Here is a 53,439-nt window from a genome sequence, read left to right as displayed (position 1 = left end):
GGAGCTGCACCATGAACAGGCCGAGCTCGGCGAGCAGTCCAGCGTGCGCCTCGCTGAGTCGAGGGCTCCCGGCCGCGGCGACGATCGCGTGGTGCAGCTCGGCGTGCGCGACCTCGATGGCACGGTGATCGCCGGGTCGGTCGATGCAGATGCGTCGGAGACTGTCGTTGGCCGCGATGATCGAGTCCGGTGGGCGCGACGACGGTTCCGCACGCGCTCGCAGCAGCCGGACCGCCTCGGCCTCGATCGCCGTCCGGTACTCCATGAGGGCGAGCACGTCCGCATCGCTGAACGACCGCACCCGGGCGCCGCGGTAGGCCTCGAACGTGACCAGGCGCTCCGCCGCGAGCGCCTGGAGCGCCGCTCGGACGGTGTGCCGGTTGACGCCGAACCGGGCGGTGAGGGCGGTCTCCCGCAACGGCTCGTCCGCGCCGAGCCGTCCGTCGAGGATGTCCTCCCGCAGCGCGTCCGCGACGGCGTCGACCGCGGTCATCGGGCGACCTCGCGACGGTCGATGCGCTTCGGTACGACGAGGATCGCGAGTCCGGTCACGAGCAGCGCGGCACCGACGACGGTGGACGGCCCGAAGGACTCTCCGAGGAGCAGGATGCCGAGGAGCGTCGCCGTCAGTGGTTCGAAGAGCGTGAGGGTCGCGACGCGAGACGCGGGCAGTCCGCCGAGCGCGTAGCCGAACAGCAGGTACCCCGCCACCGTGTTCACGAGCGCGAGCCACGCGACCGCGAGTGCGCCGGGCACGGTGAGGATCCAGGCGGTCTCAGTGGCGAGGAGGATCGGCACCGAGACGAGCGCCGCTGCGCCGAAGAGCGCCGCCATGGTGCCGAGCGGTGTCCATCCGTGCTCGATGAGCGCCTTGCTGCAGAGCGTGTACAGGGCGTAGGAGGCTCCGGCTCCGATGGACGCGAGCAACCCGTCCACCGAGACGGTCCCGATCCCGCCGCCCGTCACCCCGGACAGGACGCCGACGCCGGCTGCGGCGACGATCGTGGCCAGGAACCAGCGGCCGCTCGGGCGCCGTCGGTGGATCGCCCATTCGAGGAGGCCGGTGATGGCGGGTGCGGAGCCGAGCGCGGTGAGGGTCCCGATCGCGACACCGTTGCGCTCCACGCCGAGGAAGAAGAACGGCTGGTACGCGGTGACGCCGATCGTGCCGACGACGACGGCGACGACCAGCGCGGGCCTCCCGAGTTCCGCTGCGCGGGTCCGTGGCGGCCGCGTGGACCTCGAGCGACGGGTGAAGGCCGCCCACACGAGGACGAGGAGCGCTCCGCCGAAGACGATGCGTGCAGCGCCGAACGCGACCGAGCCCACCTCGATCGGCAAGAGCGCGTGAGCCGTCCCCGTCGTCCCGAAGCACACAGCGGCGAGGATCGCGGCGGCGACGGACAGGCGCCCCGCGGCAGTGCTGCTGCCGGTCGTCGGGGTTTCTGTTGGCGAACGCGTCACGGGGACAGCCTGCCGCAGGATTGTGTAACAATCAAGGGCAGATCGGGATGCCCGGGGGACACGCCACGACGCCCGCCCGCTCGAGGAGCGGACGGGCGTCGGGTGGGAGACCGGGTCAGCCGGCGTAGCCGCTGCTGATCACCGACACCCCGAGCAGCAGGGCTGCGCCGGCGGCGACGATCAGGGCGAGCGCCAGCATGGTGCCGGAGATGATGACCGCGGTGAGGGCGAAGCCCTTCGACTTCGGCTTGCGGGCGAGCGCGATGATGCCGAGCACGAGTGAGGCGATCGGCAGGAGCACGAACGACGGCGCGACGATCGCGGCGATCGACAGGGCGAACGCGATGATCGACAGCGTCTGGGTCGAGCTCTCGCGGTCGGCGGTCGTCGCAGCAGGAACGGGTGCGAGGGGCACGGGGGTCGTCGGCTGAGTCGGCGCGACCTCCTGCACGGGCGTGGCCTGGGTGAGCGGTTCGGGGCCGAACGCTTCGGTCGGGGCGTCTGCCAGGGTCACGTCCTCGGCGGGCGAGATCGTGGTGGACTCGGTGGTGGCTGAGGCGGACATGAGCTGGTTCCTTCCTCCGCGGTGTGCGGAGCTGATCGGTTGATGGTTCCAGCCTCCTCGGATCGCCGCCGGGGCGCGTCGCCCGCGCGCCCGATCTCCTATCCACCTGCGGGACGATCCACTGCGCCTCGCGCATGGGTCTGAGGTGCCGTAGCCCCGCCATACCACGCTGCGCGGTGACCCTCGCAAACCGGACAGCGGGATTCCGGAGACGTCCGGCGTCCGTTTATCCTGACGCCCATGACCCGCCGCATCGGAGCCGCTGTGCTCGCCCTGCTCGGAGCCTCCGCGCTCGCCCTCACCGCAGCCGTCCCGGCAGCCTCCGCCGCGACCACCTCGAGTTGGGCGACGTGGTCCGAGCTCTCCGGCGGATCGGGGTCGTACCAGGGCACGATGACCCTTGCTGGGCAACCCGAGCTCACCGCGGCGTTGACGAGCGACTCGGTCGGCGGAGGCAGCATCGGCGTCATCCCCGGCACCACGACTTGGCTGGCCGCGTCCACCCCCGTCGGTGCGAAGTACGGCAGCAGCCGCGGTCAGGCCTACCTGAACCTCCGGCCGAAGGCGAACAACGCGGCGTCGCCCTCGACCACGACCTACTCCTTCGCGACGCCGACACCGCCGTCCGGCTGGACCTTCGTCCTCGGTGACATCGACGCCGACCAGGTCACCGTGACGGCGATCGGCCCCGACGGCTCCGCGCTCACCCCTGACGAGCTCGGGTTCAACGGTGGCTTCAACTACTGCGCACCAGGTCTGGTCGGCAAGCCATCCTGCACTGGTTCCGCGACGGACGTCCCCACCTGGGACCCGGCGACGCAGGTCCTCCGCGGCAACGCCGTCGCCGCGGACACCGCTGGCGCCGCGGGATGGTTCGAGCCCTCCGCCCCGATCTCCAGTCTCACGTTCACCTTCCAGCAGCGTCTCGGAGCGCCCGTCTACCAGGCGTGGTTCGCGTCGATCGCGCGTGACGTGACCGGCACGGTGACCGACCAGACCACGGGCCCGTTGGACGGCGTCGGCGTCCGGCTCATCGACCGCGACGGCCGGGTGGTGGCCTCGACCACGACCGCCGGAGGCGGCGCCTACGCCTTCGCCGGCTACTTCGCGACCGACGGCTACACGGTGCAACTCGTCCCGCCGACCGGCAAGATCGCCGTCGGTCCCGCACGAGCTGCCGCGGACCTCACAGACGCCGACGATGTCGCGGACTTCACCGTCCGTGACATCGTGCCCATCGCCGTGTCCGGGACCGCGCTCGACACCGACGGCGTCCCGATCGTCGGTGCCACCGTCACGATCGTCGGTGTCGGCAGCGTCACCACCGACACCGACGGGAACTACCTCTTCGACACCGTGCCGGTCGGCGACCACACGGTGGTCATCACGCCGCCCGATGGTTACGCGGTGCAGAGCCCGCCGAACGCCTTCACGGTCCCGGTCGGCAGCGAGACACCCATCACCGAGCAGGACTTCGTGCTCGTCGCGAACCCCAGCCTCGGTGGGGTGATCACGTCCGGCGGCGTCGGTGTGGCCGGTGTCACCGTGAGCGTCGACGGTCCGAACGGGGTCGAGAGCGCCGTCACGGCCGCCGACGGTTCCTACCGCTTCCCGCTCCTGCCCGCGGGGCCGTACGAGGTCTCGATCGTCGCGCCGGAGGGGTACGCCGTCTCCGGAGCGGCCACCCGGGAGGAGGAGCTCGCCGGAACCGATCTCGACGCGGTCGACTTCGAACTCGCCCGCCTCGGCACCGTCATCGGCGACGTCCGGACGGACAGCGACGCCCCGGTGCCCGCAGCGACGGTCACGGTGACGACGCCGGGCGGCCCGGTCGCCCTGATCACGACGGCCGAGGGCTCCTACGGGCTCGCCGACCTGGCGCCGGGCAGCTACGAGGTCACGCTGACCGTCCCGGCCGGGTACTCGGTGCCCGCGGGTGGCGCCACGACCGCCACCGTCGTCGTCGGCGCGGACGGTGCGGTCCAGACGGTGCCCACCTTCGTGCTCGTCGCCGACGCCGTCGTCCCCGTGCCGTCGACGAACCCGAGCGACCCCGCGGTTCCGAGCAACGCGGGTCGTCTGCCCTCGACCGGTGCGGACGCGATGCCGTGGATCGTCGCGGCCGGAGCGCTCTTCGTGCTCGGTGCCGCAGGTGTCGTCACCGCGGCCGTCCTGCGTCGTCGACGCGCGAATCGGGACGAGCTGTCCGGCGAATGACCGTTTGAACGACCCCTCGGGGATGGGAGGGCGTGGCTCGTCCGTAGACTTGGGCGAGCCGCGCCCCACCCAGGAGTGCGGATCGCACTGCTGAACGGGGATCCGTGGACATCATCGGGTGGGTGAACGACGCCGCGACGGCGCTGCCTGATCCGCTGATCTGGCTCCTCGGGCTCCTGTTCTCGACCGCCGAGTCCGGCCTGTGGCTCGGCCTCGTCGTCCCCGGTGAACCGGTGGTGCTCCTCCTCGCGGCCATGCTCGACTCCGCCCCCGGTGCCCTCGTGCTGTTCCTCGCGGTCGCCCTCGGCGGGTCGCTCGGGGACCAGCTGGGCTACCTCCTCGGTCGGCGTTCCGGTGGTCGCCTCCGTGACTCGGCCATCGTCCGACGGCTCGGCGTCGACGGCTGGGACCGCGCGGTCGAGGCGCTCGAGCGACGCGGGGCCCAGGCCGTCTTCCTCACGAGGCTCGTCCCCGTGCTCCGATGCCTGACACCGACCGCCGCCGGGGTCGCCCGCGTGCCCTACCGGTCGTTCCTCGCGGCATCGCTGCTGGGCTCCCTCCTCTGGTCCGCCGTCTACGTCGGGGTCGGCTCCCTCGTCCGCGCCACACTCGACACGGTCCGCCAGTACCTCGGTGCCACGGGGTGGGTGCTGCTGTTCGCGCTCGTCGTGGTGGTCACGGTGGTCGCGATCGCCCGATTCCGCCGCGGTGCCGCGATCCCCGGCGAGGAGGTGATGATCCCGGTGACCCTGCACGAGAAGACGCCGCTCGCACGCCTCCGGACGCAGCTGTTCTCCGACGACGACTGGAAGAACCTGCCGAACGCGATCACGGCGGGACGTATCGTCCTGCTCCCGGTCTTCGCCGCCCTCGTGATCACCGGCTCCTACTGGGCTGCGCTCGTCGTCGGTGCGGTGGTGTTCCTGAGCGACGTCGCCGACGGGCAGATCGCGCGCCGCATGGGCACGGTCTCCGCGCTCGGCACCTGGCTCGACGGGGTCGCCGACCGCCTGACCGTGGTCGTGGTCGCCGCGTCGTTCGCCATCGCGCAGATCATCCCGTGGCAGGTGTTCGTGGTCATGATCGTCCCCGACCTCCTGCTCGCGTTCGTCGCCGTCGTCGCGTTCCGCGGGACGCCGGAGGTGCCGGTGAGCATCGCCGGCAAGATCCGGACGGTGTTCCTCTTCGTCGGCTTCTTCGCGCTGCTCACAGGCCTCGCGCTCGGCGGCGGGGATCCGGCGTCGGCGCTCTACCGGGTCTTCGGCGGGGTCGGCTTCGTGGCGATCCTCCTGGGACTCCTCGGCCACTTCGTCGCGGCGACCCAGTATGCGCGACGCATGGTCGTCACCTGGCAGCGACAGGGCGTCCGCGCGGCCCGCTGACCATGACGCCGACCGTCGTCGGAGGTCGCCGCCGGAGGGCACACGGCCACAGCGCAGGCGGCGTCGTTTAGGCTCGGAGCATGCCAGTCGACTATCCGGACCTCGTCATCTTCGACTGCGACGGCACGCTCGTCGACACGGAACGCATCTCCGTCCGGGTGAACCTCCAGCTGCTCAACGAGGTCGGCGGCGACTACACCGAGGCCGAGGTGCGGGAGCTCTTCGTCGGCGCCTCGCTCGAGACGTACGCGACGCTCGTCGAGCAGCGCCTCGGGAAGCCGCTCGAGGCCGACTGGATCCAGCGCTGGAGCGACATGTTCCGCGGCATCTGCGAGCGCGAGCTCGAGGCGGTCGACGGGGTCGTTGACGCCCTCGACGGTATCGCTGCGACCGGGGTGCCGCTGTGCGTGGCCTCGAACGGGATGCTGCACGACGTCGTCCGCAACCTCGGGCAGGTGGGCATCCACGACCGCTTCGACGGGCGCATCTTCAGCGCGACCGACGTCGCCGTCGGCAAGCCCGCACCCGACCTCTTCCTTCATGCCGCCGCCGACTTCGACACGGCCCCCGAGCGGTGCGCGGTCATCGAGGACAGCGTCGTCGGCGTCCTCGCTGCCCGCGCGGCCGGCATGACGGTCTACGCCTACGCCGGCGGCATGACGCCCGCCGAGCGCCTCATCGGCGACGGCACCCACGTCTTCGACGACATGCGCTTGCTGCCCGACCTCATCCGCGACACCTGGGCGACCTCCGCGGCGCGCTAGCCGCGCCGCACTAGCTGCGACTGCGGAGCTCGGGGAAGCCGTCCTCATCGTCAGGGACGGCCTGCGCCGCGACCGTTGGCGCCGCTGCCGGATCGGCTGACGTCGACACGTCCTGCTCCTCGGCGCGACGCCGCGTGCGTTCGCCACCGCGCTTGACGGCACGGTCGAACAGCTGTGGGCCGGTCGTCGCCAGGCGCCTCCAGGGGAGGGTGCCCTCGATCTCGATCTGCAGGGAGAAGCTCAGCAGGGTGCGGATGACGACGATGATCGCGAGGACGAGTGCGTCGGTCAGTGAGGGTGTCGACGTGACCGTCTTCACGAGGTCGGCGGCCACGAGGATCTCCAGCCCGAGCAGGATGACCGAGCCGATCGTCTCCCGCAGCATCCGGAAGGCCCGTGCGCCGTCGCGCGTGCTCCACCACAGGCGGGCCGAGAGGGTGACGGCGATCACGAAGCCCACGACCATCGCCCCGACACCGGCGACCTCGAAGACGATGGTGACCAGCTCGAAGAAGTCCATCCCTCCATCATCCTCGCCCGCCCGCTGGACCGGAAGCCGGTCCGACCCGCTAGGGTGGTCGCGAGTGACACGGGGTGCCGATCCCACGACGATCGGCTGAGAACACACCCGTCGAACCTGATCTCGTTAGTCCGAGCGAAGGGATGTCGCGAATGAGCATTCGCACACCGCAGCAGTCTGCCCACCCGTCCACCGACGACTCGTCCGTCGGCGAATACGCGAGCGCGTCCGGGGACCTCCTCGACCGCCTGCGCGAGCGCACGCCGCTCGTCCAATCGATCACGAACGCCGTGGTCACGAACTTCACCGCGAACGTCCTGCTCGCCATCGGCGCCGCCCCGGCGATGACCGACATCCCCACCGAGGCCGGACCGTTCGCCCGCATCGCCTCCGGCGTGCTCCTCAACCTCGGGACGCCGCAGGCTGAGCAGCGCGAGGCCATGGTCGAGGCCGCCACCGCCGCGAACGAGGCCGGCACTCCATGGGTGCTCGACCCCGTCGCCGTCGGCTTCTTGCCGGTGCGCACGGCGCTCGCCACTGAACTCCTCGCCCTCAGGCCGACGATCGTGCGCGGCAACGCCAGCGAGATCATCGCGCTCGCCGGACTGGGCGCCGGCGGTCGCGGCGTCGACAGCACCGACTCGGTCGACAGCGCGATCGAGGCGGCCACCGCGATCGCCCGCGCCTCGGGTGCCGTCGTCGCGATCTCCGGCCCGACGGACGTCATCACCGACGGTGAGCGCATCGTCCGCTGCTCGAACGGGCACGCCTGGCTCACCCTCGTGACGGGCGGTGGCTGTGCCCTCGGTGCCGTACTCGCCGCCTTCGCGTCACTCGACGACGACCGGCTGCTGACGACGGTCGCGGCGACCACCGCGTACACGGTCGCCGCGCAGCTGGCGGCTGCGGAGAGCCGTGGCCCCGGGTCCTTCGCTCTCGCCTTCCTCGACCACCTCCACCTCCTCGATGCCGACACCGTCCGCAGCCTGGCGGTGATCGCGTGAGCGCCTCGACCACCGCGGACCGGGTCCTCGCGGCCCGTTCGCACGCCGAGCTCGTGCGCCGCGGTATCGCCACCTACCTCGTCACGGATGCTTCGGCCAGCGGGGATCGCGGTGTCCTCGACGTCGTGCGCCGGGCCGTCGACGGCGGGGTGACCGCGGTCCAGCTGCGGGAGAAGACCGCGTCGGCGCGAGAGTTGTTCGACCTGACCGTGCGTGCGGCGGAGGTCGTCGCCGGGCGGGCGCTGCTCCTCGTCGACGATCGGGTGGACGTGTTCCTCGCCGCCCGTTCCGCCGGCGCCGTCGTCCACGGCGTCCACGTGGGTCAGAGCGATCTCCCGGTCGACGCCGTGCGTCGCATCGTGGGTCAGGCCGCCGTCGTGGGACTGACGGCGAACACCTCGGCGCACCTCGACGCGGTCGCAGCGCTGCCACTCGGGACGGTCGACTACCTCGGCGTCGGCGTCATCCGCCCGACGACGACCAAGCCGGACCACCCGGAGCCGCTGGGCATGGAGGGGTTCGCCGCGATCGCCGCCGCGACCCCGCTCCCGTGCGTCGCGATCGGTGGGGTGTCACTGGAGGACACGGTCGAGCTCCACGCTGCCGGTGCCGCTGGTCTCGCCGTCGTCTCCGCCATCTGCGCCGCCGACGATCCGGCGGCCGCCGCCCGGGCGTTCCACAGCGCCTGGATTGAGGTCTCGGCATGAGCGCCGTGAAAGAGACGACGGCGCCGGCGTCGTCGAGCTCGGACCGGGTGCGCGGTCGACGACCTGTCGCGGTCCGGGACACACCGCGGGTGCTGAGCATCGCCGGCACCGACCCGACCGGCGGTGCCGGGATCCAGGCCGACCTCAAGAGCATCGCCGCGAACGGCGGATACGGCATGGCGGTCGTCACCGCGCTCGTCGCGCAGAACACCTGGGGCGTCCGATCCGTGCACACCCCGCCCGTCGGGTTCCTCCGCGAGCAGTTGGACGCGGTCGCGGACGACGTGGTGATCGACGCGGTCAAGATCGGGATGCTGGGCGACGTCGCGATCATCGACACCGTGTCGACCTGGCTGCAGGAGACGGTGACCGGACCCGTCGTCCTCGACCCGGTGATGGTGGCGACGAGCGGCGACCGCCTCCTCCACCGCGACGCTGAGGCGGCCATGCGCGCGCTCCTCCCGCACGTCGACCTCGTCACCCCGAACCTCCCCGAGCTCGCCGTCCTCGCGGACGAGCCGGTGGCGACGAGCTGGGCCGACGCACTCGCCCAGGCGGAACGGGTCTCGGTGCAAGCGGGCGTGATCGTGCTCGTGAAGGGTGGGCACCTGACGGGGACGACCGCGTGCCCGGATGCGCTCGTCGACGCCACCGGTGGTCTGGGTGGTGGCCGATCACTCGTCGAGTTCGACGGTCTTCGAGTCGACACAGGGAACACCCACGGGACCGGATGCTCCCTGTCGAGCGCGATGGCCACCCTCGTCGTCCGTTCGGGGTCCTGGACCGAGGCGCTCGGCGAGGCGAAGACGTGGCTCACGTCGAGCCTCCGACACGCGGACGTGCTCGAGGTCGGCTCGGGCAACGGCCCGATCAGCCACTTCGCCGAGCTGTGGGCATCGTCCGGGACGACCTCGAGTCGGCAGGACGGCGCCGGCATCCTCACGGGCTGGTGGGAGGACATCGCCGAGCTGCGGACGCGGATCGATCACCTGCCGTTCGTGACGACGCTTGCGGACGGCACCCTCGATCCAGCCCGGTTCGCCTGGTACCTGCAGCAGGACGCGATCTACCTGCGGGCCTATTCGCGGGTCCTCGCACGAGCGAGTGCACTGGCGCCGACGGCCGAGGAACAGGTGTTCTGGGCGACCGGCGCGGCGGGCTCCATCGAGGCCGAGATGGAGTTGCACCGCACCTGGCTCAGCACGTATGCCGTCGGCGGTATGGATGCGGAACCGTCGGCGACGACCACGGCGTACCTCGACCACCTGCACGCGGCGACGGTCGACGGCGACTACGGGCGGGTGGTCGCCGCCGTGTTGCCCTGCTACTGGATCTATCAGGATCTCGGTGAGCGACTGGTCGGCGCATCACACGCGGAGCACCCGTTCGCGGCGTGGCTCGACACGTACGCCGACCCCGCGTTCGCGACGGCGAACGCCCGGGCGATCGAGATCGTCGCCGGGGCGGCAGCTCGTGCGGACGAGGCCGGCCGGGAGACGATGCGACGGGCGTTCCTGGCCTCGGCCGCGCACGAGGAGGCGTTCTTCGCCGAGCCGATACGATGAAGGCCGGATCCGCCGCCGCGATCCCGGACCACGACGAGAGGCCCCTGATGCTGACGAGCAACGAGTACTTCGACGGCAACGTGAAGTCGATCGGCTTCACCACGAACGAGCCCGGTGCGGAGTCGGCCAGCGTCGGAGTGATGGAGCCGGGGGAGTACACCTTCACCACGGGCAAGGCCGAGGAGATGTCCGTGATCTCCGGCAAGCTCCGCGTGCTGCTGCCGAACACGAGTGCCTGGCAGGACTTCGGGCCCGACGCGCAGTTCAGTGTCCCGGGGAGCAGCAGCTTCCAGGTCGAGGTCGAGGTCACCACCGCGTACCTCTGCCGCTACCTCAACATCTGAGCGCCCTTCGACAGGCTCAGGGACCGGGGTGAGTGCGCCCTTCGACAGGCTCCGCGCGGCGCAGCTCGGTGGCCGGCCCACGCGGGGACCGCTCCGCGCTTCAGGAGTCCACGACCTCGGGCGTGCAGACGTTCAATGCGCACCTGTGGGAGAAGCAGTTCGGCTGATGTTGCCCAGGCGAGTACTGGACGGGGCCGCGTGTCGATTCGATCGGCGATGCCGTCGACGTCACCCATGGAGAACTCGCGCAGGTCTGCGCCCTTGACGAGATATTGCCGAGGGAGCCTATTCATGTTCTCGTTCGAACCCCTCTGAGATCTCCGTTTCGTGGCGGCATGGTGCGACGTTCCTCACGGCGACTGCGTCGTCATCGTGTCGTTGCAGGACTCGCTATCCACTGACGCAGCATCGGCGGGAGAGCGTCCGCGTAGTTGAGGCGGGTGGTGCTTGGTGCCTCCCACAGCTATTATTTCGCTATGTCGCGAAATAACGAAGGCGGTAGGTTCGCCGCTCTGGGGCATCCGACACGTCAGGCGATCCTCAGGCACCTCCGTTCTCGCGACTACGTCCGCGTAGGTGACATTGCCGCGGCCGTCGGCGTCTCGGGGGCGACACTGTCCGGCCATCTCCGCACCCTTCGGGACGCGGAGCTGGTGGTGTCGCGTCGACGCGGGACGGAGATCCAGTACCGCATCAACCTCACCGCGATCGACGAGGCCATTCTGCTGCTCACTGCGCTGCGTGGACCGTCGTCGGTGGAGGACAAATCGACAACCGGCACGGACGGTCTGTCCGGCCGAGAGGAGGAACGAAGATGACCACCGCTGTCACCAAGGATCGGAGCGCGAGGCTCCCACGCGCAGTGTTCGTGATCGCGGCGATCGCGGTCGTCGGGATGCTCGCATGGAGCATCGTCCGGTGGCCAGACATGGCTGCCCAGATAGTGACGCGGGAGTCCGACGGTCGTCATGGGACGAGCGTGGTGAACCGTGAGGTGACGGCGGTCGCGATGCCTATCGTGCTCGTCGTGATGACCGTTCTGCTCGCGGTCGCGCCGACGCTTGACGCGAAGCTCATGGCGGGCATCCGCCGCACCAGTGCGTCCGGTCGACGTGCGTCCGCCCGCGTGCTTGGCGCGTTCGTCATCGGTCTCTGTGTGCTGTTCCCGGCACTGCACGTCGTGTTCGTCAGCCTCCAGACCGGCGAGGATCTAGCGGTCACCTCGATCGTCGGCGCGGCAGCCGGAGTGCTCCTTGTGATCCTCGGGGTATACCTGCCTCTTGCGCGGCCGGATGGAGAGACATTCAGCGCCGTCGAAGAATCCTTCCGTGCCGCGCTCGGGCCGGCGTCTCGTCTGGGCGGAGTCGCGTTGATCCTGGTCGGCGTCGCTGTGTTCGTGGCCGCACTGGCTGTCCCCGCAGCGGCTGTCTTCGTCGCATCCGGCGGGGTCGTGCTGGTGTTTGGGGGTATCGCAGTGTCCGCCGTTCTGCGGATGAGGCGGGCGTGACTCGCGCCGTCGACCGCTGCGATTACGCGGGAGTTACTCCAAGACAGGCTGATATCCACGCGTACTCGGTGGCGTCATCATCATCTTCGGCGCGCTCATCGTGGAATCGAGCCTCCGCCCACTCTCCGCAGTGCTGACGGGCGGGGTGACGTTTGTGAACTACCTCCCCTTCGGTGTGCTCGCGGATGCCGTGCGTGGCCCAGGGATGTTCGAGGGCGCAGCACTGTCCTACTCAGTTGGGATAGGCCCCGGGATGCTAGCCCTTCTCGGCTGGGCCATCGCGACGCTGGGTCTGGGAGCGCTGCGGTTTGTGCGGCGTGACGTACCGGTCCTGGCATAACCGCCGTCTCGGGAGTTGCAACGCCAGCGCAGGCCGTGGAGGGAAAGCTAGTCGTTGACCCGGCCGTTTGCGCTCAGAAATGATGGCGGTCTGAACCGGTCAACGCACCACCGTCTGGGTTTCAGGCTAGCTGAGGAGATGTCGCTGCCGGATTGTTGGGTCTCGACGAGTGACCCGCCTCGCCTACCTGTGCCGCTACCTCGACAGCTGAGCGCTGTTCGACCGGTCACCGAGTTTGTCGAGATGCAGCCGTGGCGCCCTTCGGCAGGCTCAGGGACCGGTTGGAGTGCGCCCTTCGACAGGCTCAGGGACCGGGTCGGGCGTCGGAGCGTCACCGGCTCAGGACCGGTCGACGACCTCGAGCGTGAGGACGACGGTCGAATCGTCGGAGCTGTTCGTCAGCGTTACCGTCGTGCTCCCGACCTCGAGCGGCTGCAGACCGGGGTTGAACGACGCGCCGCCGCGGGATCCGCCCGGCACGTACTCCGCGATCGACGGATCCTCGACCTTCGCGGACCAGACGGTCGGATCGACGGCGACGAGGTCCACCACGTTGTCGAGGCCGACGGTGATGGTGCGGCCGTCCTGATCGACGAGCTGCACGATGACGGGTGCGATCACACCGGCCTCGCTCGCGGAGCTCTGACCGGAGGGCGAGTCCGCGCCACCGGTGCAGGCACTCGTGCCGAGCACGGCGCCGACGATCGCGATCACGGTCAACCCACGGGTCGCACGGCGCATGGCGGTCCTCTCTCGACGTGACCTCACCCTACCGCCGGGCGACGGTGGACCTCAGGACCGCAGGGCCAGCGCGTCGGCGGCAGCGCTGAGCCGGCCGTCCTCCATGACGAGCACCTGGTCCATGCGGTCGAGGTGGCTCCGATCGTGGGTGACCAGCAGCGTCGCGGCGCCCGAGGTCGCGGTGAGTTCGAGGATGAGCTCGATGATCGTGGATCCCCGCTCGTGGTCGAGCGCACTGGTCGGTTCATCCACGACGAGGGCGTCGGGCTCGTTCATGAGGGCGCGCGCGATGTTGACCCGCTGCCGCTGACCACCGGAGAGCTGGTGCGGCCGCTTGCCCGCCTGGTCGGCGAGCCCGACGGCGGCGAGCAGCATAGCGGCCCGCTCGCGGGTGAGCGTCCGGTCGGCCCGCGACGCGCGGCCACCGAGTGTCCCGAGGACGCACAGCTGCTCGAGGGCCGTGAGCGACGGCAGCAGGTTGGCCTGCTGGAACACGATGCCGAGCCTCGTGCGGCGGAAGTCGGTGGCCGCCCGGCGGTCGAGGGAGGTGACGTCGACCCCGGCCACCTCCACGAGGCCACTGTCGGGCCGGATGAGGCCGGCCGCGACGGCGAGCACACTCGACTTCCCGGAGCCCGAGGGCCCGGTGAGCGCGGTGACGGTCCCGGCCGGGACGGTGAGGGTCGCGTGGTCGACGGCGGTGACGCGGTGGTCGCCGTCGGGGAAGGTGAGGGTGACGTCGGTGAGCGAGATCATGCGGTGACTCCGATGGTGACGAGGGTGGGTGCGAGGAAGGATGCGGGGAGGTCGGGCGCGTTCACCGGCTGCCGCCCAGCGCGGTCAACGGGTCGGCCGAGAGGATGGACCGCAGGGCGAACGCCGCGCCGATCAGGCCGAGGGCGATCATGATCACCCCGGGCACGAGCGTCGTCAGTGGGCTGAGCACGAAGGGCAGCGCCGTGCCCGCCGCGGAACCGAGTGCGGCGGTGATGCCGATGCCGAGTCCGACGCCGAGGACGAGGAGGACGAGCGCCTGGCCGAGCGCATCGAGCGACAGCCGACGGGTCGTCGCGCCCAGCGCTTTGAGGATCGCCACGTCGCCCGCGCGCTGCATGGTCCACACCGTGAAGAAGGCTCCGATGACGAGCGCCGAGATCCCGAACAGCATGGCGACCATGAGGAGGAGCGATCCGATCTCGGAGCGGAACGAGCCGATCGCGAGCAAGGACGACAGGACGTCCTTCGACACCGTGCCGGTGGCCTGCTCCGCTCCCGTCACCGCATCGGCGCTCGGGTTCCCGGTGATGGCGAGCGCGGTCGCTCCGTCGCCGGGGGACTCTTGCGCGGCCTGTAGCGACCGCCACTCCGACAGGCTCGTCCAGACGACCGGCGTGTGGCTGTACCACTGGTCGTCGACGACCGATCCGACCTCGAGTTCGCTGCCGCCGATCGAGACGGTGTCGCCTCGGGAGACGTGGAGGGCCTCCGCGGCGGTCCGACTCAGGCGGGCGGTCCCGTCAGCGGGCACGTCGGCTGCGCGACCCGCGACGGCGTCACCACTGATCCCGAACAGTGCCACGGAGGTGCGCGCATCGTCCGTGGTCATCCGCGTCTGGCTGATGCCGAGTTCCTGGACACCGTCCACCCCGGGGACCGCAGCCCACGTCGTCGCCGCGTCCGCGTCGATCGCGGAGTCCGCGAACGTCGCCTGCTCGCCGTCCGCCGGGGCCGCGAGGACGAGGCTCGACGCACCCAGCCCGGTGATCGCCGAGATGTTCTGGTTCGCCAGTCCAGCGGTGAGGCCGCTGAGGAATCCGACGAGCAGGGTGATGAGGGCGACGACCGCCCCGATCAGCACGAAGCGACCGGTGGCGAAGCGCATGTCGCGCCAGGCGACGAACATGGGGACTCCTTGTCAGCCGCCCGACGGCGTCTCCGTGGTGCGGCAGGATTCCAGCCTCGTCGCGTCGCCGACGCCGGGCATCGTCGGACGGGACGGTCCTCCGGCGCGGTCAGGTGGAGGCGACGTTCCACCTTTCTGATGATTCGCGAGGACGATCCCCGCCGTACGCTGGGCGGATGAAGCACTCGGCACTCAGCCCCGTGTTCACCGGCCTGCAGCTCGGCCTCCACGGCCTCGTCACCGCACTCATCGTGCTCGTGATCGCGCGATCCGTCTCGGTCGGTGGCCAAACGGCCCTCGCGGCGATCGTCCTCGCCGTCGTCATGCTGCTCACCTACGCCGCTGGCACGATCCTCGGCGGTCGGGTCCGCCGAGCGGTGGCCGCCAGCGGAGGGACCGACCGCGCCACCGTGTCGGCGGGCGTCCGTCGAGGTCGGCTGTCCGTCCTCGCCTGGTTGGTGGTGCTCAGCATCGAGTGGGTGGTCCTCGTCCTGCTCAGCCCGGATGCCGCCTACCTCGTCTTCCCGTTGTTCTTCCTCTATCTGCACCTCCTCCCCAGGGCCGTCGCGGTGCCCGCCGTCGTGATCGCCACCATCGCCGCGGTCGTCGCGATCGGCCTGCACGCCGGCTTCAGCGTCGGGGGAGTGGTCGGGCCGCTCGTCGGTGCGGCCGTGGCCGTCGCGATCGGACTCGGCTACGAGGCGCTGGCCCGGGAGGCGGCCGAGCGGGAGCGGCTCATCGCCGAGCTCGTCGCAGCACGCGAGGAGCTCGCCGAGCGGGGTCGGCAGGCGGGCAAGCTGGCGGAGCGCGAGCGCCTCGCCGCGGACCTCCACGACACGGTCGCCCAGGCCCTGTCGAGCATCCAACTGCTCCTGCACGCGGCCGAACGCTCCGCCGTCGAGCAGCCGGGCACGGAGCAGCTGCGCTCGCACATCGGGCTGGCGAGGGACGCCGCGGCGACGGCCCTCGCCGAGACGCGCAGCCTCATCGACGAGCTGAGCCCGCCGGCGTTGGTCGGCGCGACGATCGCGGACGCGCTCGGACGGCTCGCCGAGACGACGACCGCCGAAAGCGGCACGCCGGTCTCCACGACGGTCACCGGTGATGCGTTCGTCCTCGGCACGCCGGTGACGACCGCGCTCCTCCGGGCCGCGCAGAGCAGTCTCGCGAACGTCGTCCGGCATGCCGGAGCGAGCCGGGCGGACGTCACCCTCACCTACCTCGACGAGGAGGTCATCCTCGACATCGACGACGACGGGACGGGGTTCGATCCGGCTAGGGTCGCCGAGCGCACCGCGGGCGGTTCGTTCGGCATGGTGTCCATGCGCCGTCGCATCACCGAGTTGGGTGGCGACGTCGAGGTGCGGAGCGCGCCGGGCGCCGGCACGACCATCACCGTGCGGTTCGCGGCACCAGGAGCGGAAGGGGACGCCCATGCATGACGATGCGACGGATGCCGACGAGCCGCCGGTCATCCGGGTCGTGGTGGCGGACGACCACCCGATCGTCCGAGCCGGACTCCTCGCGGTGCTCGCGCCGATCGCCGACATCGAGGTGGTCGGTACCGCGTCGACCGCAGCCGAGGCCGTGGCCGCCGCACCCGGCGCGGACCTCGTCCTCATGGACCTGAGCTTCGGCGACGGTCCGACGGGGATCGACGCGACGAGGGAGATCGTGGTGCTGCCGGGCGGTCCGTCGGTCCTCGTACTGACGAACTACGACTCCGACGCCGACATCCTCGGCGCGATCGAAGCCGGAGCCGCGGGGTATCTGTTGAAGGACGCCGCCCCGGAGGATCTCATCGACGGCATCCGCTCGGCGGCCGGCGGGAACTCGGTGCTCGGGCCGGCCGTGGCGACCCGGCTGGTCGCTCGGGTGAGTGCACCGCAACAGGCGCTGAGCGCGCGCGAGATCGAGGTGCTCGCGCGGGCGGCCGAGGGGCTCACCAACCTGGAGATCGCCGGGCGACTTCACGTGGGGGAGACGACGGTGAAGTCGCACCTCGCGCACATCTACACGAAGCTCGACGTCTCGAACCGCTCGGCGGCGATCGCCGCGGCCCAGCGTGCCGGTCTCTTCCGCACCCGCTGAGCGCCACCCCGGCCACTGAGCCCCACCCCGGCCACTCAGCCCCACCCCGGTCCTTGAGCGCCCACCCCGGTCCCTGAGCGCCCACCCCGGTCCCTGAGCGCCCACCCCGGTCCCTGAGCTTGTCGAAGGGTCGACTGTCTCAGGGGCCAATCCACCCGGTCACTGAGCCGAATCCCGGTCCCTGAGCCTGTCGAAGGGTCGAAGGACGATGGCCCGGAGCTACGCCCCCTTGACCTGCTCGTACGCCGCGAGCGCAGCCTGTCTCGTCTCGCCGAGGTCGACGATCGGCTCGGGGTAGTCGGGCGTCCCGAACTCGGGCACCCACCGCTTGATGTACGCGTCGTCGGCGTCGAAGCGTTCGCGCTGCCGTTCCGGGTTGAAGATCCGGAAGTACGGCGAGGCGTCGAAACCGCTGCCGGCCACCCACTGCCAGTTGAAGGGGTTGGAGGCGGGATCGGCGTCGACGAGCGTGTCCCAGAACCAGTCCTCGCCGAGCTTCCAGTGGATGAGCAGGTTCTTGGTGAGGAACGACGCCGTCACCATCCGGATCCGGTTGTGCATGGTGCCCGTCGTCCAGAGCTCCCGCATGCCGGCGTCGACGAGCGGGATGCCGGTCCTCCCGGCGGTCCAGGCGTCGAAGGCGTCCTGGTCGACGTCCGGCCAGGGGAACCGGTCGAAGGCCTGACGCCAGTTGCGCGTCGCGAGGTCTGGGAAGGCGAAGAGGCAGTGGTAGGCGAACTCGCGCCAGCCGAGCTCCTTGAGGAAGGTCGCGCCGTCGTCGCCGAGGTGCCGCCGGCCGTCGCGGGCGGCGTGCCAGATCTGCGGCGAGCTGATCTCGCCGAAGCGGAGGTGCGGGGAGAGTCCGGAGGTCGACGGCTGGGCCGGGAAGTCTCGGTCCTCCGCGTAGCCCGTGACGCCGTCGTCGAGGAACTCGGCGAGCCGCGCGTCGGCGCCGGCCTCGCCGGGCGTCCACTGCTCCCGGAGTCCGGCCGCCCAGTCCGGCTTCGTCGGGAGCAGGTTCCAGGAGCCGAGCTCGTCGCCCGAGGGCGGTTCGGCCAGGGCGGTCAGTGCGGTCGGCGCGGGGAGGGGGTGTCTCGGCGGGTTCGCCGCGTGCCGCTGCAGCGAGGCCTTCCAGAACGGGGTGAACACCGAATACGGCTGCCCCTGCCCGGTGACGACCTCCCACGGCTCGGCGAGGAGGTTCGCGGCGAAGCTGCGCGCGTCGAGCCCGGCATCCTTCAGCTCCGACTTGATCCCGGCGTCGATCTCGCGCTCGGCCGCGCCGTAGCGACGGTTCCACAGGACGGCGCCGGCACCCGTCGAGTGGGCGAGCTCGGGCACGATGGTCGCCGCACTCCCGGACCGCAGGAGCAGCGTGCCGCCGAGACCGCGGATGTCGTCGTCGAGCGCCTCGAGGCTGTGGTGCAACCACCAGCGGGACGCGCCGCCGAGCGGCCGCAGCTCTTCGCTGTCGTCGAGGACGAACAGGCAGAGGATCGGTGAACCGAGCTCGACCGCCGCGTGCAGCGCGGGGTTGTCCGCCAGGCGGAGGTCGTCACGGAACCATACGATCGTCGGGGCAGCAGCCATCCCGTCAGCCTACGCGGACGATCCGTTCGGTCCGCAGGGTTGACCGGACCCGCCCGTCCCGGTCATTGAACTCTTCCGGTCACTGGGCCCCTCTTCCGGTCCCTGAGCCCCTCTTCCGGGCACTGAGCCCCTCTTCCGGTCACTGAGCTTGTCGAAGTGCCCACGGGGAGGTGCCGCCCTTCGACAGGCTCAGGGACCGTGGGCGGGTGCTCCCGGTCTGGACGCGTGTCCTCGTGGTCCGGTGTTTCCTCCTCCGGTCCCTGNGTTCTCCCCGTCTGGACGGGTGCCCTCGTGCTCCGGTGTTTCCTCCTCCGGTCCCTGAGCCCCTCTTCCGGTCACTGAGCTTGTCGAAGTGCCCACGGGGAGGCGCCGCCCTTCGACAGGCTCAGGGACCGTGGGAGGGTTCTCCCCGTCTGGACGGGTGCCCTCGTGGTCCGCTGTCTCCTTCTCCGGTCACTGAGCTTGTCGAAGTGCCCCGGTGTGACGCCGCCCTTCGACAGGCTCAGGGACCGTGGGAGGGTTCTCCCCGTCTGGACGGGTGCCCTCGTGCTCCGCTGTCTCCTTCTCCGGTCACTGAGCTTGTAGAAGTGCCCACGGGGAGGTGCCGCCCTTCGACAGGCTCAGGGACCGTGGGAGGGTTCTCCCCGTCTGGACGGGTGCCCTCGTGGTCCGCTGTTTCCTCTTCCGGTCACTGAGCCCCTCTTCCGGTCACTGAGCTTGTCGAAGTGCCCACGGGGAGGCGCCGCCCTTCGACAGGCTCAGGGACCGTGGATGGGTGCTCGGGGACCGGTGGTCCCTCTTCCCGTGCGTGCTCAGCTCAGCGCGGCCTCGCGGTCGAGCAACGACCGCTTGACGTCGAGTCCCCAGGCGAACCCGCCGAGCGTCCCGTCGGTTCGGAGGACGCGGTGACACGGGACGAACAGGGCGGGGGCGTTCGTCGCGCAGGCGCTCGCCGCAGCGCGGACCGCCGACGGCCGACCGCTCGCCGCGGCGAACTCCGTGTACGTCACCGGGTGTCCGGCAGCGATCGTCCGCAGCACCGTCCAGGCGTGCGTACGGAACGGGCCGCCGAACTGGGCGACGGGTACGAGGTCGATCGCCGCCAGGTCGCCGTCGTAGTACGCGCGGACGGCGTCCATCGCCGCGATCGTCCCCGCCACGGTCTCGCCGGGGCGGTCGGCGGGTCGGATCCGTTCGAGCATGACCCCGATGTCGTCGGACCACCCTGAGGAGAGCACCGCCCCGTCCTCCCGCGCGAGGATCGTGAAGGGGCCGTCCGGAGTGTCGACGGTCTGGCTGGTCGCGGTGAGCTGCGCGCCGGACGCCCGGCCGTCACCGCGGCGGGCGCTCGTGCTGGAGATGATGGTGGTCATGCTGCTGGACCTTTCTCGAGGGCTGACGGTGCGGCGGTCGGTGCCGGTGTGGAGGCCGCCTTCCACAGGTGGAGGCACAGGTAGGAGCGCCACGGGGCGAAGGCGTCCGCTTCCGCGGTGAGGGTGCGGGCGTCGGAGGGCAAACCGAGCCGGCCCGCACCCGTGCGGACGGCGACGTCGCCGGGCAGGAAGGCGTCGGGGTTGCCGAGCACCCGCATGCTGACGTAGTCGGCCGTCCAGGGGCCGATCCCCTTCATGGCGAGCAGGCGCGTCCGGAGCTCGTCGCGGTCGTCGCCGAAGCCGATCGTGAGTTCACCGGACATGAGTGCCCGCGCGACGCCGAGCAGGCTGTCGATCCGCGCTCGGGGCCCGACGAGTGCGGCCTCCCCGCCGTTCGCGATCTGCGTCGCCGTCGGGAATAGCCGGTGCAGCCCGTGTCGTTCGGGGACCGTCGTGCTCACCTCGTCCGCGAGACGGCGGAGCTGGGTGCGCGCCGCGGCCACGGTGATCTGCTGGCCGACCATCGCCCGGACCAGCATCTCCTCCGGGTCGACCGCCCCGGGGAGTCGGATGCCGGGTGTGGCGGCGACCGAGGCAGCGAGACGCGGGTGCGTTGCGAGGACGGCGTCGGCGGAAGTCGGGTCGGCGTCGAGGTCGAAGAGCCGACGGACCCGCGAGACGAGCACCGGCAGGTCGGCGAGGTCCGTCACCTCGGCGGTGAGTCGGAGGTCGTCGCCGACCTGCCGGACCTCGAACCACGCCGTGCCGCCGGGGAGGGCGAGGAGCCGGGCGTAGTGGTCGGGGCCCGCGAGCTCGACGCCGTCCACCGCCCGTGGCGCGAGCCAGGCGAAGACGCCCGCTGCGTCGAACGGGCGGCGGAACGGCAGGGACAGGGTGATCGAGCCGGGGGCATGCTCGCCAACCGTCCGGTGTTTCGCGCGCAGCTCGCCGGGGGTGAGCTCGAACACCTCCCGCATCGTGTCGTTGAACTGCCGGATGCTCGAGAACCCGGCGGCGAAGGCGATGTCACCGAAGGGGAGATCGGTGCCGGTCAGCAGCTGTCGAGCACCCTGGGCGCGGTGGGCCCGCGCGAGCGCGAGTGGACCCGCGCCCAGCTCGGAGCTGAGGATCCGCGTCAGATGCCGGCTCGAGTACCCGAGGCGCGAGGCGAGTCCCGGGACGCCCTCGCGTTCGACGACGCCATCTGCGATGAGGCGCATGCTGCGCGCGGCGACGTCGTTGCCGAGGTTCCAGGCGGGCGTCCCCGGGACCGCTTCAGGCAGGCACCGCTTGCATGCGCGGAAACCGGCCTCGTGCGCCGCAGCGCTCGTCGCGTAGAAGGTGACGTTCTCCGGCTTCGGGGTCCGAGCCGGGCAGGACGGCCGGCAGTAGATCCCCGTGGAGCTCACGGCCGTGATGAACTGCCCGTCGAAGCGCGGGTCGCGGGCTTGGATCGCGCGGTAGCGTTCGGCGAAGTCCATGCTCCGGGTGTCGTCCATGATCCGAGTCTGACATGCGCCACCGGGTCGGACGAGCGGAAATCGGACACGGCAGTGGGGCCGTGCGCGCCGGATCAGTCGGCGCGGCTCACGCTCCGCGGAGCTTGTCGCTGAGCGCCGCGAGGGTCGCCATCTCCTGCGGGCTGAGCGAGGTGGTCACGCGTTCGGCGATCGTCGCACCGTGGGCGATGGCGACGGCGCGGTAGACGTCGTAGCCCGCGTCGGTCATGCGGACGAGGGTGCCGCGGCCGTCGTCCGGGTCGGGGCATTTGCCGACCAGCCCGCGCGCGACGAGCCGATCGACGAGGCGACTGATGCTCGGCTGCGAGAGCAGCACGCTCGAGTTGAGGTCGCGCAGACGGATGCGACGATCGGGCTCCCGCGACATCGTGTGCAGGACGTCGTACTCGTTGAGCGAGATGCCGTGGCTCGGGAAGTCGTGCGAGATGTGGCGCATCACGTCGACCTGCGCGCGGAACAGTGACTCCCACGCGGCGATCGCGAGTCGCCTCTCGTCCATACCTGCTCCCGCTGCCGTCCGACGATCCACCACCTGAATCTATCCTGGACGGCCGTCGAACGGTGCGTCGAGGTGGGGTGGTTGCGCTCCGTATCGTCTCCGGACATGACGAGAGCCGGTCGCAGAGGCTACGACCGGCTCTCTTTCCCTTGCACCAAGAGTGTCCTGCAATCACATTCCGTCAGCTGCCACAGCAAAACAACTAACGTTCCAAAACCATATAACGGATCGGTAACGAGCGGTAGTTATCAGAACGTTATTTTTGCTGGGAGTTGTCCGAGTGCGCTACCCCGGCGGAGCGCGAGTGCACGGGTGCCGATGTCCCACTTCCCCACGTGTGTTTATTATGTTACGCTCTGAAATACCACCCGACCACACGTTACCGAGACGAGACCCCATGTCCACACCGCACCGGCCCCGACGCCGGATCGTCACCGCCCACGCGGGCGCCATCGTCGCGCTCGCCGCGCTGCTGACCGGCACGGTCGCTTCCCCCGCGACAGCGGCCGGCATCCCTGCAACGGCACCGACGGACCCCGCGCCCGTCGAAGAGCCCACCGACAACGGCCCGGTCGACACCGACGAGCCATCCTCGGGCAGCGACCCCGACGACACCCCGCCGACGATCCCGTCGACCCCGCCGACCGAACCCGCCGCCACCCCCGACGCCGTGATCCCGAACGCCGATCTCGCGCTGCAGATCGTGCTCGCGGGCGTCGCCACCGGCACCGCCCCGTTCGACGCGGACGACGCGCCCGGCCACGACAGCAGCGCGACGAACGACGTCGTCCGCACGCACGACACGGTCACCTACCGCGTCGAGATCCAGCTCGACGGAGCCGCAGCCGGCGACCTCGTGACCGTTCGACAGACCCTCCCCGACGGCCTGCGCTGGCCGGTCGTCAGCGGGCTCCCCGCTTACTGCGGCGCCGGGTCGACCGTCAGCGACGACCGAAGCGCCCTCGAGTGCGTCATCCGCGGCGTCCTGCCGAACTCCGTCACCACCTACGACCTCGTCGCGACGGCAGAGAGCATGCCGAACGGTTCCGTGCTCACCTCCCCGGCGGGAGCACTCAGCGCGGCCGCGAACGACGTGGCCTCAGGCGCCCTCGCCGAGGACGCGACCGAGGTCCCCGCGACGACCGCGAGCAGCGGCCCGCGGGTGAACCTCGGGGTGCGGACGGCAACGATCGTCAGCGCCGTGACCCAGGACGATGTGCCCGGGTTCCGCATCCACTATGACGCCTACCTCGACCTCGCCGGGTACAACGCCGCGGGTGGACTCGGTGCACGCGGGCAGTCGAACGTGGTCGATGACGTCACCTTCGTGATCGACCTCGATGATGTCAGCCCGAACGCCAGACTCTCGAACCAGACGGCTTGTGCGGCGGGCGCCGGTGAAGCGCGCGTCTTCCCGGGCGCCAGAGGCGGCGGCGAGAACGCCGTGACCGACTCCGGCGCCTGGACGTGTCGCGTCGACCCGGACGACCCGCGTCGGATCCACGTGACCATCTCCGGCGCGGACCTCAGCGCCGACCACATCCCCACCAAGACCGCGAACGGCGCAGCCATCCCGCTCCGCGGCTACCTCGCGCTCGGCCGCTTCGGCGTGTTCGTGCCTCGAGACGATGTGCCCGCGAACGGCTCGATCACCACCCGCCTCCTGGTCCGCGACCTCCTGGCGACGGGCCGAGACGCCGATGGACAGCAGATCGCAAACGCGGACGAGCCGCTCGACGACAACCGGACGAGCGCGAGTCTCCTCCGCCGTCCCGACGGAGGCCATGGCACTCGCTACATCGACGACACCAATGCGCTCATCCCGGTCCCCGGGCAGTTCCTGCCGGGCACGGGCGACGGCGTCGTCGTACCCGGACAGCAGTACCGTGCCCTCTCGATGTTCAACAACCGAGGCGGCACGGAGTTCACCGGACAGGTGTTCTGCCAGGCCTTCGACACGAAGACGCAGCATGCAGCCGTCGGACCCGACGGCGTTCCCGCTCGAGGGCACGCCTCGACGCCGCTGATCATCGAGTACGGCACACGATCGACCGTGGACGTGGCCGCTGACGACGCCACCAGGTGGCGTCAAATGACCGACACCACGTGCGGTGACGCCGACGACGACTGGACCACCGACCCCTCGTCGATCGCGGTGGAGGACATCACCAAGATCCGCTATCGCAGCGCGTCCGGCGTCATCCCGATCGGTGCCTCGCTCATGGCATCGCTCACACTCGTGATGAACGACGGTGTCCCCGCCGGCACCTTCCTCGCTGAGAGCTACTCGCTGTACAGCCCGGAGCAATACCCCGACGACGTCGACTACAGCACGTGGTACGCGAAGGACGGCTGGTTCCACAACAAGTACGACGCAGCGAAGGACGACAACGCGAACTACCCTCGCGGCGACCGGCTCATCGCCGCCAACGCCGTGATCGGCATCGGGAAGCGGGCGATCGAACCGGCCGTGGAACCCGGTTCGCCGGCCCAACTGCTCGCGGGTGACCGCGTCCGCTTCGAGGTCACGCCGCAGATCACGAGTGTGCCCGGCCAGGGGAACGCCGCACGCGACGTCGTCGTCGTCGACCGATTGCCCGCCGGGCTCGTCTACGACCCGACGGAGGTGTCACACGTGCCCGACTCGGTCGACCTCGCCGAGGACGGCACCACCCTCCTCACCTGGAGGCTCGGGCAGGTCGAGCGCGGCGCCGAGCCCGTCATCCGGTACTGGGCGACGTCGGATGCGACGCTCATCGGCGACCTGGTCAATCAGGTGGTCGTCGCGAGCCCGGACGACCCGGGTTCGCTCGAGGAGGTCCCCGAGGACGCCACGACGCAGGACGCGCACCACGGGCGCCAGACCGTGTCGCTCCGTGCGCCCGGTGGGCTCCGCGTGCAGAAGAGCGTCGAACAGCGCGTCATCGAGTCCGGCGACCGGATCGACTACCGCCTCGCCTACGCCAACATGAACGCCACCGGTGCTCAGCAGGACGTCGCCCTGGTGGACGTGCTCCCGTTCGTCGGCGACAACCGTGGATCATCCGCGGCCGGCGTCCTGGCCGACGAGATCGAGGCCGCCGACGGCGACCGGGTGCTCTACACCGCCGCCGACCCGGCCGCAGTGCAGGCCGCGTCCGCCATCGACGGCACGGACACCTCCCGGGAGCTTCCGGACGGGTTCGACTGGTGCACCTCCGACGACTTCGGTGCGGAGGCGTGTCCCGAATCGCTCGCCGACGTCACCGCGTTCCGCGTGGAGGTCGCCGAACTCGACGCCCTCGAACGTCACGAGATCGCCGTCGAGCTCACGACGGACGGCGCGGTGTCCGGTGCGGAGTACCGGAACGACGCCACGGTGCGCTCGGCGTCGCAGACCCTCGGAGCCCGGTCGCCGCTCGTGGCGACGACCGTCGTCTCCACGTCGATCGGCGAGCGCCTCTGGTGGGACCGTGACGGTGACGGACTCGACGACGACGGTGCCGACGGACAGCCCGGCGACGGCGTGGCCGGTGTGCCACTCCGGCTGGACGGCGTCGACAAGCACGGTGCCACCGTCTCCGAGGAGACCGAGACGGACGCCGACGGCCGATACCGCTTCAGCGGGCTCGTGTCGGGTGCGTACACCATCAGTGTCGACCTGCCTGAGGGCGCGGAGATCACCGGCTTCCGCGTCGGTGACGACGGCCTCGTCAACTCGGCGCTCGATCCGCAGTCGTCCACCATGGAGGACATCGTCGTGGTCGACCCGTCGCCGACCGGCGCGGACGCGGTCGACCTCACCTGGAACGGCGGCATCGTCGAGGTGGAGCTGCCCGTGAGCCCGCCGGTGACCGATCCCGAGGAACCGACGGACCCGTCCGTCCCCTCGGAGCCGACGCCGACGCCGTCCGGGACGCCGCAGGCGACCCCGGAACGTCTGTCCGGTACGCAGGGTCCGCTGGCCACGACCGGCGTGCTCTGGCTCGATCAGGCGATGATCGCCGCGATGCTCCTGCTCGTGATCGGCGGGGCGGCACTCTTCGTCGTGCATGCGCGTCGCGCCCGCAGTGACGCCGAGGAGTCGAGCGGCTGAGTCGAGGAGCCACCGCACATCGAGCGCGCACGATCCCGGATCGGGACCGTGCGCGCTCGTGTCAGTCCTGGGAGCCGCTCGGGACGACGTCGATCACGCGGACGGTGATGGACGGAGCGCCCTCGCCGGCGGACGAGGGGAGCCGCTCCGCGATGGCGCGGTGGACCGCCTGCGCGACGGCAGGGGAGGCCGCCTCCGCTGCCACGGAGATGTTGGCGTGGACGGTCAGGACGTCTCGGACGCGCTTGACGCTCACCCGTGCCTGCTGATCGGGCGAGCCGAGCAGCGCACCGACGCCCTCCTTCGCGGCCCGGAGCAGTGTGGGCTCGACGGCGGTCAACCCGTCGACGCCCGGTATCGCCAGGATCACGTCGTCGAGCGAGCTCGCGAGCGCTCCGAGGTCGTCGTCCGTCTCCGTCAGGTCATGCATCGTCCCCCACCTCTCCGATCTCGTCGGCCTCGAAGTGCAGGTCGTCGACGACGATGTCGAGACCTGCCACGACGAGGTCCGTGTGCTGCTGGAGGCTTGCGGCGACCTCCTCGCGGAACAACGAGACCGTGTCGGCGACCGACTTGCCCCAACCGATGCTCACCGTGACGTGGAGCATGATCGGTTCGCCGACCACGGTGACGTCGCCCTCGAGCACGCAGCGACCGACGAGCACGCCGGGCGTGCGGTCGCCGGCACCGCGGACCAGCCCGCGGACCGTGCCCTCCGTGATGACGAGCGCCGTGTCGTCGTCGGACGCGGCGAACGGGATGTCGCGTCCGGCCTTCGCCTCACGGCCGATGTTCTCCATGATCCCGCGGATCCAGTCCTGGTCGAGTGCGGTGACCGCCGCTTCGTCCGCCTCCCGCAATGGCGTGGCGAGCGAGCGGACCCGTCGCAGGGACCGGAGGATCCGCTGGCATTCGGGCGACTCGTCGATCGACGGGTCGGCCGGCAGCATGTCGCGTTCGAGGTAGTCCGTGAGGGCGTCGATGCCGTGCGCGCAACCGCCCGGTCCGCCCGGTCCGGAGCCCGGAATTTCGGTGTTCATCGCCACCCCTCCATGTCCTTGACCAGTGTCGCTCGAGCCCGTGCGAGACTCCCTCGGACGCTGGCGACGCTCTGCCCCAGCTGTTCGGCGATCTCCTCGTACGAGTATCCGCCGATCTCGCGGAGCACCCAAGCCTGGTGCTGTCCGTGCGGCAGTCTGTCGAGCGCTGCTGACAGTGCTCCCAGCTGCGACGACGCCTCGGCTCGCCGTTCTGGTCCGTCGCGCTCCGGGGCCTCGATGATGGCGTCGTCGGTCGACTCGGTGTCCTTCCGCTGCCGCATCAGGTCGATCGCCCGGCGGCTGACGATGCGCATCAGCCAGCTCTTCACCATCGCGCCGTCCTCGAGCGTGTCGATCCGCTTCCAGGCGGAGATGAGCGCCTCCTGGACGACGTCGTCGCCGTCCGCCGAGGAGCGCGTGAGTCGCACGGCATACGCCTTCATCATCCGGCCGTAGCGCGTGATGAGCACCTGGAACGCGCGGGTGTCGCCGTCGACGCACCGTTCGACGAGGGTCCGGTCGGTCGCCTGCTCGAGGAGGCCGCCCGACCTGCGTACTGGATCGACACCCACCGCCTGCCACCTCTCTGTGCCGGCCGAGACAACTTCCGGCGGTTTCGTCACACCCGACCGTGACATCTGCGAGCCGGGCTCCGTCTCACTACTGTAGGCACAGAGCGGCGATCCATGTGAACGCCCCCAGCACCACGATCGCAACACCACCGAGGAGACCGCACGATGAAGACCCCCAAACTCCGGTTGCCCGGGTTCTCCTCCACCCCGGAGGAGCGCGAGGCCAGGCGCGCCAAGCACCAGGAGGCCAAGCAGGAGCGCGCCGCGAAGGCCGCAGCCTCCTCACCGCCGTCGGCCGCCGTGGTCGCGGCCCTCCAGCCTTCGGCTCCGAGCGTGCGTATCAACGCGTTCCGCATCGGCCTCGTCGGCGGTATCGGCGTGCTCGTCGCGCTCGTGATCGGCAGCATCGTCACGCAGCTGAGCACCACGCTCATCTACGTCGGCGTCGCACTGTTCATCGCGCTCGGCCTGGACCCGCTCGTCTCCTGGCTCGAGCAGAAGCTGCCGCGTGGCCTCGCCATCGCCGTCGTCTTCCTCGCCGTGATCGGCGCGTTCGTCGGCATCATCTTCGCCATCGTGCCCCTGCTCGTGACGCAGATCTCGAACTTCGTGAGCGACTACCCCCGGATCTCGCAGCAGTTCCTCAACAGCGACTTCGTCGCGTGGGTCCAGAACACGATCGGGAACACCCTCGACATCGACTCGGCGCTCAACGACGCGTTCTCCTTCCTCAAGGACCCCAACAACCTCCTGAACATCGGTGGCGGCATCGTCGCGGTCGGTGCGGGCGTCGCATCGGGCATCACCGGCTCGATCATCGTCCTGATCCTGACCCTGTACTTCCTCGCGTCGCTGCGCTCGATGAAGGCCGTCACGTACCGCTTCCTCCCCGCCTACCGCCGTGAGGGCTTCGCGCAGGTGCTCGAGGAGATCACCCAGGCCGTCGGACGCTACGTCGTCGGGCAGGTCGGGCTCGCGCTCGTCAACGGTGTGCTGAGCTTCATCTTCCTCAGCATCATCGGAGCGCCCTTCCCGCCGCTGCTCGCCCTGCTGGCGTTCATCGGCTCGATGATCCCGCTCGTCGGCACGCTGAGCGCCTCGATCGTGAACAGCGCGCTCTGCCTCTTCGTCTCCCCGGTCACCGCGCTCATCGCGATCATCTACTACCTGATCTACATGCAGATCGAGGCGTACGTCCTGAGCCCGCGCATCATGAACAAGGCGGTCGCCGTCCCCGGCGCCCTCGTCGTCATCGCGGCCTTCGGTGGCGGTGCCCTCGGCGGCATCCTCGGCGCCCTCGTCGCGATCCCGGTCGCCGCGTCGATCATCATCATCGTGCAGAAGGTCGTCTTCCCGAGCCAGGACTCCAAGGTGGTGCCGGAGAACAAACTCGGTGACGCCGAGACGGCGGCCGTCGGCACGAGCGCGGCGGCGAAGTGATGGCGGCGACGTCGTTCCCGGTCCTCGCGGCCGGCGCCCTGCTGCTGTCGGGTACCGCGGGCGTCGTCGCGCAGTCCGCTCGGGCCGCGGTCGACCTCGACATCCCCACGATCAGCGTCACGCCGTACCAGGCGATCGGCATCCCGATCGCCCTCGTCGGCGCCTTCTTCCTGGCGGTGGGGACCCAGCTCCAGTCCCGGGGCGTCGGGAAGGTCGAGGCTGCCTCGTCGGCGTTCGGGTTGAAGCAGCTCCCGCAGCTGCTCGGTCGCCCGTCCTGGCTCATCGGCACCCTGCTGCTCGGCCTGGCCATCGTCTTCCAGCTCGTCGCGCTGGCCTTCGCGCCGCTCATCGTCGTGCAGCCGCTCGGGGCGATCGCCCTCGTGATCACGGCACTGTTGAACGCCAGGGTCACCCGGGTCAAGATCACCAAGGAGCAGACCCGCGCGATGGTGCTGTGCGTCGCCGGTATCGGCCTCTTCGTGATCGTCGCCGCGCTCTACGCGGTGGAGGAGCCGATCCGTCAGCCGCAGCTCATCATCATCCTCATCATGCTCGCGGTCGTGACCCTCGCCCTCGCGGGTGCCTATGCCCTGTGGCGCCGAAAGCTGCACACGGTGTTCTACGTGGTCGCGGCAGGCGTCCTGTACGGCTTCGTCGTGACCCTCGCGAAGGTCGTCATCAACCGGGTCATCACGCAGAACTTCGAGGGTCTCACCGTCGTCGGCATCATCGCATTGCTCGTCGCCGCCGGGGTGGGTGGGTTCTTCGTCCAGAAGGCCCACCAGAGCGGACAGCCGGACCTGGTGGTCGCGGGCCTCACCGTCGTCGACCCACTCGTCGCCGTCGGCATCGGCATCGTCGTGCTCGGTGAGGCGGCCAGTGCGCCCTGGTTCGCGCTCGTGCTCTTCGTCGTCGCCGGTGCGATCGCCGTCTTCGGCGTGTGGAAGCTCGCGATGCGCCCGGTCCCGGCACCGGGCGAGAAGCCGAAGAAGCCGCGCGTCATCTGACGCAGGACGTCCGACGGGCCCGGCGAGTGGAACACTCGCTCACCGGGCCCGTCGTCTCGTCGGTGGGGCCGCCGAACCGGCTTAGAACAGGTCGGGCGACGGGGTGCTGGCGTAGCGGATGGAGACGTCCGCGTGGCGGTCGAAGCGGTAGCCGACACCGCGCACGGTGCGGACGATGTCCTCGTAGCGGCCGAGCTTGGCGCGCAGCCGACGCACGTGGACGTCGATGGTCCGCTCGTTCGGGACCTCTTCGTCGTCGCCGGCACGCCACAGCGATGAGATGAGCTCCGCGCGCTCGATCGTGCGTCCTTCGCGGAGGACGAGGTACTGGAGGAGCTCGAACTCCTTGTACGTGAGCGGCGCAGCTTCGTTGTCGAGGACGAGGCGCTTCCGGGAGATGTCGACGACGACACCGGCGTGCGCGCGGTCCTGCTCCTCCTCGTCGACCTCGTCGCGGTGGGCCGCGAGTGCCGAGGGGTCCTGGAGGGCGAGCCGGACGACGTCGAGGTCGCGTCCGCCGGCACCGCGAGGGGCAAGGGCGACGGCCGCGTGCGTCTCGGCCTCCGGAGCGAACTGGGCCGTCAGGGCCTTGATGGCCTCGACGATCTCACCGAGGCTCGTGCCGGCCGCCGCCGCCTTCGCCTCGTCGAGACCGACGTAGAGGACGAAGCCTCGGGCTTCAGGGCCGGCTGGAACGGCGCGGACGTGCGGGGTCGCGGCCCGAGGCGCATCCTCGACGGCGGTGAGCTGGCGGGTGGGGCGGGTGGTCTGAACGGCTGCAAGAGACATGAGTGCGAGGTCCTCGGGAGTGATGATGCTACGACGGATCGTGCGCGGTGCGCTCGGGGTGATCCCGCCTGCCGGTGGGCAGTTGCGGTCCCGCGATCCGGGAAGTGGCGCGTCGGCCGGGTACGGACGGGGTACGTCCGGGAGTCGGCTCACCTGGTGGGGGAGCGGCGGACTCGGAGGTGCTGGGGGCAGTGGAGCGGATCCGTGTGGATCGCTACCGGTGCTGGAGGAGTCGGATCAGCGACACATTCGACAGCACATGACAGCGCGGCCGGGCATCATCATGCCGGCGTTCCCAGGGGCCTCGAAGGAGGTCGGGGTGGGCGCGTTGGTCGTCATAGTCCGCAATACAACAGGAATCCCCCGGATCCTGTCAAGTGCGAGCGGAAGATGACGTTCTGTTACTCGGGGATTGTCAGCTGGCGGCACAACTGAGATGAGGCGGATCGTCGTCCATCGCGGGGATGGACGACGATCCGCCTCATGTCGGCGGGAGCCGGGGTCAGACGACGCCGTAGAGGCGGTCGCCGGCGTCGCCGAGCCCGGGGACGATGTACCCGTTCTCGTCGAGCTTCTCGTCGAGGGCGCCCAGGACGATGGTGACGTCCTTGCCGGCCGTCTCGGCCTCGAGGCGTTCGAGACCCTCGGGGGCGGCGAGCAGGCAGATGGCGGTGACGTGCATCGCGCCACGCTTGAAGAGGAAGTCGATGGCCGCCGCGAGCGAGCCACCGGTCGCGAGCATCGGGTCGAGCACGAAGCACTGGCGGTCGGACAGGTCGTCGGGGAGACGCTCCGCGTACGTGGTGGGTTCGAGGGTCTCCTCGTTGCGCACCATGCCGAGGAAGCCGACCTCGGCGGTGGGGAGCAGCTTCACCATGCCCTCGAGCATGCCGAGGCCGGCCCGCAGGATCGGGACCACGAGCGGACGCGGCTCGCTGATCTTGACGCCGACCGTCTCGGTCACCGGCGTCTGGATGGTGATCTCCTCGACCGTGACACCGCGCGTCGCCTCGTAGGCGAGCAGCGTGACGAGCTCCTCGGTGAGGGCACGGAACACCGGTGACGGTGTCGTCTTGTCGCGGAGCACCGTGAGCTTGTGGGTGATGAGGGGGTGGTCGGCTACGTGCACTCGCATACGATCAATCTAGTCGCTCGCGCGGCGACCAGGATTTCGGGGAGATGACGGATGCACGCACCGGCCGAGTTCGCCGCGTGGATGAACCTTGCCATCGCCGAGGCCGAGGCTGCCCTGGCCAGCGACGACGTCCCGGTGGGCGCGGTGCTCGTCGCCCCGGACGGTACGGTCGTCTCCGTCGGGCGCAACGAGCGCGAGCTGCACACCGATCCGACCGCCCACGCCGAGGTGGTCGCCATCCGCGCCGGCGCGGCCGCGCTGGCCGACTGGCACCTCACGGAGCTGACGCTCGTGGTCACGCTCGAACCCTGCGTCATGTGCGCCGGCGCGATCCTCGCCGCCCGGATCCCGCGGGTCGTCTTCGGGGCCTGGGACGAGAAGGCCGGTGCGGTCGGTTCCGTCTACGACGTCCTGCGCGACCGGCGACTGCAGCACCGTGTCGAGGTCTACGCGGGCGTGGAGGCCGAGCGCTGCTCGACGCTCCTCACCGACTTCTTCCGGGGCGTGGGCGGCGTCGGAGCCCTCTGAGGGTTGTCACGGCTTCGAAGCTCCCTGCACTTCGACAGGCTCAGTGACCGGATGCGGCTGCTCCCAGCACTTCCGGAGCCCGTTGTCGGCGGGTGATGGCAGGATCGCAGGATGCAACCCGGCGTGATCCTCGACATCATCCTCGTCGTCGTCCTGATCGGCTTCCTGATCCGCGGGTGGCGTGCGGGGCTCCTCGGGAGCCTCGGCGGGCTCGTCGGGCTGGCGGCCGGTGGGGTCGGCGCCTTCTTCGCGATCCCGCTCGTCGCCTCGTGGGTGCCGGACGCGGCGTGGCGTGGCTGGGCGGCGGTCGCGGCGGCGGTGGTCGTCCTCGCCGTCGGCTACACGATCGGCGCGTTCATCGGCGGGGCCATCGGCTCCGTCGTGCGCAAGACCCCGTTGCGCGGTCTGGAACGGCTGCTCGGCGCCGCCCTCAACCTCGTCGTCACCGCGCTCGTCCTCGTGACCGCGGCACTCGGTGTCGGATCCCTCGGCATCCCGCTGCTCGCCCAGGCGGTCGGGTCGTCCGCGGTGATCGGCACGATCGACCGCGTCACGCCCGTGCAGGTGAAGAGCACGCTCGCGCAGCTTCGCTCCACGGTGGTCGACGGTGGGGCCCAACGCGTCATCGAGGCCTTCGGTGGAACCGCGGAGGTCCCCGCCGCCCCGCAGCTCGACACCTCGACGCCGGCGCTACAGACGGCCTCCGCGTCCGTGGTGCGCATCAGCGGCACGGCCGAGTCCTGCTCGCGGAGCCTCACCGGAAGCGGCTTCGTCTTCGCGGACGACCTGGTCATGACGAACGCGCACGTCCTCGCCGGCGTGACGAACCCGGTCGTCGAGGTCCCGGGGGCCATGCCCAGGGAAGGACGGATCGTCTACTTCGACCCGGTCGACGACCTCGCCGTCATTCGCGTCGACGACCTCGGCGCCCGATCGCTGCCGCTCGCACCGAACCCGGCTCCCGGATCGAACGCCGTCGTCGCCGGGTATCCGTTCGGCGGCCCGTACACGGCCGGTGGCGCGCAGGTCATCGTGGTGGGGCCGAGCCTCGTCGCCGACATCAGCGGGAACAACCCGACGAGCCGTCAGGTCGTGACGCTGTCCGGGACGGTGCAGCCGGGCAACTCCGGTGGCCCGCTCCTCACCGAGTCCGGTGAGGTGGCCGGCGTGATCTTCGCCCGCGACGCGAACTCCGCGCCGGTCGGCTACGCGCTCGCGATGGACGAGGTCCTGCCCGTCGTCGCGCTCGCCGGATCACTGCAGTCCGCGGTCCCGTCGGGCGCCTGCCTCGCCGATTGACCCGGCCGCGTACCTGCCGCCGAGCATGCAGGTGCCTAGACTCGCAGGGTGAGTGAAACGATCAGCCTGCCCAGCATCGCCATCCTCGGAGCCGGTTCGATGGGAGGGGCCGTCCTCCGCGGTCTCGTCCAGCCGGGTGTCGAGGTCGACGGTGGCATCACGGTGACGAACCGGACCATCGCCAAGGCGGAGGCTCTCGCCGAGCTGCCCGGCGTCACCTCGATCGCCCTCGAGCAGGACGCCGACGGCAACCGTCGGGCGGCAGCCGCGGCGAAGATCGTCCTCATCGGCGTGAAGCCCTACCTGGTCGCCGACCTCCTCGCCGAGATCGCCGACGCGCTGCAGCCGGGCACGATCGTCGTGAGCCTCGCCGCCGGCATCCGCGGTGCGGCCTTCGAGGCCGCCCTGCCGGAGTCGGTATCGGTCCTCCGCTCCATGCCGAACACCCCGTCCTACGTCGGGCTCGGCGTCACCGGGCTCGCGCCGGGTACCCGGTCGAGCGAGGACGACCTCGCCGTCGTCACCGCGCTCTTCGAGACCGTCGGTCAGGTGGTCGTCATCCCCGAGTCGAAGATCGACGCCCTCAGCGCCATCTCCGGTTCCGGTCCGGCGTACGTCTACTACCTCATCGAGGAACTGACCCGTACGGCGATCGGCCTCGGATTCACCCCCGAGCAGGCGTCGGTCATGGTCAACGGCACCTTCCGCGGCGCGACGGAACTCCTCGCGACGACGGGGGAGAGCGCCGAGCAGCTGCGGATCAACGTCACGAGCCCGAAGGGGACGACGGAGCAGGCGCTCGCCGTGCTCGCCGAGGCGGGCTTCAGCGAGACGTTCGACCGCGCCGCGGCAGCCGCCATCGCACGCGCCGAGGAGCTGTCGGCGTCCTGACCCGACGGCGACCCGATCAGTCGAAGGACCGCGCGAAGCAGTCGAGGCCGGGTCTGTCGTCCCAGGAAGCCACCGCCACGAAGCCGGACCGCCGGTAGAGCGCGATCGCGGCGGATCGCCAATGCCACACGGAGAGACGCACGGTGTCGTCACCCCGCAGTCGCGAGACGGTCGTCGCGGCCTCGAGCAGGGTTGCGGCCACGCCCCGGCGACGAGCGTCGGGGTCGACCCAGAGTCGCTTGAGCTCCGGCGACGGGCCGTCCGTCAGGACGACGCAGCCGAGCACCTGGTCGTCCTCGACGGCCAGGAGGATCTCCTCGGAGGCGAAGGCGGTACTTGGGTCGGTGATCTCGGCCCGGTAGCGGTCGGGGAGGGCGATCGTCGGAGTGGGCTCGTCCAGACTCGGCGCTCGGCCGAGGAGTTTCTCATGCTCGGTCCGGCGGTGGTACTCCTCGAGGAGCTCGGCGAATCGCTCGCGACGATGAGCCGGAGCATCCGCCCACCGTTCCACGACGATCACGCGTCGCTCGTCTCGTCGAGCCCGAGGACGAGCAGCAGTCGGTCCAGCGCGGCGAGCTGGGCCGCTGCGTCGTAGTGGTCGTCGTCGGCCGTGCTCAGGGTGCTGACGCCCTCGATGAATCCGACGACGACGGTGGCCGTCGCGGCGACCTCGGCCTCGGTGAGCTCGGGGCGGATCTCGGCCACGAGGCGGCGGGTGCGCGCGACGAACACGCCATGACCCGCACGGTGCCGTTCGGCCAGCACCTCGTCGTCGAGCGCCGCCGCGAGGTAGCCGAGCCAGACCCGGGCCTCCTGGCGCGTCTCGTCGGTGAGGGACAGGGCCTGCCGGAGGACGGCGCGCAGAGCGTCGCGCGGGGTCTCGGCTGCGGCTTCGAGCGCCTCGGTCCGCTCCGCCGTCCGTTCGTGGAGCAGGTCGCGAGCGTGCAGCAGGAGCGCGCGCTTGTCGGGGAAGCGATGCAGGACGAGGCCCGTCGTGCACCCGGCCCGCTCCGCGACCGCGCGGAGGGTCAACCCGTGCGGGCCGTGCTCGCCCAGGACCTCCCAGACCGCGTGCGAGATCCGCGCCTGGGCCGCTGGGTCCTTGGTTCTTGCCATGTCGTGGTCACCTCGGAACCGATGTTACCGTAATGCTTGTTACGGAATGACTGGAGGACACGCATGACGATCAGGATCAGCCGGGTGGCCTGGGACGACGAGGCGGGAACCGCGCTGCGGGCCGCCCAACGCCGCGAACTCGATGCGCGGTACGGAAGCGACGATCACGAACCCGGGACACCGCCGACCGCAGCCGACATCACGCTCTTCCTGCTCGCCAGCGACGTCGACGACACCCCGCTCGGCTGCGGCGGCCTGCGGATGCTCGGCGCGGACCGGGCTGAGGTCAAACGCATGTTCGTCGTACAGCAGGCCCGGGGGACCGGCGTCGCCACCGCGCTCCTGCGGGCACTGGAGGACGAAGCGCGGTCGCTCGGTCTCGCAGAGCTCCTCCTCGAGACCGGCACGGAGCAGCCGGACGCGATGCGCTTCTACGAGCGCGAGGGGTACCAACCGATCGAGGCGTTCGGGCCGTACGTCGACGAGCCGCGGTCGCGCTGCTACGCGCGCAGCCTCGGCTGAGGAGGATTCAGCCCTCGAGCGACGCGAAGCGTTCGATGTCGGCCGACGTGCCGGAGACGATGATGAGGTCGTGGTTCGACACGACGGTGTCGGCGGTCGCGTAGGTGAAGGGCTTCCCTGGCGACTTCACCCCGACGACCGTGATCCGGTACTTCGTCCGGACGCCCGACTCCGTCAGGTTCAGCCCGCGGATGGGCTTCGGCGGGTACATCTTGACGAGCGCGAAGTCGTCGTCGAACTGGATGAAGTCGAGCATGCGGCCCGACACGAGGTGGGCGACGCGTTCGCCGGCCTCGCGCTCGGGGTAGATGACGTGGCTCGCCCCCACCCGGGCGAGGATCTTGCCGTGCGACTGCGAGACGGCCTTGGCCCAGATCTGCGGGATCTTGAGGTCGACGAGGTTGGCGGTGATGAGCACGCTCGCCTCGATCGAGGAGCCGACCGCGACGACCGCGACCGAGAAGTCCTGCGCGCCGATCTGCCGGAGTGCCTCGATGTTCTTCGCGTCGGCCTGCACGGTGTGGGTGACCCGGTCGGACCACTTCTGCACGAGGTCGGAGTTGTCGTCGATCGCCAGCACCTCGCGATCGAGGCGGTCGAGCTCCCCGGCGCAGGCCGCACCGAACCGACCGAGTCCGATGACGAGGACCGGGGCGTCGTGCTTGATGCGGTCAACCAACGATGGGCCTCTCTTCGGGTCGTTTGAACAGCTGGCCGCTCTGACTCGCGGCCACGGCTGCAGCGAGTGTCACTGTACCAACGCGGCCCAGGAACATGGTGACGGCGAGGACGTACACCCCGGCGTCGGGTAGGTCCGCGACGAGGCCGGTGCTCAGCCCGACGGTCGCGAAGGCGGAGATGACGTCGAACAGCACGTGGTCGAGCGGAGCCTTGGTCATCTGCAGGATGACGATCGTCGACAGGGCGACGATCGTCGCACCCCAGAGGACGACGCTCACCGCGACGCGGAGCACGTCCTGCGGGATGCGCCGGCGGAAGACCTCCACGCCCTCGCGGCCCCGGGCCTCCGCGAACGCCGCCAGGAACAGGACGGCGAGCGTCGTGACCTTGATCCCGCCGGCGGTCGAGGCGGAGCCGCCGCCGATGAACATGAGCATGTCGGCGACGAGCAGGGTCGAGCCGTTGAGGTCGCCGATGTCCACGGTGGAGAAGCCGCCCGACCTCGTCATGGCGGACAGGAAGAACCCCTGGAAGATCGTGTCCCAGAGGTTCCACTTGTTCCAGGTCTCGGGGTTGTTGAACTCGAGCAGGATGAAGGCGAGCGCCCCGGCGAAGAACAGGATGATCGTCGTGACGAGCGTGAGCTTGACGTGCAGTGACCAACGGCTCGGCCGACGGAAGTTCCGGCTCAGTGCGTAGATGACCGGGAAGCCGATACTGCCGAGGAAGACCCCGAGCATGAGGATGCTGAGGAACCAGTAGTCGTTCTCGAAGGCCGCGAGCCCCTCGGCGTTCGGCGTGAAGCCGGTGTTGGTGAAGGCCATGGCCGCGTAGTAGACGCTGTTCCAGGCGGCGTCCCAGGGGTTGATGCCGTCGAGCAGCATGCGCGGGAAGAGCAGGACGGCCAGAGCCGCCTCGATCACGAGGGCGCTGACGGCGACGGTGACGAGCAGGTTGCCGATCTCCCCGAGCCGGACCGCCTGACCCTCGGCGACGGGGCCGTGGTGCGACCGCAGGGGGTTCGTGTCGCTCGCCGCCATGAGCTTCTGGCGGAGTCCGAGTCGTCGGGCGATCACGAACCCGAGGATCGAGGCCAGGGTCAGGACGCCGAGCGCGCCGATCTGGACGCCGATGAAGACGAGCACGTGACCGAAGAGGGACCAGTGCGTGGCCATGTCGACGGTCGAGAGCCCGGTGACGCAGATGACGGAGACGGCGGTGAAGAGCGCGTCGGCGATCGGGGTCACCTGGCGGTCGGCGCTCGCGATGGGGAGCGAGAACAGCATCGTGAAGACGAAGATCAGGAAGCTGAACACGAGGATGGCGAACCGGGAGGTCGACTTCGCGGCGAAGTCGCTGACGGCCTCCCTGACCCTCGCGAGGCCGTGGCGCACGATGATCTCGGGACGACGCCCCATGGCATTGCCGCTCATCTGACCCCTCAACACCTCAGGACTGCGCCGGAGGCAATGGTACTCCGTGCGCTCCATCACTATCGTTGGACCATGGCCGACATTTTCGACGTGATCGCTGACACCACCAGGCGGGACATCCTCGCACTGCTGCTCGAACGGCACGGTGGCACCGGGACGAGTGTCTCCGAGATCGTCGCGCAGCTCGGCCTCAGCCAACCCACGGTGTCGAAACACCTCAAGGTCCTGCGCGAAGCAGAGCTCGTCGAGGTGCGCGAGGAGGGCCAGCACCGCTACTACAGCCTGGACTCGGCGCCGCTCGAGGACGTGGAGGACTGGCTCATCCCATTCCTCAGCGTCGACTACCAGGACGACGGTGTCGATTTCGCGGCGCTGTCGCTGCCGGACCAGGCCAAGGCGGTCGCGGGATCGGTCGGCAAGGTCGCGGCGGACGTGACCCACGCGGTGCAGTCGGTCACGAAGAAGCTCCGCCCCTAGCCCGGCCTCGCATACCGTTCACACAGGGGATGTACAGGGCGGGCGTCGGACCTCTAGAGTTGCCATGCGGCGTTCCGGTCCTCGGGGCGCCGTTCAAGCGGGTTTCCAGAGGCGAAGGAGGGGTTCGATGACGCAGGACACTGCCGACGTCCGCTTCCTCACCGTGGCCGAAGTCGCCGAGATGATGCGGGTGTCCAAGATGACCGTGTATCGCCTGGTGCATTCGGGGGAACTCCCGGCCATCCGGTTCGGGAAGTCGTTCCGGGTGCCGGAGACCGCCGTCGACGCCGTCCGGCAGCGCCCGGTCGCCGACGTCGGCTGAGGCGTTTCCCGCTCCTAGCAGCCTGCAGGCGTACGGCGTGTGAACGACGCGCGCTGCAATCGGCTAGACTGGCAACAAGACTTGTTCTCTTCGGTCGCGATCCCTGCGGCCAAGCCCCCCAATTCTGTGAGGTAAATCCGTGGGTTCTGTTATCAAGAAGCGCCGCAAGCGTATGGCGAAGAAGAAGCACCGCAAGCTGCTTCGCAAGACCCGTCACCAGCGCCGCAACAAGAAGTAGCCGGCTGCTCCGTTCGGAGCGCCTGACGACTCTTCGTCCACCGGAAGCGCCTGCCCATTGGGGTACGGCGCTTTCTGGCGTTGTCGAGGTGATCGTCTCGTTTGCCGGTCAGAGCGTGGTGTCTCCGCGGGTCGAGCGGTGTCGAGGTTCCTCCACAGGCGAGGCCGGACGGGACTGATCCACAGCGCGTCGCGGCACGCGGTCCGTCGCCCCGAGATCGTCGGCGGTCCTTCGTAGGTTCTTCGCATGACCCGCGATCTCCCGCCAACCGTCCACCGCAACCGACGCGAGCTCGCGTACCGGGTGCCGTTCGTCGTCGAACGAGACGACGCACCTCGCTATCGACTCCGGAACGTCGGTGACGAAGCCGTCCACTGGGTCGTGCTTCGCCTGATCGGACCCGGACTCCTCGCTCCACTGGAACCGTGTCGCCTGACGCCGGGGAGCGCCCTGGAGTTCGAGGTGATGGGCGCCGAGCTGGCCCGGGCCACCAGCGTGCAGGTGTCCTGGTTCCGTCCCGGCGGTCACCAGTACCTGTGGCGGGTCACCTTCTGACAGGCCCCACCGGCTGGAGGGGAGTGGCCGTCGATGCGCGGGTCAGCGTTCCTGGTCGCGGCGAGCGGCCAGCAGATCCCGTGCCGTCAGCTTGTGCGCCCGGCCCGGGTACATGTCGGCGTTCAGGCCCGTGATGAACGGGGCGGGGTCGAGGTCGAGCGCGGTACTCAGGCGGACGAGCGTCTCCACGCTGGGGTGCACCTGGCCACGCTCGATCTTGCCGATGTTCGTCCAGTGCATCCCGGCCAACACGCCCAGGTCCTCGAGGGTCAGCTGGCGCTCGTTGCGAGCGGCCCGCAACCGCTCGCCGAGGATGGTCGCGGCTTCCGAATGTGTAGGCATCACTCAATGACAACGGACCTCGACCGGCGCATGCCAGAGCGTCTGAGCCCGGCGGTTTCTATACGCATGGTTCTCAACCCTGGGTTCAACGGCATCATCATTCCGGCATCGTGTCAGATGTCTCGGTGAAACACCACACGTGTCGGCTCCGTGGAGGTGCTCCGACCTCGGGCACCCCGTACAGTTGAGGGGGTGTCCACTCTGCACGTCACGCTCATCGGCAAGCCCGGCTGTCACCTCTGCGACGACGCCCGTGCCGTGATCGACGAGGTGGTCGCAGGCCTCCCGTCCGACGGCCCCACGATCGAACGCGAGGAGCTCTCGATCCTCGACGATCCGGCGCTCCACGACCGCCACTGGGAGGAGATCCCCGTCGTCCTCATCGACGGCAGGGTCCACAACTACTGGCGCATCGACCCCGACCGCCTGCGGTCCGCGTTGCTCGCCGGCTGATCCACACGTCCACCCATCCACATCGACCCTTGGGGGCCCAGTGACCATCCGCCACATCGTCAGTTGGAAGCTGGCAGCAACGGACGACGCCGAGCGCGACGCGGCGTTCGCGACGATGCAGTCCGAACTCGAGGCACTCGCCGGGTTCATGCCGGACGACATCGAGCACCTCCAGGTCGGACGCAACATCGCCTACCCCGAGAGCAACTGGGACGTCGTGCTGGTCGGCGACTACCCGAGCCTCGAAGCCCTGGAGCGGTACCAGGTCCACCCGGAGCACGTCCGCGTGGTGCAGATCGTCCGTCAGCTCGTCGTCGAGCGCTCCGCGGTCGACTTCCAGCTCGACTGAGCCCGGCGCCCGCAGGACTCAGGCCATGACGCCGACGGCCACGGTGCCGTCGAGCTCGTCGTCGCGGACGATCGACGCCGTGAGGCCCGCCGCCCGCATGAGCGTTGCGGTCTCGGGGGCCTGACGTTCGCTCGTCTCGATCAGGACGGCGCCGGTCGGAGCGAGCCAGTCCGGGGCCTGCGCGATGATCCGACGCTGCACGTCGAGCCCGTCGGCACCGCCGTCGAGCGCGATCACGGCCTCGTGCTCCCGAGCCTCCGGGGGCATCGTCGCCATCGACGCCGTCGGGACGTAGGGGGCGTTCGCAAGCAGGAGGTCGACGCGCCCCGCGAGCACCCCGGGCAGCCCGTCGAACAGGTCTCCGCGGAGGGCGTACCCACCGAGCGGCTCGACGTTGCGCCGTGCGCAGTCCACCGCGGCGAGGTCGATGTCCGACGCCCAGACGTCGATGGGGTCGGGCGCCTCGGTGAGGAGCGCACTCCCGACGGCTGCGGCACCGCAGCAGAGCTCGACGACCACCGAACCGTTCCGGAGGCGTGGGAGGGCGACGTCGACCAGGAGCTCGGTCCGTCGCCTCGGCACGAAGACCCCGTCCTCGACGACCACCCGGCGGCCTCGGAACGCGACCCAGCCGAGGACGTGTTCGAGCGGCCGGCCGGCGACCCGTGCCGCGACCATCCGTTCGAGTCGATCCGGATCATCCGACTCGGCGAGGAGCAGCGCCGCCTCGTCTTCGGCGAAGACGCACCCCGCCGCACGAAGGCGTAGGACCACGGATTCGGCGGTCGCGTTCATCTGGCTCACCCCTCGCTCACGTGCGAGGACGCCGCACGGCCGGTGCGAGTCACGCTACCGTCGCGGCCGGGCACGCACCAGAGCGGTTGTCAGAACTGTTCTGCGGCGGCGAGCACGCCGGGCAGCCAGGCGAGCGCGACGTCCTTCTTGCGCTCGAACCCGCCGTCGTCGTGCAGACCGAACTCACCGAACCGGGTCGCGCCGTGCTCGGTGAGGATGGCGTCGAGCAGCGAGCTGCCCTGGTTGTACGTGTCCTCGTAACTGCTGTCGCCCAGCCCGAAGATGGCGTACCGGAGCCCGTCGAGCTCGACGTCGGACTCCTCGAGCGCCTCGTAGAAGATCTGGCCGGTCTCACCGAGGAGGCCGTCGCCGTACGTCGAGGTGATGAAGATGTGGATCTCGTCGGTCGACAGCTCCGCGGGGTCGACGTCGCCGAGGTCGGCGACGCGCCACTGGTGCTGTGAGCCGATGGCCTTGCCGATGTCGCCGGCGAGGCGTTCGGCGTTGCCGGATTCGGTCCCGTACAGGATGACGATCTGCATGGCGTCCTTCTTGCGGGGTTACGGGGCGAGGCGGGTCGGGCCGCGGAACAGGTAGGTGACCTCGCGGATGGAGGTCTCGTGCAGCATGAGCATGAGCACGCGGGCGAGGCCCATGCCGAAGCCGCCGTGCGCCGGGACGCCGTAGCGGAAGAAATCGAGGTAGAACTCGAGCTCCTCGGGCTCCAGGCCCTTCTCCTTGGCCTGCTCGACGAGGACGTCGACGCGGTGTTCGCGCTGTGCGCCCGTGGAGATCTCGACGCCGTTGTAGATGAGGTCGTAGCTGTTGGTGAGCGAGCCGTCCTCGGCGTTGCGCATGTGGTAGAACGGCCGGATGCTCGACGCGTAGTCGGTCAGGAAGACGAAGTCGTGACCGAAGGTCTCCTTGACGTAGGCCGCGATCTGACGCTCGCCCTCGGGGTCCATGTCGTCGTCGGCGCGGGGGATCTCGTAGCCGCGCTCGGCGACGATGCGCTTGGCCTCGGCCAGCGGGATGCGCGGGAACGGACGCGACGGGACCTCGAGCTCGATGCCGAAGAGCTCGGAGATCTGCTCGCCGTGCTTGTCCTTGACCGCCGTGAAGCCGGCGACGAGGAGCTCCTCGTGCAGCTGCATGACGTCCTCGTGGGACTCGATCCAGCTGATCTCGGCGTCGACGCTCGTGAACTCGGTCGCGTGTCGGCTGGTGAACGACGGGTCGGCGCGGAATGCGGGTCCGACCTCGAACACCTTGCCGAAGCCGGCGGACTGCGCCATCTGCTTGAAGAACTGCGGGGACTGCGCGAGGTACGCCTTGCCCTCGAAGTAGTCGACCTCGAAGAGCTCGGCGCGCGACTCGCTCGCGCTCGCCATGAGCTTCGGGGTGTGGATCTCGATGAAGTCGTTGTCGATCCAGTACTGACGCAGTGCGTGCTCGAACGTCGTCTGGATGCGGAAGATCAGGGCCTGCTTCGGCTGGCGCAGGTCGAGGAAACGCCAGTCGAGCCGCTTGTCGAGCGAGGAGTCCGCAGCGATCGGCGTCTCGGGGTTGGCGGCGGTGACGACCTCGAGCGTGGCGACCTTGACCTCGATGCCGCCGAGCTTGACGCGCTCGTCGTGCTTGAGCTCGCCGGTGACGGTGATGAAGGAGCCGTGCGCGAGGGCGGAGATGGCCTCGGTGGTGGCGAGACGCTCGGCGGAGCCCTCGACCTCCGGGTCGACCTCGCGGACAGCCGGGTTCACCAGCTGGACGGCGCCGCTCTCGTCGCGGAGGACGACGAACTGCACCTTCTTCTGGTCGCGGACGGTCTCGACCCATCCGGAGACGGTGACGGGACCGTCGGACAGGGCGGCCAGGTTCTTCACAACGACGCGTTCACTCACCCCGACAGCTTAGCCGTCGCTCGTGGCTCGGACCTGGACGGAGGTCACGGTGAATCCGCAGCTTGGGGAAACGTACACTTGAAGGGTGGTAGCCGACCAGATCCATCTCGTGCGTCACGGCGAGGTGCACAATCCTTCTCGTGTGCTCTACGGTCGACTCCCCGCATTCCGACTGTCGGAGCTCGGCGAGCGCATGGCGCAGGCCGCCGCAGACGACCTCGTGAGCCGTGATCGCACCGTGGGCGCGCTCTACGCGTCCCCGCTGCAGCGCACCCAGGAGTCCGCAGCGCCGGTCGCCGCCGCATTCGGGCTCGCCGTTGTCTCCGAGCCGCGCGTGATCGAACCGTTAAACGAGTTCGAGGGCAAGCGCATGAGCCGCGCCTTGAAGAACCCGCTCAACTGGTCCAAGCTCCGCAACCCGTCCCGTCCGAGCTGGGGCGAGCCGTACGCGTCGATCGTCAACCGCATGACCGCGGCCGTCGAGGACGCCTGGCGGGCGACGCCGTCGGGCGACGTCGTCATCGTCAGTCACCAGCTGCCGATCTGGATGCTGCACAGCTCCGTCGTCGGGGCGCCGTATCGTCACGACCCGCGGAAGCGGCGGTGCGCCCTGTCGAGCATCACCACCTTCGAGCGGACCGAGCAGGGCTTCCTCGAGGTCGGCTACGTCGATCCGGCGGCCCGTCTGTCGTCCGGCGCGACCGATGTCGGGGCCGTCTGATGGCCCGCCGATCGAGGACGTCCGCCGTCGCCGCCGTGCTGGCCGTCGGGGCACTCCTGCTTACGGCGTGCGGGAGCGATCCGCTCGCCGAGCAGTACCGCGAGGGCAGTAGCAAGGGGTACGTCGCGGGCGACGGCAGCGTGACCGAGGTCGCGCTCGACGACCGCGGTGAGTCGATCAGCTTCTCAGGCGTCGGCGAGGACGGCGAGCAGATCTCCTCCGCCGACCACGCGGGCCAGGTCCTCGTCGTGAACTTCTGGTACGCCGCCTGCGCCCCCTGCCGCGCGGAGGCGAAGGACCTGCAGGCGCTCAACGAGGCCTACACCGACAAGGGCGCCACCTTCATCGGCGTCAACGTCCGCGATACGGCCGACACCGCGAAGGCGTTCAACGGCACCTTCGGCATCACCTACCCCTCCATCCTCGACGTCGACAGTGGGGAGGCGAAGCTCGCCTTCACGGGCAGTGTCCCGCCGAACGCGGTGCCGACCACCATCGTCCTCGACGCCGAAGGTCGGGTCGCCGCACGCATCCTCGGGCAACTGCAGGACCGCACCATCCTCGACACCCTCATCCGCGACACGATCGCCGAGAGCGCCCCAGAGTGAGCCCCGGCGAGCTCGTCTACGGCGGCCAGCTCCTCGTGGCGATCCCGATCGCCATCGCGGCCGGTCTGCTGTCCTTCCTCTCGCCGTGCGTCCTGCCACTCGTCCCCGGCTACCTCGGATACGTCGGCGGCATGACGACGGTCGAGGAGGGGCGCTCCGGTGCGGGTCGCCGGCGCGTGCTGCTCGGCGTCAGCCTCTTCATCCTCGGCTTCACCGTCGTGTTCGTGGCGATCGCGGCGTTCGTCGGGACGATCGGCGCCTGGTTCGTCGAGTGGGAGGGCGTCATCACCCGCGTCCTCGGTGCGGTCGTCATCCTCATGGGGCTCATCTTCATCGGCCAGTTCTCGCGGCTGCAGCGCACGGTGCGCACCAGCTGGGCACCCGCCACCGGCCTCGCCGGCGCGCCGCTGCTCGGCTTCGTCTTCGCCATCGGCTGGACGCCCTGCCTCGGCCCGACCCTCACCGCGATCAGCGCGCTCTCCCTCTCGGGCGGCTCCGCCTGGCGCGGGGCCCTCCTCGGGCTGTTCTACTGCCTCGGTCTCGGCATCCCCTTCCTGCTCGTCGCGCTCGGACTCGGTTGGGTCACGGGGTCGTTGGCGTTCCTCAAACGGCACATCCGCACGATCAACATCATCGGCGGCGTGCTCCTCATCGTGATCGGTGTGTTGATGGTGTCTGGTCTCTGGTCCGCTTGGATGTACTCGTTGCAGGGGGTGATGAGCGGCCTTGTCACGCCCCTCTGATCACATCGATTCCGCCGCACCGGCTCCGGCCGACGGCATCAACCAGCCGAAGCTCGGCTTCGTCGGCTGGCTCCGCTTCTTCTGGCGTCAGCTCACGAGCATGCGCACGGCGCTCTTCCTGCTGCTGCTCCTCGCCATCGCCGCGGTGCCCGGTTCGCTCGTCCCGCAACGGTCGAGCGACCCGAACGGCGTCACCCAGTACTTCACCGACAACCCGGACCTCGCGCCCATCCTCGACAAGGTGCAGGCGTTCGACGTCTACAGCTCGGCCTGGTTCTCCGCGATCTACCTGCTGCTGTTCATCTCGCTCATCGGCTGCGTGATCCCGCGGACGAAGCACCACTGGCTCGCCCTGCGCTCCCGCCCGCCGCGGACGCCCGCGCGCCTGTCGCGGCTCTCCGCGTTCGAGCGTCGCAGCGACGACAGCGGCGCGACCGCCACCGAGCTCATCGACGACGCGACGAAGCAGTTGAAGCGCCAGGGCTACCGAGTCGAACGCTACGACGCCGAGGGGTCCGCATCGGTGTCCGCCGAGCGCGGCTTCCTCCGCGAGACCGGCAACCTCGTCTTCCACTCGGCACTCGTCGGCATCCTCGTGACGGTCGGTTTCGGCGGCGGTTTCGGCTTCTCCGGTCAGCGCGTGCTCGTTGAGGGTCAGACCTTCGTCAACACCCTGCTCGACTACGACTCGTTCAACCCCGGCCGCTTCTTCAACGAGTCGGAGCTGGCCCCCTACAAGTTGACGCTCGACGAGTTCGGCGTCACCTACGAGACCGAGAACCTCGACGCGTACGGGCAGGCGATCGACTACCGCGCGAAGGTCACGACGACCTCGCCCGGCGGGAAGCCGCAGGACGCGACGATCAAGGTCAACGATCCGCTCCGGTTCGAGGGCACCGACGTCTACCTGCTCGGCAACGGTTACGCGCCGACGATCACCGTCCGCGATCCCGAGGGCAAGGTCGTGTTCAGCGACTCCATCCCGTTCCTGCCGCAGGACGCCCAGCTCACCTCGCTCGGCATCGTCAAGGTCCCGGACGGCCTGGCGGAGCAGCTCGGCATGATCGGGTTCTTCTACCCGACGCAGGCCGCGTCCAAGCCGCCGTTCTTCTCGTCCTACCCCGACCTCGCCTACCCGGTGCTGACGCTCAACGTCTACTCCGGCGACCTCGGGATCAACGCCGGTGCTCCGAAGTCGGTCTACGCGCTCGACGTCGACGACATGAAGCAGCTCACGGGGGGCGACACCGGCGTCGAGTCGATCGAACTCACGCCCGGCCAGATCACCGACCTGCCGAACGGACTCGGCACGGTGTCCTTCGACAACGTCGCCGCCAACCCGTCGACCGAGAACTACGCCGGCTCCGTCAAGCGGTTCGCCTCGTTCGACGTCCACCACGACCCGACCCAGCTGTGGGTGCTCGCGTTCGCCATCCTCGCCCTGTCCGGTCTCATCACCTCACTCTTCGTCGCCAGACGCCGCGTCTGGGTGAAGGCCGTGACCGGGAGCGACGGCACCGTCTCCCTCGAATACGCCGGGCTCGCCCGCGGCGAGGACCCCGGCCTCGAAGCGGCCGTCGCGGCGATCGCCGAAGCGCACAGTCCAACGCCTGTCCCGTCCGAACCCGAAGGTAGAATCACCCCGTGACCCTCGTCGAAATCTCGAACCTCTGCCTCTGGTCGGCCGTCGCCGTCTACGCGCTGGCGTTCATCGCCTTCACGTTCGACCTCGCGCGCCGCAGCGCCGAGGTCACCGCGGCGATCGACGCGGCCGAGCGGGCTGAGCTGGAACGGTCGGCAGCCGCCGAGGAACGCGTCGGTGCACTCGCCTCCGCCGCGGCGCGGACCGCCGCACCGATCGTCACGAGCGACGGTGTCCCGCGCAAGACCCGCCGTCCCTCGGACGAGCCCGAGCAGCAGGCCTCGCGCAAGTCGCCGAGCCTCCGGGTCGGAGTCTCGCTCACCGTCATCGCCTTCCTCCTCCACCTCGTCGCGGACGTGACGCGCGGTATCGCCGCCGGTCGTGTCCCGTGGGCGAACATGTACGAGTTCGCGATGACGGGCACGCTGCTCATCGTCGCGGTGTTCCTCGTGGTCATCGCGCGCGTGGACCTCCGGTTCCTCGGCAGCTTCGTGATCGGCCTCGTGACCGTGCTCCTCGGCCTCGCGACCGCGAACTTCTACGTCGAGGTCGTCCCGCTGCCGCCGGCGCTGCAGTCGGCGTGGCTCGTCATCCACGTGTTCGTCGCGAGCCTCGGCACGGCGTTCTTCGCCATCGGCTTCGCGTTGAGCGTCGTGCAGCTCCTGCAGGGGCGTCGCGAGCGACGGCTCGGGCTCGTGCAGCCCACCCAGAGCTCCGGGCGTCTGCGCTTCCTGCTCACCCTCCCGAACGCGGAGCGCCTCGAGAACCTCGCCTACCGCGTCAACATCATCGGTTTCATCTTCTGGACGTTCACGCTCATGGCCGGTGCCATCTGGGCTGAGCGCGCCTGGGGTCGGTACTGGGGCTGGGACACCAAAGAGGTGTGGACCTTCATCATCTGGGTGATCTTCGCCGGGTACATCCATGCCAGGGCGACGCGCGGCTGGCGCGGATCACGCGCGGCCACGCTCGCCATCATCGGCTTCAGCGCCGTGATGTTCAACTTCGTCGTGGTCAACGTCTTCTTCAAGGGTCTGCACGCCTACAGCGGCCTGTAAGCCCCTGCGCCGGCCCTCAGCCGAGCAACGCGTGCGTGCGGCGGAGCCGGTCGAGCCACCAGGCGGTCCGCTCCGGTGACGCCGTGAAGTGCTCGAGGAGATCGACGTCCACCTCGACGCGCCGAACGGCGATGCCGCCGTCCACGGGATCGAGCGGTGCGGTCGTCACGTCGCCGCCGAGGAGCGCGGTGGTGGCGAGCCCGCAGTCGTAGTCGAGTTCCGGCAGGGCCGCCGCGAGGTGGGCCCCCATGGAGATGCCGACGGAGGTGTCCAGCGCGCTCGAGACGACGATCGGCAGGCCGGCCTCGCCCGCGATGCGGAGCGCGGCGTGAACGCCGCCGAGCGGCTGCGCCTTCACGACGAGCAGGTCGGCGGCGCCGGCGCGAGCCACGGCGAGGGGGTCCTCGGCTTTGCGGACGCTCTCGTCCGCCGCGATGGCGACGTCCAGGGAGGAGACCCGTTCACGGATCTCGGCGAGTTCCGCGACGGTCGCGCAGGGTTGCTCGACGTACTCGAGGTCGAAGGGTTCGAGAGCGCGGATGGCGTGTTCGGCCTCGTCGACGTTCCAGTTGGTGTTGGCGTCCACGCGGAGTCGACCCTCGGGTCCGATGGCCCGCCGGACGGCGGCGACGCGCGCGACGTCGTCGGCCAGCACCTGCCCGCGCTCGGCCACCTTCACCTTCGCGGTCCGGCAGCCCGGGAAGCGGGAGAGGATCGACGGCACGTCCGCCGCGTCCACCGCCGGGACCGTCGCGTTCACGAGGATGCGATCCCGGTGGAGGGGCGGGAGGTCCGACCAGCCGAAGTCGATGGCGGCCTGCAGCCACGCGGCCGACTCCTGGTCGTCGTACTCGACGAAGGGGGAGAACTCCGTCCACCCGGCGGGCCCGCGGAAGAGGACGGCCTCGCGGGTGTCGATGCCCCGGAACCGGACGCGGAGGGGGATGGAGACCACGCGGGCGGTGGCGAGGACGTCGTCGAGGTTCGCTTGCATGACCCCATCCTGCACCCGGACGTCGGAAGCCGTCGCGGGACGCCCATGACACAATCGATCCCGTGCCGCTGTTCTCCCGACGCAAGCCGACGCCAGGCGATCGGCGAAGCGTGCCCGCGGACGAACCCGCCGCCTTCTCGGTGCCCGAGCCGATGTTCGAGCCGAGCCCCGAGGCCGAGGTGCTCCCGGTGATCGAGGAATCGCCCGGCGGATCCTCCGACGAACCGCGCGATCCGAACGCCCCGCCGATCCCCGGGGCGCCGCCGGCAGCCGCGTCCTCGACCGCGCAAACGCCTGCCGCCCCGGAGCGCACGCCCGAGGAGCTGGAGGCGGAGACCGCCCGGTTCCGTCGTCCGGGGTCCCGGGGACGACGGACGCAGCGGCAGCCCGCATCGCGGAAGCCGTCGTCGCGTCGTCAACGGAAGGCGGCGGAGCGCGCGGCTGCCTCGCAACCCAAGTCCGCGGCGATCCCGGCCGACGACGGCGAGCGGACTCCGGCGGCCCACCCGCCTGCCGCCGGTGCATCCCCGACGGGTCGGGACGAACTCGGCGCGCGGAGTCGGGGTGTCGTCGCCTCCTTCTCCCCGCTCGCCCTGCTCGGCGCGGTCGTGGCCGTCACCCTCTTCACCGTCCTGCTGGCCGTGAGCTACCGGCCCGGCGAGGGAGCATGGGCCATCCTCGTGGCGTTCGCCCTCGTCGTCGTGGTGCAGATCGTGCTGCTCATCGGGAGTGTCGTCGTCATCCGCCGGAAGATGCGGCGCCGCTGGGGCGTGCTGGCGCTGGTGCTCATCCTCGTCGTCAACCCCGTCACGGCGATGGCGGTCGGCGGTCTCTCCACGGATCGGGCCGGGAATGGTGCCTCCGCCGGTGGCAGCGGCGACGAGGAGCACGACCCGATCTGGGACACCTACCCGGGGTCCGCCTACGTCGACGCGAAGGAGACCCTCGACGGGCCGAGCTACGAGGACTTCGTCGGGACGTCCGACGAGATGCTCGCGGAGATCCGGACGGCCCTGACCGCCGAGTTCGGCTTCGACTGGGTGGAGCGACAGCCCGCCGAGACGGAGGTCGATCAGAACGGGTACGGCGGGGACTCCATGCTCTTCGAGTACACGGCACCGGTGTGGCAGACGACGACGACCGTGCGCACCTTCGAGGAGAAGTCGCGGGTCGTCGAGCTGATCCGGCAGGTGCTGCTCCGGTACGGCATCGCGAACCTCGACATGCAGAACGCACCGTCCTCCTGGCGTGAGCCGGGCGAGCTCACCGAGCGGTACGGCGGTGAGACCATCGACACTCAGGCACTGTGGGACCTGCACACCTACAACGCCATCACGGGGGCCGGCGACTTCCGGACGAGCATCGTCGACCTCACGCTCGACTCGGCCGGCACGGTCGCGAAGGACCGCGAGTTCGACGTCGACTACTACGACATGGCGGCGGAGGGCATCGAGCTGCACCTCGACTCGTATGCGCTCCTGAAGGAGGCGGACCGCGCCGACTACCTGGAGGCGCTCAAGCCCTATGCGGACCTCGACAAGCCGAAGTAGTGCCTAGGCTGGACGCATGAGCGATCGAGTGTCCGAACTGTTCGACCCGGAGATCTGGGACGTCGTACCGGGGTTCGAGGACCTCACCGATCTGACGTACCACGTCGCGCGCGAGGGCGGCTTCGTGCGCATCGCGTTCGACCGCCCCGAGGTGCGCAACGCCTTCCGCCCGCACACCGTCGACGAGCTGTACCGCGCGCTCGACCACGCTCGCCAGAGCCCGACGGTCGGAGTGGTGCTGCTCACCGGCAACGGTCCGAGCGCGAAGGACGGCGGCTGGGCGTTCTGCTCGGGCGGCGACCAGCGCATCCGTGGTCGCGACGGCTACCGGTACGCGAGCGACGACGCCGCGGACGACGAGACGGCGAGCGGCATCGACGCCGCGCGCAACGGTCGCCTGCACATCCTCGAGGTCCAGCGCCTCATCCGCTTCATGCCGAAGGTCGTCATCAACCTCGTTCCCGGATGGTCCGCGGGCGGTGGGCACTCCCTGGGCGTCGTGTGCGACCTGTCGATCGCGAGTCGGGAACACGCGCGGTTCAAGCAGACCGACGCCGACGTCGGTTCCTTCGACGCGGGGTACGGGAGCGCGTACTTCGCCAAGCAGGTGGGTCAGAAGTTCGCCCGCGAGGTGTTCTTCCTCGCCCAGGAGTACGACGCGGAGCGCGCGCTGCAGGCGGGCGCGATCAACGCGGTCGTCCCGCACGCCGAGCTCGAGCAGACGGGCGTCGCCTGGGCCCGCACCATCCTCGGCAAGTCACCGACCGCCATCCGAATGCTGAAGTTCGCCTTCAACGCCGTCGACGACGGTCTCGTCGGCCAGCAGGTCTTCGCGGGCGAGGCCACCCGCCTCGCCTACGGCACCGACGAGGCGGTGGAGGGGCGCGACGCCTTCCTGGAGAAGCGCAAGCCGGACTGGGCTCCGTTCCCCTGGCAGTTCTGAGCTGCCTGACCGCGAGGAGTCGGCGGAGCGCCGACGCACCCGGCGTACGCTGAATCCATGACCCGTCAGCTGCTCCCCGTCGACGCGTCCGCCTCGGCGATGCTCGCAGCCCTGGAGACGGCGCTCGAGGGCTCCGGACCCGCGGTCCTCCCGATGCAACCCGGATCGTCCGCGGCACCGGCCGTGGTCGACGACCGGGTGGCCCTCGTGATCGAGACGTCCGGCTCGACGGGCGTGCCGAAGCGGGTCGCCCTCTCGGCTGAGGCCCTCCTGGCCAGCGCGGCGGGTTCCGCGGTGGCTCTGGGTGGCCCTGAGGCCCATCGCCGTTCGTCCCAGTGGATCCTGGCGCTCCCGACGCACTACATCGCCGGCGTCAACGTGCTACTCCGGTCGATCGTCGCCGGGACCAGGCCGCTCGAGGCACCGACAGGGTCGTTCGACGCCCGGGCGTTCTGCGGACTCGTCGAGCGGCTCGACGCCGATGCCGGATTCGCTGCCCTCGTACCGGCACAACTGCGCATGCTCGTCGACGCCGCCGAGACGAGCACCTCCGTGCGTGACGCGCTCGCCGGACTCGCCGGGCTGCTCGTCGGGGGACAGGCCACCCCCGCTCCGCTGCTCGAGCGGTCCGCGGCGCTCGGCATCCGCGTCGTGCGGAGTTACGGCTCGAGCGAGACCTCCGGCGGCTGTCTGTACGACGGCGTGCCGTTCGCCGGTGTCGAACCCCGGCTGGTGAACGGGGAGCTCCTCATCGCCGGACCGGTCCTTGCCGAGGGCTACCTCGGCGAACCGGACCGCACGGCGACCGCCTTCCCGGACGACGGCGGCCGCCGGTGGTACCGCACCGGCGACACCGCCGAGCTCGTCGACGGCGTCGTCCGGGTGACCGGGCGGGCCGACAACGTGATCATCAGCGGCGGGGTGAACATCTCCCTCGACCGGGTGCAAGCGGTCGTCCGGTCGGTGCCGGGGCTGGCCGAGGCCGTCGTCGTCGCCGTCCCCGACGAGCGGTTCGGCCAGGCGTCCGTGATCGTGACGGGGGTCGGGACCCCCTTGGACCAGCGCCCGGACGACGCGCTGCTGCAGACCGCCCGAGACGCCGTCGCGGAGGCGCTCGGCCGCCC

General features: G+C 70.1%; 57 protein-coding genes and 1 riboswitch. Of the genes, 32 read left to right on the top strand and 25 right to left on the bottom strand.

Translation table 11 applies throughout. From position 1 onward, the window contains the following. The 3 genes from IFT89_RS09955 to IFT89_RS09945 form a co-directional block, all read right to left on the bottom strand. Nucleotides 1–493, bottom strand: a 493-nt coding sequence (locus IFT89_RS09955; protein WP_202938851.1) for a GntR family transcriptional regulator, incomplete at its 3' end; no start/stop codon positions are given. After that, nucleotides 490–1,464 (bottom strand): DMT family transporter, encoded by a 975-nt coding sequence (locus IFT89_RS09950; RefSeq protein WP_307783490.1) that lies wholly within the window; start codon nt 1,462–1,464, stop codon nt 490–492. The genes IFT89_RS09955 and IFT89_RS09950, both read right to left, overlap by 4 nt. A gap of 115 nt (nt 1,465–1,579) precedes the next feature. Next, nucleotides 1,580–2,029: a hypothetical protein gene (locus tag IFT89_RS09945; RefSeq protein ID WP_202938850.1), complete on the bottom strand. Its 450-nt coding sequence runs from the start codon at nt 2,027–2,029 to the stop codon at nt 1,580–1,582. A 240-nt stretch (nt 2,030–2,269) separates the two neighbouring features. On the opposite strand from IFT89_RS09945, the gene IFT89_RS09940 reads away from it, so the two are divergent. The 3 genes from IFT89_RS09940 (at nt 2,270) to IFT89_RS09930 (ending at nt 6,392) form a co-directional block, all read left to right on the top strand. Further along, entirely contained in the window at nt 2,270–4,246 is a 1,977-nt protein-coding gene (locus tag IFT89_RS09940) for a carboxypeptidase regulatory-like domain-containing protein (protein WP_202938849.1), read from the top strand. Nucleotides 4,247–4,350: 104 nt separating this feature from the next. After that, nucleotides 4,351–5,628 carry a CDP-alcohol phosphatidyltransferase family protein gene (locus IFT89_RS09935; protein ID WP_202938848.1) on the top strand — a complete coding sequence of 426 codons (1,278 nt, stop codon included), beginning with the start codon at nt 4,351–4,353 and terminating at the stop codon, nt 5,626–5,628. Between the two features lie 80 nt (nt 5,629–5,708). Continuing rightward, nucleotides 5,709–6,392, top strand: a complete 684-nt coding sequence (locus IFT89_RS09930; RefSeq protein WP_079706612.1) for an HAD family hydrolase — start codon at nt 5,709–5,711, stop codon at nt 6,390–6,392. A 10-nt stretch (nt 6,393–6,402) separates the two neighbouring features. Here the strand turns inward: IFT89_RS09930 and IFT89_RS09925 are convergent, their stop codons facing one another. Continuing rightward, entirely contained in the window at nt 6,403–6,912 is a 510-nt protein-coding gene (locus IFT89_RS09925; RefSeq protein ID WP_202938847.1) for a DUF1622 domain-containing protein, read from the bottom strand. A 60-nt stretch (nt 6,913–6,972) separates the two neighbouring features. Continuing rightward, nucleotides 6,973–7,073: riboswitch (TPP riboswitch) on the top strand. Between IFT89_RS09925 and thiM the strand changes: the two genes are divergently transcribed. The 6 genes from thiM to IFT89_RS09895 all read left to right on the top strand — a co-directional run bounded on the left by thiM (nt 7,065) and on the right by IFT89_RS09895 (nt 12,039). Beyond that, on the top strand, nt 7,065–7,916 hold the full coding sequence (gene thiM / locus IFT89_RS09920; RefSeq protein WP_202938846.1) for a hydroxyethylthiazole kinase: 852 nt from the start codon (nt 7,065–7,067) through the stop codon (nt 7,914–7,916). Its footprint overlaps the riboswitch before it by 9 nt. Next, complete coding sequence (thiE, locus tag IFT89_RS09915; protein WP_307783489.1) at nt 7,913–8,623, top strand: thiamine phosphate synthase; 711 nt, start codon at nt 7,913–7,915, stop codon at nt 8,621–8,623. The genes thiM and thiE overlap by 4 nt, the downstream gene beginning before the upstream one ends. After that, nucleotides 8,620–10,188 (top strand): bifunctional hydroxymethylpyrimidine kinase/phosphomethylpyrimidine kinase, encoded by a 1,569-nt coding sequence (locus IFT89_RS09910; RefSeq protein ID WP_202938845.1) that lies wholly within the window; start codon nt 8,620–8,622, stop codon nt 10,186–10,188. Before thiE ends, IFT89_RS09910 begins: the two co-directional genes overlap by 4 nt. Nucleotides 10,189–10,235: 47 nt before the next feature. After that, nucleotides 10,236–10,532 carry a pyrimidine/purine nucleoside phosphorylase gene (gene ppnP, locus IFT89_RS09905; protein ID WP_064296149.1) on the top strand — a complete coding sequence of 99 codons (297 nt, stop codon included), beginning with the start codon at nt 10,236–10,238 and terminating at the stop codon, nt 10,530–10,532. Between the two features lie 443 nt (nt 10,533–10,975). Further along, nucleotides 10,976–11,350: an ArsR/SmtB family transcription factor gene (locus IFT89_RS09900; protein WP_199862268.1), complete on the top strand. Its 375-nt coding sequence runs from the start codon at nt 10,976–10,978 to the stop codon at nt 11,348–11,350. Further along, complete coding sequence (locus tag IFT89_RS09895) at nt 11,347–12,039, top strand: hypothetical protein (RefSeq protein ID WP_137243988.1); 693 nt, start codon at nt 11,347–11,349, stop codon at nt 12,037–12,039. Before IFT89_RS09900 ends, IFT89_RS09895 begins: the two co-directional genes overlap by 4 nt. Before the next feature lie 679 nt (nt 12,040–12,718). Here IFT89_RS09895 and IFT89_RS09890 read toward each other — a convergent pair. The 3 genes from IFT89_RS09890 to IFT89_RS09880 all read right to left on the bottom strand — a co-directional run bounded on the left by IFT89_RS09890 (nt 12,719) and on the right by IFT89_RS09880 (nt 15,023). Next, entirely contained in the window at nt 12,719–13,120 is a 402-nt protein-coding gene (locus tag IFT89_RS09890; RefSeq protein WP_159875777.1) for a hypothetical protein, read from the bottom strand. Between the two features lie 51 nt (nt 13,121–13,171). Then, nucleotides 13,172–13,876: an ABC transporter ATP-binding protein gene (locus IFT89_RS09885; RefSeq protein ID WP_159875775.1), complete on the bottom strand. Its 705-nt coding sequence runs from the start codon at nt 13,874–13,876 to the stop codon at nt 13,172–13,174. A 61-nt stretch (nt 13,877–13,937) separates the two neighbouring features. Beyond that, nucleotides 13,938–15,023 (bottom strand): ABC transporter permease, encoded by a 1,086-nt coding sequence (locus tag IFT89_RS09880; RefSeq protein WP_202938844.1) that lies wholly within the window; start codon nt 15,021–15,023, stop codon nt 13,938–13,940. Between the two features lie 176 nt (nt 15,024–15,199). Between IFT89_RS09880 and IFT89_RS09875 the strand changes: the two genes are divergently transcribed. Next, the gene (locus IFT89_RS09875) at nt 15,200–16,465 is read left to right on the top strand and encodes a sensor histidine kinase (protein WP_137243985.1); all 1,266 of its coding nucleotides are present in this window, start codon (nt 15,200–15,202) and stop codon (nt 16,463–16,465) included. Beyond that, nucleotides 16,458–17,114, top strand: coding sequence for a response regulator transcription factor (locus IFT89_RS09870; RefSeq protein ID WP_137243984.1), 657 nt, complete (start codon nt 16,458–16,460; stop codon nt 17,112–17,114). The genes IFT89_RS09875 and IFT89_RS09870 overlap by 8 nt, the downstream gene beginning before the upstream one ends. 219 nt (nt 17,115–17,333) lie before the next feature. On the opposite strand, the gene IFT89_RS09865 is transcribed toward IFT89_RS09870, so the two are convergent. The 4 genes from IFT89_RS09865 to IFT89_RS09850 all read right to left on the bottom strand — a co-directional run bounded on the left by IFT89_RS09865 (nt 17,334) and on the right by IFT89_RS09850 (nt 22,096). After that, entirely contained in the window at nt 17,334–18,704 is a 1,371-nt protein-coding gene (locus IFT89_RS09865) for a cryptochrome/photolyase family protein (protein ID WP_202938843.1), read from the bottom strand. A gap of 812 nt (nt 18,705–19,516) precedes the next feature. Continuing rightward, nucleotides 19,517–20,077 carry a methylated-DNA--[protein]-cysteine S-methyltransferase gene (locus IFT89_RS09860; RefSeq protein ID WP_079706621.1) on the bottom strand — a complete coding sequence of 187 codons (561 nt, stop codon included), beginning with the start codon at nt 20,075–20,077 and terminating at the stop codon, nt 19,517–19,519. Continuing rightward, nucleotides 20,074–21,576 (bottom strand): DNA-3-methyladenine glycosylase 2, encoded by a 1,503-nt coding sequence (locus tag IFT89_RS09855; RefSeq protein WP_244650677.1) that lies wholly within the window; start codon nt 21,574–21,576, stop codon nt 20,074–20,076. Before IFT89_RS09855 ends, IFT89_RS09860 begins: the two co-directional genes overlap by 4 nt. Nucleotides 21,577–21,664: 88 nt before the next feature. Continuing rightward, nucleotides 21,665–22,096, bottom strand: a complete 432-nt coding sequence (locus IFT89_RS09850; RefSeq protein ID WP_085513978.1) for a MarR family winged helix-turn-helix transcriptional regulator — start codon at nt 22,094–22,096, stop codon at nt 21,665–21,667. Between the two features lie 397 nt (nt 22,097–22,493). Between IFT89_RS09850 and IFT89_RS09845 the strand changes: the two genes are divergently transcribed. After that, nucleotides 22,494–26,171, top strand: a complete 3,678-nt coding sequence (locus IFT89_RS09845; protein ID WP_202938842.1) for an SdrD B-like domain-containing protein — start codon at nt 22,494–22,496, stop codon at nt 26,169–26,171. A 61-nt stretch (nt 26,172–26,232) separates the two neighbouring features. Here the strand turns inward: IFT89_RS09845 and IFT89_RS09840 are convergent, their stop codons facing one another. The 3 genes from IFT89_RS09840 to IFT89_RS09830 are packed head-to-tail and all read right to left on the bottom strand — an operon-like array spanning nt 26,233 to nt 27,783. Further along, on the bottom strand, nt 26,233–26,601 hold the full coding sequence (locus tag IFT89_RS09840) for a hypothetical protein (protein ID WP_137243981.1): 369 nt from the start codon (nt 26,599–26,601) through the stop codon (nt 26,233–26,235). Next, on the bottom strand, nt 26,594–27,211 hold the full coding sequence (locus tag IFT89_RS09835) for an Asp23/Gls24 family envelope stress response protein (RefSeq protein WP_137243980.1): 618 nt from the start codon (nt 27,209–27,211) through the stop codon (nt 26,594–26,596). The genes IFT89_RS09840 and IFT89_RS09835 overlap by 8 nt, the downstream gene beginning before the upstream one ends. Further along, the gene (locus IFT89_RS09830) at nt 27,208–27,783 is read right to left on the bottom strand and encodes an RNA polymerase sigma factor (RefSeq protein WP_229940005.1); all 576 of its coding nucleotides are present in this window, start codon (nt 27,781–27,783) and stop codon (nt 27,208–27,210) included. Before IFT89_RS09830 ends, IFT89_RS09835 begins: the two co-directional genes overlap by 4 nt. A 165-nt stretch (nt 27,784–27,948) precedes the next feature. Between IFT89_RS09830 and IFT89_RS09825 the strand changes: the two genes are divergently transcribed. Next, nucleotides 27,949–29,223 carry an AI-2E family transporter gene (locus IFT89_RS09825; RefSeq protein WP_079706627.1) on the top strand — a complete coding sequence of 425 codons (1,275 nt, stop codon included), beginning with the start codon at nt 27,949–27,951 and terminating at the stop codon, nt 29,221–29,223. Next, nucleotides 29,223–30,230: a DMT family transporter gene (locus IFT89_RS09820; RefSeq protein ID WP_137243979.1), complete on the top strand. Its 1,008-nt coding sequence runs from the start codon at nt 29,223–29,225 to the stop codon at nt 30,228–30,230. Before IFT89_RS09825 ends, IFT89_RS09820 begins: the two co-directional genes overlap by 1 nt. Before the next feature lie 81 nt (nt 30,231–30,311). On the opposite strand, the gene IFT89_RS09815 is transcribed toward IFT89_RS09820, so the two are convergent. Together IFT89_RS09815 and upp are read right to left on the bottom strand one after the other, a co-directional pair. Next, nucleotides 30,312–31,019, bottom strand: coding sequence for a winged helix-turn-helix domain-containing protein (locus tag IFT89_RS09815; protein ID WP_079706629.1), 708 nt, complete (start codon nt 31,017–31,019; stop codon nt 30,312–30,314). Nucleotides 31,020–31,521: 502 nt separating this feature from the next. Continuing rightward, nucleotides 31,522–32,154, bottom strand: a complete 633-nt coding sequence (gene upp, locus IFT89_RS09810; protein ID WP_079706630.1) for a uracil phosphoribosyltransferase — start codon at nt 32,152–32,154, stop codon at nt 31,522–31,524. A 51-nt stretch (nt 32,155–32,205) separates the two neighbouring features. Between upp and tadA the strand changes: the two genes are divergently transcribed. The 3 genes from tadA (at nt 32,206) to proC (ending at nt 34,872) form a co-directional block, all read left to right on the top strand. Next, nucleotides 32,206–32,682 carry a tRNA adenosine(34) deaminase TadA gene (gene tadA / locus IFT89_RS09805; protein WP_202938841.1) on the top strand — a complete coding sequence of 159 codons (477 nt, stop codon included), beginning with the start codon at nt 32,206–32,208 and terminating at the stop codon, nt 32,680–32,682. Nucleotides 32,683–32,793: 111 nt separating this feature from the next. Continuing rightward, nucleotides 32,794–33,981, top strand: a complete 1,188-nt coding sequence (locus IFT89_RS09800) for a MarP family serine protease (protein ID WP_191941821.1) — start codon at nt 32,794–32,796, stop codon at nt 33,979–33,981. A 48-nt stretch (nt 33,982–34,029) separates the two neighbouring features. Continuing rightward, nucleotides 34,030–34,872 carry a pyrroline-5-carboxylate reductase gene (gene proC / locus IFT89_RS09795; protein ID WP_137243977.1) on the top strand — a complete coding sequence of 281 codons (843 nt, stop codon included), beginning with the start codon at nt 34,030–34,032 and terminating at the stop codon, nt 34,870–34,872. A gap of 16 nt (nt 34,873–34,888) precedes the next feature. On the opposite strand, the gene IFT89_RS20235 is transcribed toward proC, so the two are convergent. Together IFT89_RS20235 and IFT89_RS09785 are read right to left on the bottom strand one after the other, a co-directional pair. Beyond that, a complete protein-coding gene (locus IFT89_RS20235) occupies nt 34,889–35,392 on the bottom strand; it encodes a GNAT family N-acetyltransferase (RefSeq protein ID WP_192019023.1) in 504 nt (167 codons plus the stop codon). Next, the gene (locus IFT89_RS09785) at nt 35,389–35,988 is read right to left on the bottom strand and encodes a TetR/AcrR family transcriptional regulator (protein WP_202938840.1); all 600 of its coding nucleotides are present in this window, start codon (nt 35,986–35,988) and stop codon (nt 35,389–35,391) included. The genes IFT89_RS20235 and IFT89_RS09785 overlap by 4 nt, the downstream gene beginning before the upstream one ends. A gap of 63 nt (nt 35,989–36,051) precedes the next feature. Here IFT89_RS09785 and IFT89_RS09780 point away from each other — a divergent pair, with 63 nt between their 5' ends. Next, the gene (locus tag IFT89_RS09780; RefSeq protein WP_202938839.1) at nt 36,052–36,510 is read left to right on the top strand and encodes a GNAT family N-acetyltransferase; all 459 of its coding nucleotides are present in this window, start codon (nt 36,052–36,054) and stop codon (nt 36,508–36,510) included. A gap of 7 nt (nt 36,511–36,517) precedes the next feature. On the opposite strand, the gene IFT89_RS09775 is transcribed toward IFT89_RS09780, so the two are convergent. Further along, nucleotides 36,518–37,189 (bottom strand): potassium channel family protein, encoded by a 672-nt coding sequence (locus tag IFT89_RS09775; protein ID WP_056013885.1) that lies wholly within the window; start codon nt 37,187–37,189, stop codon nt 36,518–36,520. Then, a complete protein-coding gene (locus IFT89_RS09770) occupies nt 37,182–38,624 on the bottom strand; it encodes a TrkH family potassium uptake protein (protein ID WP_079003294.1) in 1,443 nt (480 codons plus the stop codon). The genes IFT89_RS09775 and IFT89_RS09770 overlap by 8 nt, the downstream gene beginning before the upstream one ends. 72 nt (nt 38,625–38,696) lie before the next feature. Between IFT89_RS09770 and IFT89_RS09765 the strand changes: the two genes are divergently transcribed. From IFT89_RS09765 to IFT89_RS09750, 4 genes are all read left to right on the top strand, one after another. Then, a complete protein-coding gene (locus IFT89_RS09765) occupies nt 38,697–39,101 on the top strand; it encodes an ArsR/SmtB family transcription factor (protein ID WP_064294613.1) in 405 nt (134 codons plus the stop codon). A gap of 127 nt (nt 39,102–39,228) precedes the next feature. Then, nucleotides 39,229–39,423 carry a helix-turn-helix domain-containing protein gene (locus tag IFT89_RS09760; RefSeq protein ID WP_079706638.1) on the top strand — a complete coding sequence of 65 codons (195 nt, stop codon included), beginning with the start codon at nt 39,229–39,231 and terminating at the stop codon, nt 39,421–39,423. Nucleotides 39,424–39,562: 139 nt separating this feature from the next. Continuing rightward, the gene (locus IFT89_RS09755; protein WP_003792170.1) at nt 39,563–39,661 is read left to right on the top strand and encodes a 30S ribosomal protein bS22; all 99 of its coding nucleotides are present in this window, start codon (nt 39,563–39,565) and stop codon (nt 39,659–39,661) included. Between the two features lie 246 nt (nt 39,662–39,907). Beyond that, nucleotides 39,908–40,216, top strand: coding sequence for a hypothetical protein (locus IFT89_RS09750; RefSeq protein ID WP_137243973.1), 309 nt, complete (start codon nt 39,908–39,910; stop codon nt 40,214–40,216). Nucleotides 40,217–40,258: 42 nt separating this feature from the next. Here IFT89_RS09750 and IFT89_RS09745 read toward each other — a convergent pair whose 3' ends face one another. Beyond that, a complete protein-coding gene (locus IFT89_RS09745; RefSeq protein ID WP_064294610.1) occupies nt 40,259–40,558 on the bottom strand; it encodes a helix-turn-helix domain-containing protein in 300 nt (99 codons plus the stop codon). Between the two features lie 192 nt (nt 40,559–40,750). Between IFT89_RS09745 and IFT89_RS09740 the strand changes: the two genes are divergently transcribed. Next, nucleotides 40,751–41,011, top strand: a complete 261-nt coding sequence (locus IFT89_RS09740) for a glutaredoxin family protein (RefSeq protein WP_137243972.1) — start codon at nt 40,751–40,753, stop codon at nt 41,009–41,011. 40 nt (nt 41,012–41,051) lie between these two features. Beyond that, nucleotides 41,052–41,360 carry a Dabb family protein gene (locus IFT89_RS09735; protein ID WP_079706641.1) on the top strand — a complete coding sequence of 103 codons (309 nt, stop codon included), beginning with the start codon at nt 41,052–41,054 and terminating at the stop codon, nt 41,358–41,360. An 18-nt stretch (nt 41,361–41,378) separates the two neighbouring features. Here the strand turns inward: IFT89_RS09735 and IFT89_RS09730 are convergent, their stop codons facing one another. From IFT89_RS09730 to aspS, 3 genes are all read right to left on the bottom strand, one after another. Continuing rightward, complete coding sequence (locus IFT89_RS09730) at nt 41,379–42,155, bottom strand: putative protein N(5)-glutamine methyltransferase (protein ID WP_202938838.1); 777 nt, start codon at nt 42,153–42,155, stop codon at nt 41,379–41,381. 89 nt (nt 42,156–42,244) lie between these two features. Beyond that, a complete protein-coding gene (locus tag IFT89_RS09725) occupies nt 42,245–42,697 on the bottom strand; it encodes a flavodoxin domain-containing protein (RefSeq protein ID WP_191941813.1) in 453 nt (150 codons plus the stop codon). Nucleotides 42,698–42,715: 18 nt separating this feature from the next. Then, entirely contained in the window at nt 42,716–44,056 is a 1,341-nt protein-coding gene (gene aspS / locus IFT89_RS09720) for an aspartate--tRNA(Asn) ligase (RefSeq protein ID WP_085514014.1), read from the bottom strand. Nucleotides 44,057–44,141: 85 nt separating this feature from the next. On the opposite strand from aspS, the gene IFT89_RS09715 reads away from it, so the two are divergent. Genes IFT89_RS09715 through ccsB form a run of 5 tightly spaced genes read left to right on the top strand, consistent with a single transcriptional unit; the run spans nt 44,142 to nt 48,828 of the window. Then, nucleotides 44,142–44,777, top strand: coding sequence for a histidine phosphatase family protein (locus tag IFT89_RS09715; RefSeq protein WP_202938837.1), 636 nt, complete (start codon nt 44,142–44,144; stop codon nt 44,775–44,777). Beyond that, nucleotides 44,777–45,385 (top strand): TlpA family protein disulfide reductase, encoded by a 609-nt coding sequence (locus IFT89_RS09710; RefSeq protein WP_138945214.1) that lies wholly within the window; start codon nt 44,777–44,779, stop codon nt 45,383–45,385. The genes IFT89_RS09715 and IFT89_RS09710 overlap by 1 nt, the downstream gene beginning before the upstream one ends. Beyond that, nucleotides 45,382–46,128: a cytochrome c biogenesis CcdA family protein gene (locus tag IFT89_RS09705; RefSeq protein WP_079706647.1), complete on the top strand. Its 747-nt coding sequence runs from the start codon at nt 45,382–45,384 to the stop codon at nt 46,126–46,128. The genes IFT89_RS09710 and IFT89_RS09705 overlap by 4 nt, the downstream gene beginning before the upstream one ends. Further along, entirely contained in the window at nt 46,112–47,776 is a 1,665-nt protein-coding gene (gene resB / locus IFT89_RS09700) for a cytochrome c biogenesis protein ResB (protein WP_079003290.1), read from the top strand. The genes IFT89_RS09705 and resB overlap by 17 nt, the downstream gene beginning before the upstream one ends. Then, nucleotides 47,773–48,828 carry a c-type cytochrome biogenesis protein CcsB gene (gene ccsB / locus IFT89_RS09695; RefSeq protein WP_079706648.1) on the top strand — a complete coding sequence of 352 codons (1,056 nt, stop codon included), beginning with the start codon at nt 47,773–47,775 and terminating at the stop codon, nt 48,826–48,828. The genes resB and ccsB overlap by 4 nt, the downstream gene beginning before the upstream one ends. A gap of 16 nt (nt 48,829–48,844) precedes the next feature. Here the strand turns inward: ccsB and IFT89_RS09690 are convergent, their stop codons facing one another. Further along, complete coding sequence (locus IFT89_RS09690) at nt 48,845–49,822, bottom strand: o-succinylbenzoate synthase (RefSeq protein ID WP_202938836.1); 978 nt, start codon at nt 49,820–49,822, stop codon at nt 48,845–48,847. Nucleotides 49,823–49,884: 62 nt separating this feature from the next. On the opposite strand from IFT89_RS09690, the gene IFT89_RS09685 reads away from it, so the two are divergent. The 3 genes from IFT89_RS09685 to IFT89_RS09675 all read left to right on the top strand — a co-directional run. Beyond that, nucleotides 49,885–51,372, top strand: a complete 1,488-nt coding sequence (locus IFT89_RS09685; protein ID WP_202938835.1) for a hypothetical protein — start codon at nt 49,885–49,887, stop codon at nt 51,370–51,372. 16 nt (nt 51,373–51,388) lie between these two features. Next, the gene (locus IFT89_RS09680) at nt 51,389–52,315 is read left to right on the top strand and encodes a 1,4-dihydroxy-2-naphthoyl-CoA synthase (protein ID WP_064294597.1); all 927 of its coding nucleotides are present in this window, start codon (nt 51,389–51,391) and stop codon (nt 52,313–52,315) included. A gap of 57 nt (nt 52,316–52,372) precedes the next feature. Beyond that, the coding region (locus IFT89_RS09675) for an AMP-binding protein (protein WP_213014239.1) at nt 52,373–53,439 on the top strand (1,067 nt) is incomplete at its 3' end.

The organism is Plantibacter sp. CFBP 13570 (genome assembly GCF_014841395.1).
Lineage (GTDB): Bacteria > Actinomycetota > Actinomycetes > Actinomycetales > Microbacteriaceae > Plantibacter > Plantibacter auratus.
This window is presented reverse-complemented; position numbering and strand designations above follow the sequence as displayed.

Excerpts from the sequence above, each read along its gene's own strand:
- IFT89_RS09945 (WP_202938850.1), bottom strand. The coding sequence starts at position 2,029 with ATGTCCGCCTCAGCCACCACCGAGTCCACCACGATCTCGCCCGCCGAG.
- IFT89_RS09940 (WP_202938849.1), top strand. The coding sequence starts at position 2,270 with ATGACCCGCCGCATCGGAGCCGCTGTGCTCGCCCTGCTCGGAGCCTCC.
- IFT89_RS09930 (WP_079706612.1), top strand. The coding sequence starts at position 5,709 with ATGCCAGTCGACTATCCGGACCTCGTCATCTTCGACTGCGACGGCACG.
- IFT89_RS09925 (WP_202938847.1), bottom strand. The coding sequence starts at position 6,912 with ATGGACTTCTTCGAGCTGGTCACCATCGTCTTCGAGGTCGCCGGTGTC.
- thiM (WP_202938846.1), top strand. The coding sequence starts at position 7,065 with ATGAGCATTCGCACACCGCAGCAGTCTGCCCACCCGTCCACCGACGAC.
- IFT89_RS09910 (WP_202938845.1), top strand. The coding sequence starts at position 8,620 with ATGAGCGCCGTGAAAGAGACGACGGCGCCGGCGTCGTCGAGCTCGGAC.
- ppnP (WP_064296149.1), top strand. The coding sequence starts at position 10,236 with ATGCTGACGAGCAACGAGTACTTCGACGGCAACGTGAAGTCGATCGGC.
- IFT89_RS09895 (WP_137243988.1), top strand. The coding sequence starts at position 11,347 with ATGACCACCGCTGTCACCAAGGATCGGAGCGCGAGGCTCCCACGCGCA.
- IFT89_RS09890 (WP_159875777.1), bottom strand. The coding sequence starts at position 13,120 with ATGCGCCGTGCGACCCGTGGGTTGACCGTGATCGCGATCGTCGGCGCC.
- IFT89_RS09885 (WP_159875775.1), bottom strand. The coding sequence starts at position 13,876 with ATGATCTCGCTCACCGACGTCACCCTCACCTTCCCCGACGGCGACCAC.
- IFT89_RS09880 (WP_202938844.1), bottom strand. The coding sequence starts at position 15,023 with ATGTTCGTCGCCTGGCGCGACATGCGCTTCGCCACCGGTCGCTTCGTG.
- IFT89_RS09875 (WP_137243985.1), top strand. The coding sequence starts at position 15,200 with ATGAAGCACTCGGCACTCAGCCCCGTGTTCACCGGCCTGCAGCTCGGC.
- IFT89_RS09870 (WP_137243984.1), top strand. The coding sequence starts at position 16,458 with ATGCATGACGATGCGACGGATGCCGACGAGCCGCCGGTCATCCGGGTC.
- IFT89_RS09865 (WP_202938843.1), bottom strand. The coding sequence starts at position 18,704 with ATGGCTGCTGCCCCGACGATCGTATGGTTCCGTGACGACCTCCGCCTG.
- IFT89_RS09860 (WP_079706621.1), bottom strand. The coding sequence starts at position 20,077 with ATGACCACCATCATCTCCAGCACGAGCGCCCGCCGCGGTGACGGCCGG.
- IFT89_RS09855 (WP_244650677.1), bottom strand. The coding sequence starts at position 21,576 with ATGGACGACACCCGGAGCATGGACTTCGCCGAACGCTACCGCGCGATC.
- IFT89_RS09850 (WP_085513978.1), bottom strand. The coding sequence starts at position 22,096 with ATGGACGAGAGGCGACTCGCGATCGCCGCGTGGGAGTCACTGTTCCGC.
- IFT89_RS09845 (WP_202938842.1), top strand. The coding sequence starts at position 22,494 with ATGTCCACACCGCACCGGCCCCGACGCCGGATCGTCACCGCCCACGCG.
- IFT89_RS09840 (WP_137243981.1), bottom strand. The coding sequence starts at position 26,601 with ATGCATGACCTGACGGAGACGGACGACGACCTCGGAGCGCTCGCGAGC.
- IFT89_RS09835 (WP_137243980.1), bottom strand. The coding sequence starts at position 27,211 with ATGAACACCGAAATTCCGGGCTCCGGACCGGGCGGACCGGGCGGTTGC.
- IFT89_RS09825 (WP_079706627.1), top strand. The coding sequence starts at position 27,949 with ATGAAGACCCCCAAACTCCGGTTGCCCGGGTTCTCCTCCACCCCGGAG.
- IFT89_RS09820 (WP_137243979.1), top strand. The coding sequence starts at position 29,223 with ATGGCGGCGACGTCGTTCCCGGTCCTCGCGGCCGGCGCCCTGCTGCTG.
- IFT89_RS09815 (WP_079706629.1), bottom strand. The coding sequence starts at position 31,019 with ATGTCTCTTGCAGCCGTTCAGACCACCCGCCCCACCCGCCAGCTCACC.
- upp (WP_079706630.1), bottom strand. The coding sequence starts at position 32,154 with ATGCGAGTGCACGTAGCCGACCACCCCCTCATCACCCACAAGCTCACG.
- tadA (WP_202938841.1), top strand. The coding sequence starts at position 32,206 with ATGCACGCACCGGCCGAGTTCGCCGCGTGGATGAACCTTGCCATCGCC.
- IFT89_RS09800 (WP_191941821.1), top strand. The coding sequence starts at position 32,794 with ATGCAACCCGGCGTGATCCTCGACATCATCCTCGTCGTCGTCCTGATC.
- IFT89_RS09785 (WP_202938840.1), bottom strand. The coding sequence starts at position 35,988 with ATGGCAAGAACCAAGGACCCAGCGGCCCAGGCGCGGATCTCGCACGCG.
- IFT89_RS09780 (WP_202938839.1), top strand. The coding sequence starts at position 36,052 with ATGACGATCAGGATCAGCCGGGTGGCCTGGGACGACGAGGCGGGAACC.
- IFT89_RS09770 (WP_079003294.1), bottom strand. The coding sequence starts at position 38,624 with ATGAGCGGCAATGCCATGGGGCGTCGTCCCGAGATCATCGTGCGCCAC.
- IFT89_RS09765 (WP_064294613.1), top strand. The coding sequence starts at position 38,697 with ATGGCCGACATTTTCGACGTGATCGCTGACACCACCAGGCGGGACATC.
- IFT89_RS09760 (WP_079706638.1), top strand. The coding sequence starts at position 39,229 with ATGACGCAGGACACTGCCGACGTCCGCTTCCTCACCGTGGCCGAAGTC.
- IFT89_RS09750 (WP_137243973.1), top strand. The coding sequence starts at position 39,908 with ATGACCCGCGATCTCCCGCCAACCGTCCACCGCAACCGACGCGAGCTC.
- IFT89_RS09745 (WP_064294610.1), bottom strand. The coding sequence starts at position 40,558 with ATGCCTACACATTCGGAAGCCGCGACCATCCTCGGCGAGCGGTTGCGG.
- IFT89_RS09730 (WP_202938838.1), bottom strand. The coding sequence starts at position 42,155 with ATGAACGCGACCGCCGAATCCGTGGTCCTACGCCTTCGTGCGGCGGGG.
- IFT89_RS09725 (WP_191941813.1), bottom strand. The coding sequence starts at position 42,697 with ATGCAGATCGTCATCCTGTACGGGACCGAATCCGGCAACGCCGAACGC.
- IFT89_RS09710 (WP_138945214.1), top strand. The coding sequence starts at position 44,777 with ATGGCCCGCCGATCGAGGACGTCCGCCGTCGCCGCCGTGCTGGCCGTC.
- IFT89_RS09690 (WP_202938836.1), bottom strand. The coding sequence starts at position 49,822 with ATGCAAGCGAACCTCGACGACGTCCTCGCCACCGCCCGCGTGGTCTCC.
- IFT89_RS09680 (WP_064294597.1), top strand. The coding sequence starts at position 51,389 with ATGAGCGATCGAGTGTCCGAACTGTTCGACCCGGAGATCTGGGACGTC.